The 56,095-nt window shown below is 42.3% G+C and carries 61 protein-coding genes, 2 pseudogenes and 1 riboswitch (2 of these 64 only partly in view); of the genes and pseudogenes, 47 read left to right on the top strand and 16 right to left on the bottom strand.

The window, feature by feature from the left end; all coding sequences use genetic code 11:
* Positions 1-209, top strand: partial view of a class D sortase gene (locus LCM11_RS14805; protein ID WP_224895049.1) — the 3' portion only. The gene continues 457 nt to the left of window position 1, outside the view; the window shows 209 of its 666 coding nt (coding positions 458-666); the start codon falls outside the window, past its left edge; the stop codon is at positions 207-209.
* A gap of 57 nt (positions 210-266) precedes the next feature.
* On the opposite strand, the gene LCM11_RS14800 is transcribed toward LCM11_RS14805, so the two are convergent.
* The 5 genes and pseudogenes from LCM11_RS14800 to LCM11_RS14780 all read right to left on the bottom strand — a co-directional run bounded on the left by LCM11_RS14800 (position 267) and on the right by LCM11_RS14780 (position 2,684).
* Entirely contained in the window at positions 267-701 is a 435-nt protein-coding gene (locus tag LCM11_RS14800) for a YndM family protein (RefSeq protein WP_224895048.1), read from the bottom strand.
* Positions 702-824: 123 nt separating this feature from the next.
* On the bottom strand, positions 825-1,523 hold the full coding sequence (locus LCM11_RS14795; RefSeq protein ID WP_224895047.1) for a YetF domain-containing protein: 699 nt from the start codon (positions 1,521-1,523) through the stop codon (positions 825-827).
* A gap of 96 nt (positions 1,524-1,619) precedes the next feature.
* Positions 1,620-1,748 (bottom strand): annotated as a pseudogene (sdhB, locus tag LCM11_RS14790) (succinate dehydrogenase iron-sulfur subunit); the annotation flags it as partial.
* Positions 1,694-1,870 carry a hypothetical protein gene (locus LCM11_RS14785; protein WP_224895046.1) on the bottom strand — a complete coding sequence of 59 codons (177 nt, stop codon included), beginning with the start codon at positions 1,868-1,870 and terminating at the stop codon, positions 1,694-1,696. The gene LCM11_RS14785 and the pseudogene sdhB, both read right to left, overlap by 55 nt.
* Positions 1,871-1,976: 106 nt before the next feature.
* Positions 1,977-2,684, bottom strand: coding sequence for an alpha/beta hydrolase (locus LCM11_RS14780; protein ID WP_224895045.1), 708 nt, complete (start codon positions 2,682-2,684; stop codon positions 1,977-1,979).
* Positions 2,685-3,102: 418 nt separating this feature from the next.
* Between LCM11_RS14780 and LCM11_RS14775 the strand changes: the two genes are divergently transcribed.
* The 5 genes from LCM11_RS14775 (at position 3,103) to LCM11_RS14755 (ending at position 8,141) form a co-directional block, all read left to right on the top strand.
* Positions 3,103-4,365 (top strand): ammonium transporter, encoded by a 1,263-nt coding sequence (locus tag LCM11_RS14775; protein WP_224895044.1) that lies wholly within the window; start codon positions 3,103-3,105, stop codon positions 4,363-4,365.
* A gap of 24 nt (positions 4,366-4,389) precedes the next feature.
* Positions 4,390-5,358 carry a DUF294 nucleotidyltransferase-like domain-containing protein gene (locus LCM11_RS14770; protein ID WP_224895043.1) on the top strand — a complete coding sequence of 323 codons (969 nt, stop codon included), beginning with the start codon at positions 4,390-4,392 and terminating at the stop codon, positions 5,356-5,358.
* The gene (locus tag LCM11_RS14765) at positions 5,355-6,077 is read left to right on the top strand and encodes an exonuclease domain-containing protein (protein ID WP_224895042.1); all 723 of its coding nucleotides are present in this window, start codon (positions 5,355-5,357) and stop codon (positions 6,075-6,077) included. Before LCM11_RS14770 ends, LCM11_RS14765 begins: the two co-directional genes overlap by 4 nt.
* Positions 6,078-6,187: 110 nt before the next feature.
* Positions 6,188-6,439, top strand: a complete 252-nt coding sequence (locus tag LCM11_RS14760) for a GlsB/YeaQ/YmgE family stress response membrane protein (RefSeq protein ID WP_224895041.1) — start codon at positions 6,188-6,190, stop codon at positions 6,437-6,439.
* A 226-nt stretch (positions 6,440-6,665) separates the two neighbouring features.
* Entirely contained in the window at positions 6,666-8,141 is a 1,476-nt protein-coding gene (locus tag LCM11_RS14755; protein WP_224895040.1) for a protein adenylyltransferase SelO, read from the top strand.
* 341 nt (positions 8,142-8,482) lie between these two features.
* On the opposite strand, the gene LCM11_RS14750 is transcribed toward LCM11_RS14755, so the two are convergent.
* From LCM11_RS14750 to LCM11_RS14740, 3 genes are all read right to left on the bottom strand, one after another.
* Positions 8,483-8,911 carry a spore coat protein gene (locus LCM11_RS14750; protein ID WP_224895039.1) on the bottom strand — a complete coding sequence of 143 codons (429 nt, stop codon included), beginning with the start codon at positions 8,909-8,911 and terminating at the stop codon, positions 8,483-8,485.
* Between the two features lie 29 nt (positions 8,912-8,940).
* Positions 8,941-9,420 (bottom strand): spore coat protein, encoded by a 480-nt coding sequence (locus LCM11_RS14745; RefSeq protein WP_224895038.1) that lies wholly within the window; start codon positions 9,418-9,420, stop codon positions 8,941-8,943.
* Between the two features lie 163 nt (positions 9,421-9,583).
* Complete coding sequence (locus LCM11_RS14740) at positions 9,584-9,799, bottom strand: spore coat protein (protein WP_224895037.1); 216 nt, start codon at positions 9,797-9,799, stop codon at positions 9,584-9,586.
* Positions 9,800-10,018: 219 nt separating this feature from the next.
* Here LCM11_RS14740 and LCM11_RS14735 point away from each other — a divergent pair, with 219 nt between their 5' ends.
* The 4 genes from LCM11_RS14735 to LCM11_RS14720 all read left to right on the top strand — a co-directional run bounded on the left by LCM11_RS14735 (position 10,019) and on the right by LCM11_RS14720 (position 13,844).
* A complete protein-coding gene (locus LCM11_RS14735) occupies positions 10,019-11,251 on the top strand; it encodes an SGNH/GDSL hydrolase family protein (RefSeq protein ID WP_224895036.1) in 1,233 nt (410 codons plus the stop codon).
* A 516-nt stretch (positions 11,252-11,767) separates the two neighbouring features.
* A complete protein-coding gene (locus LCM11_RS14730) occupies positions 11,768-12,139 on the top strand; it encodes a VOC family protein (protein WP_224895035.1) in 372 nt (123 codons plus the stop codon).
* Positions 12,140-12,370: 231 nt separating this feature from the next.
* Complete coding sequence (locus LCM11_RS14725; RefSeq protein WP_224895034.1) at positions 12,371-13,102, top strand: ZIP family metal transporter; 732 nt, start codon at positions 12,371-12,373, stop codon at positions 13,100-13,102.
* A 127-nt stretch (positions 13,103-13,229) separates the two neighbouring features.
* Positions 13,230-13,844: a PH domain-containing protein gene (locus tag LCM11_RS14720; RefSeq protein ID WP_224895033.1), complete on the top strand. Its 615-nt coding sequence runs from the start codon at positions 13,230-13,232 to the stop codon at positions 13,842-13,844.
* A gap of 137 nt (positions 13,845-13,981) precedes the next feature.
* On the opposite strand, the gene LCM11_RS14715 is transcribed toward LCM11_RS14720, so the two are convergent.
* Positions 13,982-14,821, bottom strand: a complete 840-nt coding sequence (locus tag LCM11_RS14715; protein ID WP_224895032.1) for a glycerophosphodiester phosphodiesterase — start codon at positions 14,819-14,821, stop codon at positions 13,982-13,984.
* A gap of 219 nt (positions 14,822-15,040) precedes the next feature.
* Here LCM11_RS14715 and LCM11_RS14710 point away from each other — a divergent pair, with 219 nt between their 5' ends.
* The 10 genes from LCM11_RS14710 to LCM11_RS14665 all read left to right on the top strand — a co-directional run bounded on the left by LCM11_RS14710 (position 15,041) and on the right by LCM11_RS14665 (position 26,056).
* Positions 15,041-16,129 (top strand): FAD-dependent oxidoreductase, encoded by a 1,089-nt coding sequence (locus LCM11_RS14710; protein ID WP_224895031.1) that lies wholly within the window; start codon positions 15,041-15,043, stop codon positions 16,127-16,129.
* Between the two features lie 171 nt (positions 16,130-16,300).
* Positions 16,301-17,068, top strand: coding sequence for an IclR family transcriptional regulator (locus LCM11_RS14705; RefSeq protein ID WP_224895030.1), 768 nt, complete (start codon positions 16,301-16,303; stop codon positions 17,066-17,068).
* A 123-nt stretch (positions 17,069-17,191) separates the two neighbouring features.
* On the top strand, positions 17,192-17,827 hold the full coding sequence (locus tag LCM11_RS14700) for a bifunctional 4-hydroxy-2-oxoglutarate aldolase/2-dehydro-3-deoxy-phosphogluconate aldolase (protein ID WP_224895029.1): 636 nt from the start codon (positions 17,192-17,194) through the stop codon (positions 17,825-17,827).
* Positions 17,828-17,838: 11 nt separating this feature from the next.
* The gene (locus tag LCM11_RS14695; protein WP_224895028.1) at positions 17,839-18,846 is read left to right on the top strand and encodes a 2-dehydro-3-deoxygalactonokinase; all 1,008 of its coding nucleotides are present in this window, start codon (positions 17,839-17,841) and stop codon (positions 18,844-18,846) included.
* Positions 18,843-19,991: a galactonate dehydratase gene (gene dgoD, locus LCM11_RS14690; RefSeq protein WP_224895027.1), complete on the top strand. Its 1,149-nt coding sequence runs from the start codon at positions 18,843-18,845 to the stop codon at positions 19,989-19,991. Before LCM11_RS14695 ends, dgoD begins: the two co-directional genes overlap by 4 nt.
* A 295-nt stretch (positions 19,992-20,286) precedes the next feature.
* Entirely contained in the window at positions 20,287-21,834 is a 1,548-nt protein-coding gene (gene gntK / locus LCM11_RS14685) for a gluconokinase (protein ID WP_224895026.1), read from the top strand.
* Positions 21,835-21,863: 29 nt separating this feature from the next.
* Entirely contained in the window at positions 21,864-23,216 is a 1,353-nt protein-coding gene (locus LCM11_RS14680; RefSeq protein WP_224895025.1) for a GntP family permease, read from the top strand.
* Between the two features lie 409 nt (positions 23,217-23,625).
* Positions 23,626-24,603 (top strand): phosphotriesterase, encoded by a 978-nt coding sequence (locus LCM11_RS14675; RefSeq protein WP_224895024.1) that lies wholly within the window; start codon positions 23,626-23,628, stop codon positions 24,601-24,603.
* A 443-nt stretch (positions 24,604-25,046) separates the two neighbouring features.
* Positions 25,047-25,613 carry a TetR/AcrR family transcriptional regulator gene (locus LCM11_RS14670; RefSeq protein WP_224895023.1) on the top strand — a complete coding sequence of 189 codons (567 nt, stop codon included), beginning with the start codon at positions 25,047-25,049 and terminating at the stop codon, positions 25,611-25,613.
* A complete protein-coding gene (locus tag LCM11_RS14665; RefSeq protein ID WP_412098152.1) occupies positions 25,610-26,056 on the top strand; it encodes an OsmC family protein in 447 nt (148 codons plus the stop codon). Before LCM11_RS14670 ends, LCM11_RS14665 begins: the two co-directional genes overlap by 4 nt.
* A gap of 119 nt (positions 26,057-26,175) precedes the next feature.
* On the opposite strand, the gene LCM11_RS14660 is transcribed toward LCM11_RS14665, so the two are convergent.
* Together LCM11_RS14660 and LCM11_RS14655 are read right to left on the bottom strand one after the other, a co-directional pair.
* The gene (locus LCM11_RS14660; RefSeq protein ID WP_224895021.1) at positions 26,176-27,300 is read right to left on the bottom strand and encodes an MBL fold metallo-hydrolase; all 1,125 of its coding nucleotides are present in this window, start codon (positions 27,298-27,300) and stop codon (positions 26,176-26,178) included.
* A 24-nt stretch (positions 27,301-27,324) separates the two neighbouring features.
* Positions 27,325-28,101, bottom strand: coding sequence for a sulfite exporter TauE/SafE family protein (locus LCM11_RS14655; RefSeq protein WP_224895020.1), 777 nt, complete (start codon positions 28,099-28,101; stop codon positions 27,325-27,327).
* A gap of 373 nt (positions 28,102-28,474) precedes the next feature.
* Here LCM11_RS14655 and phnD point away from each other — a divergent pair, with 373 nt between their 5' ends.
* The 15 genes from phnD to LCM11_RS14580 all read left to right on the top strand — a co-directional run bounded on the left by phnD (position 28,475) and on the right by LCM11_RS14580 (position 41,201).
* Positions 28,475-29,539: a phosphate/phosphite/phosphonate ABC transporter substrate-binding protein gene (gene phnD / locus LCM11_RS14650; RefSeq protein ID WP_224895019.1), complete on the top strand. Its 1,065-nt coding sequence runs from the start codon at positions 28,475-28,477 to the stop codon at positions 29,537-29,539.
* Positions 29,540-29,585: 46 nt separating this feature from the next.
* Positions 29,586-30,374, top strand: a complete 789-nt coding sequence (phnC, locus tag LCM11_RS14645) for a phosphonate ABC transporter ATP-binding protein (RefSeq protein WP_224895018.1) — start codon at positions 29,586-29,588, stop codon at positions 30,372-30,374.
* Positions 30,364-31,149, top strand: a complete 786-nt coding sequence (locus LCM11_RS14640; RefSeq protein ID WP_224895017.1) for a PhnE/PtxC family ABC transporter permease — start codon at positions 30,364-30,366, stop codon at positions 31,147-31,149. The genes phnC and LCM11_RS14640 overlap by 11 nt, the downstream gene beginning before the upstream one ends.
* Positions 31,149-32,003: a PhnE/PtxC family ABC transporter permease gene (locus tag LCM11_RS14635; protein ID WP_224895016.1), complete on the top strand. Its 855-nt coding sequence runs from the start codon at positions 31,149-31,151 to the stop codon at positions 32,001-32,003. Before LCM11_RS14640 ends, LCM11_RS14635 begins: the two co-directional genes overlap by 1 nt.
* 197 nt (positions 32,004-32,200) lie before the next feature.
* Positions 32,201-32,926: a GntR family transcriptional regulator gene (locus tag LCM11_RS14630; protein WP_224895015.1), complete on the top strand. Its 726-nt coding sequence runs from the start codon at positions 32,201-32,203 to the stop codon at positions 32,924-32,926.
* A 37-nt stretch (positions 32,927-32,963) separates the two neighbouring features.
* Positions 32,964-33,395: a phosphonate C-P lyase system protein PhnG gene (gene phnG / locus LCM11_RS14625; RefSeq protein WP_224895014.1), complete on the top strand. Its 432-nt coding sequence runs from the start codon at positions 32,964-32,966 to the stop codon at positions 33,393-33,395.
* Positions 33,388-34,002 (top strand): phosphonate C-P lyase system protein PhnH, encoded by a 615-nt coding sequence (gene phnH / locus LCM11_RS14620; RefSeq protein WP_224895013.1) that lies wholly within the window; start codon positions 33,388-33,390, stop codon positions 34,000-34,002. The genes phnG and phnH overlap by 8 nt, the downstream gene beginning before the upstream one ends.
* A 6-nt stretch (positions 34,003-34,008) precedes the next feature.
* On the top strand, positions 34,009-35,127 hold the full coding sequence (locus LCM11_RS14615) for a carbon-phosphorus lyase complex subunit PhnI (protein ID WP_224895012.1): 1,119 nt from the start codon (positions 34,009-34,011) through the stop codon (positions 35,125-35,127).
* On the top strand, positions 35,111-35,977 hold the full coding sequence (locus LCM11_RS14610) for an alpha-D-ribose 1-methylphosphonate 5-phosphate C-P-lyase PhnJ (RefSeq protein ID WP_224895011.1): 867 nt from the start codon (positions 35,111-35,113) through the stop codon (positions 35,975-35,977). Before LCM11_RS14615 ends, LCM11_RS14610 begins: the two co-directional genes overlap by 17 nt.
* A gap of 35 nt (positions 35,978-36,012) precedes the next feature.
* Entirely contained in the window at positions 36,013-36,858 is an 846-nt protein-coding gene (locus LCM11_RS14605; protein WP_224895010.1) for an ATP-binding cassette domain-containing protein, read from the top strand.
* Between the two features lie 19 nt (positions 36,859-36,877).
* The gene (locus tag LCM11_RS14600) at positions 36,878-37,519 is read left to right on the top strand and encodes a DapH/DapD/GlmU-related protein (RefSeq protein ID WP_224895009.1); all 642 of its coding nucleotides are present in this window, start codon (positions 36,878-36,880) and stop codon (positions 37,517-37,519) included.
* Between the two features lie 16 nt (positions 37,520-37,535).
* Positions 37,536-38,246, top strand: a complete 711-nt coding sequence (gene phnL, locus LCM11_RS14595; protein ID WP_224895008.1) for a phosphonate C-P lyase system protein PhnL — start codon at positions 37,536-37,538, stop codon at positions 38,244-38,246.
* Positions 38,243-39,421, top strand: a complete 1,179-nt coding sequence (locus LCM11_RS14590; RefSeq protein ID WP_224895007.1) for an alpha-D-ribose 1-methylphosphonate 5-triphosphate diphosphatase — start codon at positions 38,243-38,245, stop codon at positions 39,419-39,421. Before phnL ends, LCM11_RS14590 begins: the two co-directional genes overlap by 4 nt.
* Positions 39,422-39,460: 39 nt before the next feature.
* Complete coding sequence (locus tag LCM11_RS14585; RefSeq protein WP_224895006.1) at positions 39,461-40,315, top strand: PHP domain-containing protein; 855 nt, start codon at positions 39,461-39,463, stop codon at positions 40,313-40,315.
* Positions 40,316-40,505: 190 nt separating this feature from the next.
* Positions 40,506-41,201 (top strand): nucleotidyltransferase domain-containing protein, encoded by a 696-nt coding sequence (locus LCM11_RS14580; protein WP_224895005.1) that lies wholly within the window; start codon positions 40,506-40,508, stop codon positions 41,199-41,201.
* Positions 41,202-41,377: 176 nt separating this feature from the next.
* Here the strand turns inward: LCM11_RS14580 and LCM11_RS14575 are convergent, their stop codons facing one another.
* The gene (locus tag LCM11_RS14575; protein ID WP_412098151.1) at positions 41,378-41,554 is read right to left on the bottom strand and encodes a zinc ribbon domain-containing protein; all 177 of its coding nucleotides are present in this window, start codon (positions 41,552-41,554) and stop codon (positions 41,378-41,380) included.
* Between LCM11_RS14575 and LCM11_RS14570 the strand changes: the two are divergent.
* Positions 41,543-41,686, top strand: a pseudogene (locus LCM11_RS14570) (Zn-dependent hydrolase); the annotation flags it as partial. The gene LCM11_RS14575 and the pseudogene LCM11_RS14570 sit on opposite strands and share 12 nt — an antisense overlap.
* Before the next feature lie 86 nt (positions 41,687-41,772).
* Here LCM11_RS14570 and LCM11_RS14565 read toward each other — a convergent pair.
* A complete protein-coding gene (locus LCM11_RS14565) occupies positions 41,773-42,258 on the bottom strand; it encodes a GyrI-like domain-containing protein (RefSeq protein ID WP_224895004.1) in 486 nt (161 codons plus the stop codon).
* 365 nt (positions 42,259-42,623) lie between these two features.
* Between LCM11_RS14565 and LCM11_RS14560 the strand changes: the two genes are divergently transcribed.
* Positions 42,624-44,645 (top strand): penicillin-binding transpeptidase domain-containing protein, encoded by a 2,022-nt coding sequence (locus tag LCM11_RS14560; RefSeq protein ID WP_224895003.1) that lies wholly within the window; start codon positions 42,624-42,626, stop codon positions 44,643-44,645.
* Between the two features lie 77 nt (positions 44,646-44,722).
* Here LCM11_RS14560 and LCM11_RS14555 read toward each other — a convergent pair whose 3' ends face one another.
* Positions 44,723-44,986 (bottom strand): hypothetical protein, encoded by a 264-nt coding sequence (locus tag LCM11_RS14555; protein WP_224895002.1) that lies wholly within the window; start codon positions 44,984-44,986, stop codon positions 44,723-44,725.
* Between the two features lie 239 nt (positions 44,987-45,225).
* Here LCM11_RS14555 and LCM11_RS14550 point away from each other — a divergent pair, with 239 nt between their 5' ends.
* A complete protein-coding gene (locus tag LCM11_RS14550; RefSeq protein ID WP_224895001.1) occupies positions 45,226-47,277 on the top strand; it encodes a LuxR C-terminal-related transcriptional regulator in 2,052 nt (683 codons plus the stop codon).
* Positions 47,278-47,295: 18 nt separating this feature from the next.
* Here the strand turns inward: LCM11_RS14550 and LCM11_RS14545 are convergent, their stop codons facing one another.
* Positions 47,296-47,649, bottom strand: coding sequence for a DUF4870 domain-containing protein (locus LCM11_RS14545; RefSeq protein ID WP_224895000.1), 354 nt, complete (start codon positions 47,647-47,649; stop codon positions 47,296-47,298).
* A 207-nt stretch (positions 47,650-47,856) separates the two neighbouring features.
* Between LCM11_RS14545 and LCM11_RS14540 the strand changes: the two genes are divergently transcribed.
* The 4 genes from LCM11_RS14540 to LCM11_RS14525 all read left to right on the top strand — a co-directional run bounded on the left by LCM11_RS14540 (position 47,857) and on the right by LCM11_RS14525 (position 51,424).
* Positions 47,857-48,684, top strand: coding sequence for a hypothetical protein (locus LCM11_RS14540; protein WP_224894999.1), 828 nt, complete (start codon positions 47,857-47,859; stop codon positions 48,682-48,684).
* A gap of 533 nt (positions 48,685-49,217) precedes the next feature.
* Entirely contained in the window at positions 49,218-49,730 is a 513-nt protein-coding gene (gene ectA / locus LCM11_RS14535; protein WP_224894998.1) for a diaminobutyrate acetyltransferase, read from the top strand.
* Between the two features lie 15 nt (positions 49,731-49,745).
* Entirely contained in the window at positions 49,746-51,035 is a 1,290-nt protein-coding gene (gene ectB / locus LCM11_RS14530; RefSeq protein ID WP_224894997.1) for a diaminobutyrate--2-oxoglutarate transaminase, read from the top strand.
* Entirely contained in the window at positions 51,032-51,424 is a 393-nt protein-coding gene (locus LCM11_RS14525; protein ID WP_014641798.1) for an ectoine synthase, read from the top strand. The genes ectB and LCM11_RS14525 overlap by 4 nt, the downstream gene beginning before the upstream one ends.
* A 104-nt stretch (positions 51,425-51,528) precedes the next feature.
* On the opposite strand, the gene LCM11_RS14520 is transcribed toward LCM11_RS14525, so the two are convergent.
* Positions 51,529-51,687 (bottom strand): Fur-regulated basic protein FbpA, encoded by a 159-nt coding sequence (locus tag LCM11_RS14520; protein ID WP_224894996.1) that lies wholly within the window; start codon positions 51,685-51,687, stop codon positions 51,529-51,531.
* A gap of 119 nt (positions 51,688-51,806) precedes the next feature.
* Positions 51,807-51,914, bottom strand: a riboswitch (SAM riboswitch).
* A gap of 301 nt (positions 51,915-52,215) precedes the next feature.
* Between LCM11_RS14520 and LCM11_RS14515 the strand changes: the two genes are divergently transcribed.
* The 5 genes in view from LCM11_RS14515 to LCM11_RS14495 are tightly spaced (at most 25 nt apart) and all read left to right on the top strand, a layout consistent with a single transcriptional unit that may run on beyond the window.
* A complete protein-coding gene (locus LCM11_RS14515; RefSeq protein WP_224894995.1) occupies positions 52,216-53,385 on the top strand; it encodes an acyl-CoA dehydrogenase family protein in 1,170 nt (389 codons plus the stop codon).
* A 22-nt stretch (positions 53,386-53,407) separates the two neighbouring features.
* On the top strand, positions 53,408-54,172 hold the full coding sequence (locus tag LCM11_RS14510; RefSeq protein WP_224894994.1) for a beta-ketoacyl-ACP reductase: 765 nt from the start codon (positions 53,408-53,410) through the stop codon (positions 54,170-54,172).
* Between the two features lie 18 nt (positions 54,173-54,190).
* The gene (locus LCM11_RS14505) at positions 54,191-54,625 is read left to right on the top strand and encodes a MaoC family dehydratase N-terminal domain-containing protein (RefSeq protein WP_224894993.1); all 435 of its coding nucleotides are present in this window, start codon (positions 54,191-54,193) and stop codon (positions 54,623-54,625) included.
* A complete protein-coding gene (locus LCM11_RS14500; RefSeq protein ID WP_224894992.1) occupies positions 54,622-55,041 on the top strand; it encodes a MaoC/PaaZ C-terminal domain-containing protein in 420 nt (139 codons plus the stop codon). The genes LCM11_RS14505 and LCM11_RS14500 overlap by 4 nt, the downstream gene beginning before the upstream one ends.
* Before the next feature lie 25 nt (positions 55,042-55,066).
* Positions 55,067-56,095: the 5' portion of an acyl-CoA dehydrogenase family protein gene (locus LCM11_RS14495; protein ID WP_224894991.1), read on the top strand. Its footprint extends 201 nt past the window's final position; 1,029 of the gene's 1,230 nt are visible here — the first part of the coding sequence; the start codon lies at positions 55,067-55,069; its stop codon lies beyond the right edge, outside the window.

Genomic DNA, 56,095 nt, shown 5'->3' with positions numbered 1-56,095 from the left:
TAATCGTAACTACAGCTGCAGGAGAATTTACTTATAAAGTGCGGAAGGTGCGCATTGTGGATGAGGATGATCGAACGGTCATTGTACCGAAACCAAAGGCGACCTTAACGTTAACAACCTGTTACCCTTTTCATTTTTCGGGTCCGGCTCCGCAAAGATTTATACTGGTGGCTGATTTACGGGGTGAGAAACTAACTAAAAAAGAATAGCAAAATTCCTGGCTCGGCTTATTTGCGAGTCAGGAATTTTTTTATCATAAAAAGTATTTATTTATCCTCATCCTCATAAGGGTAAAGCTCTTCGGAAGCTTCCGTGCTTAATTGAGGAGCGGGGCTCATCTTCTCTGTACCGGCTTCCTCGCCATCCAAGTTACGGACAACAGACTGATGGAAGAAGTATTCAAAAATAGTGAGTGAAATAGTCGAAATTAGTGTAGCTGAAAACACATTATTTCCAACAGTAAGTGCATCTGTCATCAAGTAAACCACCAGAAATGTGAGTGCAAAATCCGAAATCGTAGCTGTGGTATTACTAGAGCGGGATAGGATTAGCAAGTCGCCGATAGCATACGAAACGACTCCTAAAACCAACGTAATTAAAAACACGTTTCCAAAGGATACGTCAAATCCGCCTCCTAAAATGATAAGAAGGATGGGAAAAGTAAACAAAAACTTCATAGCGATTAATTTCAAGTGTTCCATGAATAATCACCTCCTGCATCTATAGCTTCCTTCAAAACGATTCGCGCTATACCTTGTTTACAGTTAATTTACAAATGGATGGAAGGATGCCGTTTAGCAGCTGTGAAAACAAAAGGAGAGTATTTAGTGAACCGGATCGTTCCGCTTATCAATATACAAACTTCCGTCTTTTTGCACTTCTGCGTAGAATACTTCGGATATGGATGGTACACCGGCTGATTTAAGCTGTTGGTGGAGCCACTTCTGATCGAGATGTAAGCTTTGCAAATTAGCCTCGTTTATTTTTCCATCCGAGACGACCGTGGTAGGAATCGGGTAAACTGAAGGACTGTTCGAAACTACATTTCCGTCTTTTTTAGTGAAAGTCTGATCTCCGGTTTTTTTCATAACAGACAGGGTTCCGTCGGTTTCAAAAATAGCATAACTTACTTCATTTAGAGAAAATACATTTCTCTTCCGAAGTAATACGTGCAGGGAATCCAGGTCTAATCGCGCTTTTCGCAGTTCATTTTCAAGCACTTTCCCCTCTTTTACAACAATGAGAGGCTGGCCATCGATAGCGAGACGTACATCTTTTGATTTAATATCCAAGTACCCTAAAAAGACCGTAAAAACCGCCCAGCTTACTAAGGCAATCAATCCATTCCGGACACTTAAGGAAGCATCAATAGCAAGTGACCCTCCGATCGTACCTATGGATATAGCGGACACGAAATTAAAGAACGTCAATTGAGATATTTCTTTTCTTCCCATTATTCTGGTTAAAACTAAAAGAACAGTAAAGGCGAGTGCCAATCTTAACAGTAATTCAATAACATCCATGCTTTAGATCCTTTCTGCTGCTTCTCTATTTGTGGAATTCCTGCCTCGTATTTGAACTATAAAAAGTTACTTCATAAATAGGGGTTGCTGAATGTGCTACAAAGTTTCTCCAAAGAAGTTTCTAAATGCTTCCAGGACTGATTTACGGTTTACAGCCGCAATAGCCGTGGTTAACGGTATACCTTTCGGGCAGGACTGTACGCAGTTCTGGGAGTTGGAGCATGCTTCAATTCCATTAGTGCTGAGATAACATTCATAGTCGGCCGGTAAGGGATCATAAATTCTTCTTCATATGGTTCCTTATCCGGATGGTCCTGTCTTTGGATAATAAAATGAACTTCTTTCATACACGCCCTCCTTCTCTCTAAATATTTCCTAACACCATATGGCTTATACGGGAAAATCTTAAAGTAAAAAGCCAAACCCCGGGATGGCCCGCTGGTTTGGCTTTTACTAAAGCTCTATCCGTTTATCCATATCCAAAAATTCGCAGCAAAGATTGATCAGATCATCTTGTTCAGGTCCGTAGCATACCATGTGCTTTGATCGAGGCAAAAAGTGAAGGGTTTTATCTGCGGCTGGTATGGATTCATAAATAAATTCAGCGCTTTTTGGGGGGAGTAATCCGTCTTCTCCGCCTTGAACGATTAAGGAAGGTACGTACACTTTTTGAAAGCAGGGTCGGAGCTCATTAACAAGCTTCTGGAATTGAATTGAAGCACTCATTGGGGCAGATCCCAGACGCTGTATATATCTCTGGAACATGTCGTTCTCCGTGAGATCACCTTGGATTCCGTCTTTAACCATTTTCCAAAGGTCTTTAGCAATTTGTCCGGTATCAATATAATGAGCTGAGGTACTTAAAAGAATGAGTTTATCCACTTTATATTTGGTGGAAAGGTAAGCAGCTATCATGCCTCCCATGGAATAACCGATTAAGTTAATCGTCTCACAGGTCTCTGATAGTTCTTGTAAATTTTCTTCTGCCTTTTGAATCCATTCCTCGAATTGACGCCCCTCCAATGACTCATGTTCACTATGGCCTGGAAGAACAGGGAACTTTAACTTCCAGTCTGTCCTCTTATTAATTTCTTCGTAAAGAGGTTTCAGCTCATAGGGGGCACCTCCAAAACCGTGAACGAAAAGACAGCCAATCGTCATAATAACCACTCCTTGTGTAATCGTACTTTTTCTCTATTACCCGGAAATTATCCAGATTAAATATAAACTACATATCGATTATTGTGGTGAATTAGATCAACACTTCATGTGGATGATCGTACCCTATATGTTCTGGATTTAGCACGTTAATAAGGATCAGACTTGTCTAGATTATAAAGTGTAACAAGCGATCATAAATCATAAAAGAGACAAACTATTTAGAGTGAAGAAAAAGTTTTGGATTCAAAAAAAAGAGCAACTTAGGTGTGGGACGAAGATGGAAACGCTTTATAAATAAGAGGGCGTATTTTTATGTGAACTTTCTTAACATAAGAGTTGTTTTAATATTTAGAATTTGGTAAAGTATAATATAACATCTGATGTTAGAAAATATCACATAGAAGGGGACAGCTATTATATGGATGCAACTTTTTTAATGAACAACTTATGGATTGTCGTTTGTACGGTTCTTGTTTTATTGATGCAGGGTGGATTTATTTTACTTGAAGCAGGTTCTACTCGAATGAAGAATGCGGGTCATATTGCGGGTAAGACAGTATTTACGGTGGGGATTGTATCTCTAGTGTTCTGGGCAGTAGGTTATGGCTTAATTTACGGTGAAGGAAATGCATTTGTTGGGTTTTCTAATTTCTTTTATGGTGACGCAACTACAATGGGAGAAGGGCTTGCTGGTTCCGTTGACTTTATGTTCCAGCTTGCGTTTGCGGCTATTGCTATGACGATTGCTTTTGGTGGTTTTGCGGAACGTGCGAAGCTGGTGGCTTATGTGATATTTGCTATTTTATTTTCTATTGTTATTTATCCTGTCATCGCACACTGGATCTGGGGTGGAGGCTGGCTTGCCGGTCATGGTAAGCAGGATTTCGCTGGGTCGACCGTCGTACACTTAACAGGTGCAGCGGCTGCCCTTGCTGCTACGATGATACTAAAACCGCGTATTGGTAAATACAACAAAGATGGATCATCTAACGAAATTGCGGGTCATAACCAGGTGTTTACAGCGTTAGGAGTGCTTATTCTATGGGCAGGCTGGTTCGGTTTTAATGCAGGTAGTACGTTTGGCGTAGCGGATGCTTTCTTTGGATATGTAGCGTTAAACACTCAGCTTGCTGCAGGTGCAGGTGCTGTCGGTGCCATGCTGATGGTTTGGGCTGTAACTGGTAAAGCGGATGTACCTACCACGCTAAATGGCGCGCTTGCAGGGCTGGTTGCCATTACGGCATCTTGTGCATTCGTTGAACCATGGGCTGCTGTTATTATTGGGCTTATCGGGGGAGCTTTTGTATTCTTCAGTATGAGATTCTTTGATAAGAAAAGAATTGATGATCCGATATTTGCCTTGTCTGTGCACGGAACAGTTGGAATATGGGGAACGCTATCGAACGGATTGTTCGCCACACCAGAGCTTGCTACAGTTGGTCGTCCAGGATTATTTTATGGTGGTGGTTTTGAGCAGCTTGGGGTTCAGATTTTAGGTGTTGTCAGCAGTGGATTGTATGCTTTTGTTGTTTCGTACATCATCCTGAAAGTTATGGATAAAGCCATGGGAGGTCTTCGAGTAACAGAAGAAGAAGAGATCATGGGACTTGATTTGAGTGAGCACGGAGGCTATGGCTATCCGGAAAACTTTAATTCCCCGGAAAAGAACCCAGGAGCGTAAACATATACAAAGGGATGGATCGTTATGTTTGAAACTTATGAAGAAATCAGGCAATGGCGGGAAGAGACCGTGGGGTCTGTTGTTGACGATCATCGCCAATTAAATGCTTTTCATGATCAGTTAATGTACCAGACGTTACGAATTGCTAAAGAAACGATCGAAAGCGAGCAGGGTCCGCCTCCTGCTCCTTTTGCGTTTTTTTTAATGGGTAGTGCGGGACGTTCTGAGCAGTCGGTCTGGAGTGATCAGGATCACGGTATTATCTTTGAAGGTCCGTCTCGATACCAGGAGTATTTTTTAAACCTTGGAGCTGAAATGAGCCATGGTTTAGCTATCGCTGGTTATGAAAAATGTGAAGGAAACGTAATGGCTTCGAATCCATTGTGGTGTCGATCCATTGAATCGTACAAAAAGCAAATTCATGATTGGCTCAGTGAAGACAGCTGGCAGTCCCTGCGAAATTTTTCGATATTCTTTGACTCGAGAGTGTTAGATGGAAATGATGAATTTTTATTAAGAGTGAAGCGTGAATCGTTTTCAGTCCTGGAAGATCGTCCGCGCCTATATTCCCGATTGGTCGAAAACTTTGAGTTTATTAAAAAAGGGGTGGGTGTGTTTGGGCAGCTGCTCCCGGAACAGCGACAAGGGATGAAAGGGGAGATCCATTTGAAAGAAACCGCTTATTTCCCCTATGTGAATGCCTTGAGGATTCTAGCTTTGAAAAAAGGAGTGTCCGCTGCTCCTACATTGGACCGGTTCGAAATTTTGTCTTACTCCTACCCATTCATCGAAGCTTATGAAAACGACTTTCGGGAACTGCTCAAGTTTCGTCTGCGTTACAAGAAGGAAGCAGAAAGCTATGAAAAAATTCACTTACTGCCTTTAGATCGATTGTCAAAACAGGATAAGCAGCTGCTTAAACATTTGATCAAACGGGGGCAGCAGCTGTTTGCTAAATCAAAATCAGTTCTTAAAGAAGAGAGTACCTTATGAATCCATTTATGCAATTTGTGAAGGATGTGTCCGACCGTCTGGGGAGCGGTTTTTCTTCCTTAAATCAGAATGATCCTTCAAAAGAAGCTTATATAAGAAACTTAGAGCGCCAGTTAAAAAATAAAGATGACCTGGATGTGCCGTTTGATGAACTCAAAGTTGTGGTGTTTGATTTGGAAACAACCGGGTTTTATCCTTATAAAGGTGATGAAATTTTATCCATTGGCGCTGTCAAAGTAGAAGGAACTAATATTATGGAAGAAAAAACATTTTACTCCCTTATCTATAGCGAATCTGGCCCCTCAAAAGAAATTGAGGATCTAACGGGGATCACCGGTGATATGCTGATAAATGCGGAACCTTTAAGGGATGTGCTGCATGACTTCTATTCTTTTATTAGAAGTGATGTTCTCGTGGCCCATCATGCAAATCATGAGAAGCAGTTTATGAATCATGCCACATGGCTCGCCTTGAGAAAAAATTTTCAGCACCGCATTGTAGATACCACTTTTCTAACCAGGATTGCTCACCAGGAAAAAAAGCTGGTCAGTCTGGATGAATGTTGTAAACATTATGGCATTGATATTGACCATCGTCATCATGCTTTGGATGATGCAAGGGCGACGGCGAAATTATGGGTGAAAAGTATTCAGGATATCAAGCAAATGGGCTACACGAATTTGAGAGACGTTTATACGCATCTTGCCACTTTAGAATAATATACTTGAAGAAAGCTTTGGCTTAGGCCAGAGCTTTTTTAATGAGTTAAGTTTGAGGTTTGGTTTTACAGGATACAGTCACATAGAGTGAGTAAAGGAGGCGAATCAATATGGGAATTATATTATATTTAATTGTTGGAGGCTTAATCGGCTGGCTTGCAGGAGCCATTATCGGACGTGATATGCCGCTTGGAATTATAGGTAATATTATTGCTGGAATTGTAGGGGCATGGATTGGCGGCGAATTACTAGGATCTATCGGTCCGAGTTTAGCGGGAATAGCCATCATTCCCGCCTTAATAGGCGCCATCATCTTTGTGTTTATAGTCAGCTTAGTTATGAAAAGCTCTCGAAAAAAGTAATTGAAGAAACAACTCAAGACTGCAGAAGTCTTGAGTTGTTTTTTATATAAGAATAATGATTTAAAATGGAAAGAAGACGTTGCTTAAACAAAATGACTAAACGGGCAGGTATAATAAACTTGAAGAAGAAAAGATTAAATAGATACAATTGATCTGGTTCAGGTATAGATGGATGTAAATGAATCATTGAAATATAAATGTGAATGAAAGAAAAGGAGATGCGGTGATGACACAGCGAAAAGAAAAAGTAGAAACTGGGTGGAACTTCGACCATAGTTATGCACGTCTGCCAGAGCTGTTATTTCAGAGTTCTGAGCCGGAACCTGTGCGTTCCCCTCGTTTAATTTTGGCGAATGATACGCTGGCTGAATATATTGGGTTGAACGCGGAGTGGCTTCACAGTGAGGAAGGCCAGAACATTCTGGCTGGTAATTTAGTCCCTGAAAGTGCGTTTCCTTTAGCTCAAGCTTATGCGGGTCATCAGTTCGGACATTTTACGATGCTGGGCGATGGGAGAGCTTTACTTCTAGGTGAGCAGATTACCCCTCAGAATGAGCGGATAGACATTCAACTTAAAGGGTCAGGCCGCACCCCATACTCTCGGGGAGGAGATGGACGGGCACCACTCGGGCCGATGCTTCGCGAATATATAATTAGTGAGGCTATGCATGCGCTTGGTGTTCCTACGAATCGCAGCCTGGCTGTTGTTGCAACGGGTGAGTCCGTGATTCGGGAAACTGAACAACCGGGAGCGGTTCTTACTCGAGTGGCCAGCAGTCATCTAAGAGTTGGAACCTTCCAATTTGCCGCAAGATGGGGAACATTAGAGGATTTACGAGCTTTGGCTGATTACACGGTGCATAGACATTTTCCAACTATTGAATCGGATGAAAACCGCTATCTTTCTCTGCTCCAACAAGTGATTGAACGCCAGGCGAAGCTAATGGCTAAGTGGCAGCTGATCGGTTTTATTCATGGAGTAATGAACACCGACAACATGGCGATTAGTGGAGAAACTATTGATTACGGTCCTTGTGCCTTTATGAACACCTATGATCCGGCAACCGTGTTCAGTTCTATTGATATTCAAGGAAGATATGCTTATGGCAATCAACCGGACATTGCAGGCTGGAATCTCGTGCGATTTGCTGAAACTCTAATCCCCTTGATTCATGACAATCAGGATGAAGCGATAAAAATAGCTGAACGTGAGCTATCTAATTTCCCTGGTCTCTACGAAGCCTACTGGCTGGACGGCATGAGAAGAAAACTAGGGATTTTTAATCAGGAAACAGAAGATAAAGAACTTGCACAAGACTTGCTCCGTATAATGAAGGAAAATAAAGCAGACTTCACCAATACGTTTCGTGCTCTTACATTTGACCGAATGGAAGATATATCTTTATTTGAAGCTCCTGAATTTAAAAAGTGGCTGGATCAATGGCATGCAAGATTGGACAGGCAGGAAGAATCGCAAAACACTTCCTACCAGTTGATGAAGAATAATAACCCTGCCGTCATTCCAAGGAACCACAGGGTAGAAGAAGCAATTGAAGCTGCAGTGAAAAAAGAAGACTATAGCGTACTGGAGCAGCTTTTGAGGGTTCTTTCCAATCCTTATGCGCACTCCTGTGAACAGGAAGCTTATACGGCGCCGCCAGAGCCATCTTCCAAACCATATCGTACGTTTTGTGGAACCTGAACACTCCTAAATGAACAGATTGATCCTTCTCCATATTAGGGGGAGGATTTTTTTCTAACGACTGAAGGATAAACTTATGAGAAATAATTAAGTTATTATTTGAAGTATAGTTTTAAGGGTTCTTTTATCCCGAATAAAAAAAGCTTTAAAAACTTGAATTTCTTTATGTAAACTGAAACTGCCTGCCAAAATGGCAGGCAGCAAGCCTTTCCTATGGTCCCTCTGACTACGAAAGTGACTACGGATTATTCCGTCGTTCAGGCAAGTCAGGATATATACTCTTTAACATTTCTTTTACATAAAACGCTTGTTTCTTGTCCTCTTTTAATTCTAGCAGCCTATTATAGTACGTCCAGTTTAGCCACGATAGCTACAAGAACTTGTAGAAGCGCTTGTATGTTAACTGCTAGATCAGTATCAGTTGTTACTACTTTTACATTTTTGGAATGTTCAATAATGGTTTTCTGTCTGTTGTTTTGTTTTGTTTTAATAAACTGTTTGATATCTTGTGCTACAGCCTTCCCTTGATCAGAGTCTCCAATAGTGATACTGATTACTGCGGCAATAGCAGCCTGGATTCCTAATTGTAGAGAAACAGAAGCTTGGGTATCAGTAGTTTTTACGTGTACTTCTTCAGAGTCTTTAACGATAATCCATTCATAGGATTTCTGTTCATTTTTAACAACTTGGTCGGCGTCCTGCATTTCATCGGCTCCATCGTCTTTAGCACCACAATAATGATCTAGTGCTCTCCATTTCTTTTCTTCCATGTTTTTTTCACCTCTTTTAAATAATTTAATTAAAATACATCTAACTCAGCGACTAACGTTACAAGCACTTGAAGCAAAGCTTGGATATTTACCGTCAAATCAGTATCTGTGGTTGTTATATCTACATCTTTTGAGTTATCAATGAAGATTTTTTGGTAGTTTGTTTGTTCTGAATCGAATTTCTGAACGATTTCTTGAGCGATAGCCTTGCCTTTATCAGAATCACCAATACTGATACTGATTACTAATGCAATAGCTAATTGGAGACCGATTTGAAGAGAAATAGCTGCCTGGGTATCGGTTGTGTGGACATTCACATTACAAGAATTTCTAATCCATATCAGTTCATCAGATTCCTGATCACTTAACGAAATTTCAGTACCATCCTCAAGAACAATTGCAGCATCATGGGCATCTCTGCAATCTTTCTCATGTTTTTCATGATAGTAGTTTCCGTGAGGATGACCTCCGTGGTAATAGTTATGGCCATAACTGGATTTCTTGTTCATTATTTAACACTCCCTTTCTTGGTATGATATATAGTATTATTTGGATGTAGAGATGGATTGTGCTTTATGGCTGATGAAAGTAACCATTTTCAATCATTTAGAGAATTTATTTAATAGAAAAAGCTGCCGATTTTGGCAGCTATCTTTAGGGATTTTGAAACTATTATTGTGTATCTTTTTTGTTAGAGTCTATCAATGAGTCCACCTGACTGCTGAGATCATCCACCATATTCTTAATACGTTTCTTTTGCTCGTCTGAAAGTTTTTCTTTTATTTTTTCCTCATTGACGCCATTCTTTCTGAAAATGTCACTAATTAACAAGTCTAGAACCGAAGTTGGAATTGGTTTTGAATGTTTCTTTGAAGAATCTTCACTCATAGTTAATAGCCCTCCTGATAAGAGTTTCGTGCTAATAACATATGCTCTAACTTTCATAAGGAAACCATGCTATTAGCCTTTTTATCCTCTCGACTAAACTCTCTCGGGATAAAAACGTACTAAATCTCGTTGGAAATTCGCTCGTGTGTGAGAATAAATAGCGTAAGTGTTAAAATGTAAAGTCTAGAAAAAAGAGTGCAACTAGAAGGGCGAGTATATATGGGACGTCGGGTTTATGTCTTTTTAGCGGTTATTATGATGATTCTGTGCATTTATATAACAAGAGAGTGGCTTTTCTCAGATGAGCAAGGAGAGTGGGTTGGGGCATGGAGTACAAGTATGCAAGCCCCTTTTACAGATGGAATATCCCAAGAAGGATTTGATAATCAAACCATCCGTTCGATTATTCAACCGCATATTGATGGAAAGAAGATGCGCATACGCTTGTCTAATGAATTTGGATCGTCACCCATCATCATTGACGAGATACAGGTAGCTGTTTCTAAAAATGAAGCAGAGACGATTGCAGGCACGGATCGAAATGTCACATTCGGCGGTGCAGAAAAGATAACGATCCCCCCTGGAGGAAAATTGGTGAGTGATCCCGTTTCACTTAAGGTGAATCGTATGGAAGAACTAGCGGTAAGCATGTTTGTGCGTAAACCTACCGGACCTGCTACATGGCATCCCTTATCCATCCAGGAGACATATATATCAGCATCCGGCAACCACGTTTCTGATTCAAGTGCCTCTGCATTCACGAAAAAAGAAGAGGCCTGGTTCTGGGTGGACGGGGTCGATGTTATGGCAGACTCTTCAGTAAAAGGTTCTATTGTAGTAATGGGCAGTTCCATTGCGAACGGAAACTATTCGACAGTCAACGCTGATCACCGCTGGCCTGATTATTTGGCGCAGCGAATGAATCAGGAATCTGAAAAAAACAAGTTATCTGTATTAAATGCCGGAGTTTCAGGTAATCATTTAATCAACAGCGGCTCAGAAAGAGGAGAAAATGCATTAGCAAGGCTAGAGCGGGATGTGTTTAACGAGACCGCCGTTACGTCTTTGATTTTTCATCAGGGATTAAATGATATCCGGCATTACCCTGAATATGGGCCAGAGAAAATCATTCAACGCATAAAAGAAATTATCCATGCCTCTCATGAAAAAGGGATTAAAATTTATGGCGCTACGTTAACCCCTTATAAAGGTTCAAGTATGTACACGAAAGAAGGAGAAAAGACACGGCAGGCAGTTAATGATTGGATCAGGAACAGTGGGGCTTTTGATGGTATGATCGACTTTGACAAAGCCATGAGGGATCCCAATCATCCTAAGCGTTATCTTCCTGAATATGATTCTGGAGATCATTTGCATCCTAATGATTTAGGCTATAAGAAGATGGCTGAATCGATAGAGCTCTCGATGTTTTTTGAAAATCATCCAGAATAAGCAGTTTTACATGATTCGGGAAAATAACTGATTTAATTTCCCGGGGAATATTTTTTCAACATAATCCGCATTCTTTATTTTAGCTGGACTAATAGACGTTATTTAGGAGAATTTAACATCCACCTCCCAACAGCAAGAGACTAAAGAGAAAGTAAGAGGTTTGTCAGCTCTATATTAGAGCAAGTTGCAAATGACAAGCGCCTTAGATTATGAAGTAGTTGGAAATATTGAAAGCAGCAAAGAAGAAGGAAAAGGCGCAATTAAAGAATTTGAAGTAGATGACAGTCCCTATTATGTAGTATAGGCCGCTGGGCAAAATGAGTACAAAAGCAAGGTTGATGGTTACACTGGAGAAGTTATTGAAGCAGAGAAAGACCAGGATGACTACCACTTATAATTAAAGATGGCCTGTTGAGGTAGTCTTTTTCTTTTTTCTACTTATAGCGTATTATAATAGGAAAGAGTATAGCCTTAGTTGGAATTTCGTTATTATATAAGGAAAGGAGAATAGATTATATGTATAAAGGTATTCATCACGTTTCTTTGCTAGTTACAGATATTGAACGAGCCAAACATTTTTACGGTGAGGTGTTAGGATTCGAAGAGAGCAGCAAGCGTCCAGACTTTGGATTTCCCGGCGCGTGGTATCAGGTGGGAGAAACTCAGATTCATCTAATTGTACATAATGAGGGGAAAACTCTACGTGGGACAACAGAAATTGATTCTAGGGATGGTCATTTTGCCGTAAGGGTAAAGGACATAGAAGCTTTCCTTAAAAGAATGGAAACTTATGGAGTCGAAATATTAAATAAACCTCATAATAAAACGGACTGGCACCAAGTATATATTTGCGACCCTGACGGAAACGTAATTGAATTCAACAAGTAGCCATCCGTGTGAGAGGTCTCCCTGGTAATAAGGGAGTGCGTGATCAATCAGAGCGTTCTTGGATCAAAAAAATAATACATGTGTAAGAGAGATTCCACGATTTTGGGGAATCTCTCTTTTAGGTTCAATCCCCCTTTTTCTTCTATTGCATAAGCTTGTTAGGCCTGTACATATAGTGATTAAGAACACTAAAGTCTGACTGTTCCAGCAAAGCCAAGGGGGGGGACGGCTATGGATTCTAATATTATGGTAATGATTGCTTCAGCTTTAGCCACCGTACTGGGGGCTATCCCGGTATTGTTTATTCGCAACATTTCCCACAGAAGAATGGATATAATATTAGCTTATACGGCAGGGGTAATGATGGCGGCTTCAACTTATGGTTTAATCCCTGCTTCTTTAAAACTTACGAACTTATACATTCTTGGGATTGGAGTGTTGACTGGAGCTCTCATATTAAATATGCTTGAATATTTTATTCCCCATACCGACATGGATCATGAAAGGGAGGATATTATTCTTTCTTCTCAATCATGGATGTTAATTGTGGCAATGACCTTACACAATATTCCAGAAGGGCTGTCAGTAGGGGCGAGTCTAGCCAGTGAAATAGAAAATCTTGGTCTTGTAGTTGCGTTGTCCATGGCTCTTCAAAACGCACCAGAAGGGTTCCTGGTAGCCATATTCTTAGTTAATCAACGAGTTTCAAAGGCTATAGCCATCACGTTTGCGATGGCCACAGGGATTATGGAGTGTCTGGCAGGGTTTGCGGGGCTTTATCTAGTTCAAATTGCCTTATTCCTTGTGCCTTATGGACTGGCATTTGCTGCAGGCGCCATGTTGTTCATTGTTTATAAAGAACTTATTCCTGAAAGTCACGGACATGGATATGAGCGCTTGGCGACGTTTTCGTTCCTGCTTGGCCTGCTTAGTATGATTGGATTAGTTGAGTGGTTCAGATAGTCAGATAATCAAGGGTCTGAAAAAAACGGGAGATTCGCTTCAATAGAAGAAGGAAAGTTATCCTTTTTGTCGAAATAAAGCAGGTGAATAGTTGTTTCAAATTTAATGAATGAAAGGGGAGGTTCTATTGTTCAAGAAGCTGGCTAGTGATGCATTAGGATTAAGTGATATAGGTAAAATTATTAAAAAAGAAGATTTTGATAAAACACAGTCGGATGACTTTGTGCTTACAGAGGATGGGGAGAAAATTTTCTTCCTCATTAAATCAAAATCGGACGAGTATTGCTTTACAAACAGAGCGCTCATCCATTTGGATGGAGAAAAGGCGTCCAGCAGTAAACGCAATATTTTAAGGTATGAGTATTATCAGCATCATGTCAGTAACCCCTCGATTGAAACGGCTGGTACCATCGATCTGGATTTAGAAATTAAATTCACGATGGGAAATAAAGTTTTCAGTATTGATATTGCTAAGGATGAGGGCGAAGCGATCGCTGATTTATATAAATCGCTGGTAGCAATTTCCCATATCCAGGAAGAAAACCGCCTTTATTCGGATTTTGCCAGAGATAGTATCGGGGCAGCAACTAGTTTAATTAAAGATAACCGTTTCCATGATAATGATATCTCAAGGGAATTTGAACAGGCTGCGAACTTTGCTTACGGATGGTATGAAAAAAAATACCGTGAAAACACGCAAAAGGACTTCAAAGAGGTATTTGAAAAATACATTCATAATTAGAAAAAGTCTTTAAATGTCCTAATTACCTTGAATAAATACAGGGAATTTCCGATTTGGAAATTCCCTGTTTTATTTAAGATTGAAACTGGTCTGTTTCACTTTTGGAACAAAGACCTGATTCTATCAACTATTCATAATTATTGCTTATGGGGGTCCACATAGTCAGGGTAGTCTGTGATAATGCCGTCCACTCCAGCGTTCAGTAAGTATTGTGCGGCTACACGATCTCTTACCGTGTAGGGATGGGTTTCTAACCCGTAAGCATGTATGCGGTCAACCAGTTCAGAATCAATCATCGCTTTGTTTGGATTTACATATTGAGCATAAGCGGCAAAGTTCTCTAACTGCCGATCAGAAATGCCGTTTTCACTGTATCCTACAAGCACTCCAACGGGTACACCTGGAAGAATGGAATGGAAGTTTTTAACGGATTCATGATTAAAGGACTGAACAATAATTTTATTATTATTTGGTTTGTCCATATTTCTAGCTTCTAAAGCGTCAGCTACTTTTTGTTCAATTCCAGGATAAAGAGAGGGTGATTTAATTTCAATCAGAATGGCGATTTTACCTCTGTATTCATCCAATACTTCTCCAAGCTTTGGGATTTTTTCTCCTTCAAATTTTTCACTAAACCAGCTTCCTGCGTCAAGTTCTTGTAATTCATCATACGTTAGGTCCTTCACTTTTCCAGCCCCATCGGTGGTTCGATCCACTTTAGTGTCATGAATAACAACTAATTCCCCGTCTTTACTCATCTGTACATCAAGCTCAAACATATCCGCCTTCATCTCAAAAGCTTGTTCAAAGGCTGCCATAGTATTTTCCGGAGCATATCCAGATGCACCTCGGTGCGCAATGTTCAGTACCTTATTGCTTTTCGATCCCGACTCTTCAGCAGCTACCTGTACTCCTGACCCAATAAACACCATGGCCGTAAGTCCCAACAACAACACAATTGATGCTAATTTTTTCATAGTACCTCTCCCTTCCATGTTTTCGCTTTTAATTGTATTGGAGTAATATTATGGAAGTTATAATGGAGGGTTTATTTTTCATTACAATAAAGAGGACTTAAATCCTGTATATTTTATGACTGTGGGTCTAATGAACTCCATAGGTTTAGAATAATGTTCGTATAGGATAAAGAGATTGAATTATACTAAGATAATCAAGAAATTTGGAGGAGTCGGCATATGAACATAGCAATTATGGGATCCGGTCTAGCCGGACTTTCGTGTGCATTAACCCTTGAGAAGTATGGTTATCAAGCGGATATATTTGAAAGACGGGAAGAGGTAGGGGATCGATTTGTCATAGCAGAAGCTATGTTTTCCATGTTTCACACGCCTTATGATGACGCGATTAAGTATCTATCAGAGACACATGATCTTCACTTAAAGCCTTCAAGTAACATACAAAAACTCAACATTTATTCAAAAAATGAATACTCCTTTATTCAGGGACATCTGGGGTTCACTAATATGCGAGGGAAACATCCGGATTCTTTCGAGAAGCAAATGGAAAGTCAGCTTAAAGGGAAAATTAAGTACAATCAAAATGTTACGTATGAGGAACTGTCCAAAGAGTACACGCATATTGTTTTAGCCACAGGAGATCCCCTGGATACGAAGAAGCTTCAGGCTTATGATGTTGCTTTTAAAGCAAGTTTTAAAGGAGCGACGATCAAGGGGGACTTTAACCAGACAGAGGCCCATGCTTTTTTTAATAATGATTATGCACCTAAAGGAATGGCCTATTTGCTGCCTCACTCAGATTGTGAAGCCTCTCTTGTACTGGTCTACCCACAATACCCTGAGAATGAGCATTTAGATAAAGACGAGCTGTGGAAGATGTGTCTGGAAAATGTCTACAGGCGGTTGGATCAGGATTTTACGATTATCAATGAATACTCTTTAAAAGATTATCGCATAGGAAAGTCCCAAACCGATCGAATTGGGAATACATTTTTTATCGGGAATTGCTGGGGGTCTATTACGCCTGTATTTGGCTTTGGGCAATTTGAATCGATCCTCACGGGGATCTATGCCGCACATGATATTGCAGGTGTTGGGGATTATACTAAGCTTGTTAAGCCGCTTTCTCAGAGTTACCACGACTCACTTACCTTGCGTAGAACTATAGAGAAGTTTGATAATAATCAACTGGATTTGATTACGAAGTCGGTCAATATTCAGTTAATTGAGAGTTTGATTACGAACAAAAATTTAAATTTATTAAAGATTGTGAGCCGCATCATTCATCCATTTAGTCGAAAAGCATAGCACACCTCTTCCCCATACCCCTCTCCTAAGAATGCATCAGTTTATTCCGATTTTATCTGGGAAAAAGGACTGATGCTTGTTTAGTTGTGTAAGTGGAATCCACAAATAATAAGTCCCAGAGGGGGCTTTGATTATGATAAGCTAAATGAAGATAGAGGAGGTTGAAAAAGAATGAGTGATCGAACAGTATCCACCGTACAATCTGTTGACCGGGCGTTATCTATTCTTCAGTTGTTACAGGAAAATGCGGAGGGGATGGGAGTTACAGAGATTGCTCATCATTTAGATGTAGCAAAAAGCACGGTCCATAGATTGCTGGCATCATTAAAACAAAAAGGGTATGTAAGACAAGATGACATGCTTGAGAAGTACCGTCTGGGATTAAAACTGCTGGAACTTGGTGAGACCGTCTCTGAAAACATGGACATTCGAAAAACGGCAAATCCTTATTTAGTTAAGCTCGCACAGAAGACAGGTGAGACTATCCACCTGGGGATAAGAGAAGGGGCAGAAGTCATCTATGTGGATAAAGTAGAGAGGTATGCACCAATTCGTATGTACTCTTCTGTTGGTAAGCGGGCCCCTTTATATTGCACGGGCATTGGAAAAGCTCTGCTCGCTTTTGCTTCCAAAGAAGCAGGCGATCATCTATTGAGTACTCTCACATTGAAGAAATATACGCCCCATACTGTTACGGATAAGGATGAGTTGAATAAGCAACTGGGTCACATACGTGAACGAGGTTACTCGATAGATAATGAAGAACATGAAGAGGGAATCCGTTGTACGGCATCACCCATTTGGAATCATCGCGGCGAAGCGATAGCGGCCATTAGCGTGGCAGGTTCAACTTCAAGGATGACAGAAGAAAAAGTTAAATCTTGTACGGGGAGTCTCTTACACACCGCACTTGAGATTTCACGCAGTCTGGGGTATTGAAAAAGAGAAAGATAGTTGACAAAGACAACTGGAATACTTTAGTTTTCAAGTAGTTGATTTTTTTATAATTATATTTTGGAACAGCGTTCCGTTATAAGGAACGAGGTGAAGGGAGAGGCGTTAATGAAAGTACTTGAAATGATCGAAAAGGAAAAACTGGTTGCCATTTTAAGGCTGCAAAATACCAAATCTCTAAAGTCTATAGTGAGTAGCTTATATGATGGCGGGATTCGTATTCTTGAAATAACGATGAATACACCACATGCTCTGGAAACCATTCAACAAGTGAAGACGCAATATCCTGATATGGTCGTGGGAGCAGGGACTGTACTTGATGGCAGCTCGGCCCGCGAAGCCATTCACGCAGGTGCAGATTTCATGCTGGCGCCGACGCTGAAGGAAGAAACCATTCAGACTGGAAACCGTTACGGCATCCCAGTGATTCCAGGAGTTTTCACACCAACCGAAGTTTTAACGGCTTACGAGTATGGGGCATCCCTGGTAAAGGTTTTCCCTGCAACTCAGGTGAATGCTCGTTACCTAAAGGATTTAAAAGGTCCTATGCCATTCATTAATGGAATGGCGGTCGGAGGAATTTCATCATCAAATCTAGACGAGTACTTGAATAAGGGCTGGCACTCCGTTGGACTGGGAAGTGCTCTGGTTCATCCAACGTGGGTGGAACAAGAAGAGTTTAATAAAATTGAAGAAGCGGCGAGAGAGCTTGTGGCCATTCGAGATCAAGTCTTCAAAGATTGAGGAGGGATGTTATGGCGAAAATAATCATCGATTGCGGAACGACCAATTCGCGTCTGCGCCTGGCAGCAGGAGAAGAAGGTCAGTTGACCGATGTTCTTAAAATAGAAGCCGGTATCCGAAATACGGCAATGGATGGAAATACAGATCGTCTAAAATCGTACTTACAGGAAGGGATCCGGTCCCTGGTCGAACGTAATGGATTAGAACTGTCAGATGTGGATTATATGGCGGCTTCGGGCATGATCACATCTAATATCGGCCTCTTCGAAGTCCCCCATGTAACTGGACCTGCAGGAGTGAAAGATTTAGCTGCTCAAGCAAAAATGATCAGGCTTGAAGAATTTTTTCATATTCCATGCTTGTTTATTCCTGGTATGAAAAGTACCAGTCTTGAAGGAACGGCAGAAAGTGGTTCGATAGATGAGTATGATGTGATGCGCGGGGAAGAGGTGGAATCGATCGGACTTTGGAACCAGCAGCGGCCGCATGGTGAAGGGTTAATGGTTCTGCCAGGGTCGCATACGAAATTCGTATTTGTCGCAGAGGATGGGACCCTAAAAAAAAGTTACACCACACTAGCTGGTGAACTTTTGAAAGCGGTTCAATCCGAAACGATTCTGTCCGATTCGCTTAAGGAGGAGTTGATTGAGTCTTTCATCTCTGATTACTTTGATGAAGGGTTTACATCGTGTGAGAAAGTCGGAGTCACTCGGGCTTTGTTCCACGTTCGCCTTTTGGATCTGCAAGGGAAAGTTAATGCCAATGAACGAGCCAACTATATGGCTGGCGTCCTTTTTCATGAAGATTGGAAAGCTATTAAACTTGCACTCTCAAAGCTGGATAGACTTGATTGGGTTATGGTTGGAGGTTCCAGTCCGCTCAGAGACCTGTTTGTTTATCTACTGCAAAAGCTTGAGCAGGACTGGAACATCCATGAACTGGATGAAAAAAGCAGTGATATGGCCACGTTTCATGGAGCACTGGAAGTTATAAAAGCTTATAAGGAGGAAGAGATATGAAAATTAGAAGTTATGAACTATTTCAAGTACCGCCAAGGTGGTTATTCTTAAAAATTGAAACGGATGAAGGGATTGCCGGATGGGGAGAACCGGTGATTGAAGGAAGAGCCCACACGGTAAAGGCAGCCGTTGAAGAACTGATGGAGAATTTGATCGGTAAGGATCCTTTCCGCATTGAGGACCACTGGAATATGCTTTACCGTTCTGGTTTTTACCGGGGAGGCCCTATTCTGATGAGTGCTCTTTCCGGAATTGACCAGGCGTTGTGGGATATTAAAGGGAAATATTACAATGCTCCTATCTATCAATTGCTAGGAGGAGCATGTCGTGACTCTATCAAAATATATTCGTGGATTGGCGGCGACCGGCCATCTGACGTAGGCCAGGCAGCCAAGGAAGCAGTAGACACGGGATTTCAGGCCATCAAAATGAATGGAACGGAAGAAGTACAATATCTTGATTCATATGAAAAAATTGATCAGACGGTGGAACGCGTAGCATCCGTACGTGAAGCGGTTGGAAAAGGAGTAGGGATAGGAATCGATTTCCACGGGCGTGTTCATAAACCTATGGCTAAAGTACTGGCCAAAGAACTGGAACCATATCGCCCTATGTTCCTTGAAGAACCTGTACTTGCAGAGAATAATGAAGGATTGAGAGAAATAGCTCAGCATACCCATATTCCTATTGCTACTGGTGAACGAATGTTTTCTCGCTGGGAGTTTAAGAATCTATTATCCGATGGTTATGTGGATGTGATCCAGCCGGATATCTCTCATGCCGGAGGAATTACAGAAACCAAGAAAATTGCTTCGATGGCCGAGGCGTATGATGTAGCGTTGGCTCCCCACTGTCCACTTGGACCTATCGCTCTTGCTTCCTGTCTGCACGTGGACGCAACTGCTCATAATGCGACCATCCAGGAGCAGAGCCTGGGGATTCATTACAATAAAGATAATGACCTGCTGGATTATATTAAGGACCGCAGCGTTTTCGATTATGAAAATGGGTTTGTGAAAATTCCTCAAGGTCCAGGACTTGGTATAGAGATTGATGAAGAATATGTACGTGAGCGAGCCAAAGAAGGACATGATTGGCACAATCCAATCTGGCGTCACGATGACAACAGCATTGCTGAATGGTAAGGCGAAGAGGAAAGCTCCATTATGAGAGCTTTCCTCTTTCTATGAAAAATTCTTTGTTCCTGCTGGTATTGGATGAAAATCCTTATTATGGGAGTGAAAGCAGGAGATCAAGTCGGATTATATGAAAATTAGTTTCATAAACAGGGTTGAATTGAAAAAAATTTTATGTATAATCATTAGTGAAAGAAAAAAATTTCGTTAGCAAATTCAGCTTTAAAAAGATATTTTTTTCTGCGAATTGAAAGCGGTTACCGTTTAACTTATCAATCTAGCATAGGTCGTGGAGGAAAATGATATGAAAAGAGAACTTATTGTCGCCATCGATATTGGTACAACCAGTACGAAAACATTAGCTTACGATCAGGAAGGTCGTATATATGCGGAGGTAGAAAAAGAGTATCCTCTCTATTCTCCTGAAGCGGATCGCAAAGAACAGGATCCCGATGAAATCTATGAGGCTGTTACTTATACACTGACAGAGGTTTCAAGCACGGTTAAGCAAAAAGGCAGAGAGATTGCAGCTGTCAGTTTCAGCGCAGCTATGCACAGCCTTTTGGCTGTAGACAAAGATGGGCGTTTGCTGACTAACGCTCTTACATGGGCTGATCAGCGTTCAGTTAAAGAAGCGGAAGAACTGAAAGCAGGCAGAGGACATGACATTTACTTGCGCACGGGAACTCCGGTTCACCCGATGTCTCCACTTACAAAATTGGTTTGGATGAAACGGCATGAACCTGAACTGTTTTCTAAGACATATAAATGGATTTCCCTTAAGGAATATGTTTTCTACAAGTTATTTAACCGTTTCGTTGTCGATCATTCCATTGCTTCAGCAACAGGGCTCTTTAACTTAAAGGAAATGACTTGGGATGAAGAAGCGCTGGAAACAGCAGGAGTGTCAGCAGAGCAGCTCTCTGAACCTGTTCCTACGACAGAAATTATTCGCGGACTTTCCAGTAAAGATGCGGAAGCATTAGGCCTTGACTCAGAAACACCTTTTGTAATCGGTGCAAGTGATGGAGTACTCGCTAATATAGGGGTTGGGGCGATTACGCCAGGCTCAATCGCCTGTACGGTAGGAACAAGCGGAGCAATTCGAACAGTGGTGTCTGAGCCAGCTGTTGACCCCAAGGGCAGAACGTTCTGCTACGCGCTTACAGAAGATCAATGGGTTATTGGCGGACCGATTAATAACGGGGGGATTTCATTCCGCTGGGTACGCGACCAATTGTTCCCGGATTTACAGGAAAAAGCAGCCGCCAATGGTGAGAGTGCTTACGATGAATTAACAAGACGCGCTTCCAGTGTGAGTGCCGGGTCAGGCGGATTGTTGTTCTTACCTTATTTAACAGGAGAGCGCGCTCCGTTCTGGGACGCAGACACGAAAGGTGTTTTCTTCGGATTGACGCTTGATCATGGAAGAGACCATATGATTCGCAGTGTTCTTGAAGGCGTCATGTTCCAAATGTATTCTGTAGCCCTGGCGCTGACAGAAGCCGGTGTGGAACCGGTAGAATACCGCGCAGGCGGTGGGTTTGCACGCTCTGAATTGTGGCGCCAAATCATGACGGACATGTTTGAAACGGACATGATTATTCCAGAGAGTCATCAGGGATCATGCTTAGGAGCCGCTTGGCTTGCGATGAAGTCTTTAAACTGGATTGATGATCTCTCAAGTATCCAGAACATACTTCAAACGACAGTGAAGCACACACCGATTGAAGAGAATGTTCACACGTATCGCCTATTGAAACCAATTTATTTAAGATTAGCCCGGAAACTTCCAGATGAATTCAGTGCTATTTCAGACGTTCAGCGTGAGCTGATGGAACATAATCAATAATGATTAATTAAAGAGAGGAGAAGATTATAATGGAATCGACAGCGGGGTTAGTGATTGTAGCCGTATTAGCGGTTGTGGCCTTATTATTCTTAGTTATGAAAACCAAGCTTCAAGCCTTTGTAGCATTGCTTACTGTCAGTATTTTAGTTGGTTTGGCCGTAGGGATGAAGCCTGGAGATATTATTACAACGATTGAAGATGGAATGGGAGGTACCCTGGGGTACGTAGCCGTGATTATCGGTCTGGGTGCCATGTTTGGTGAGATCCTTCGTGTTTCAGGGGGAGCGGAACGACTAGCTCTTACGTTAATTGATAAATTTGGAGAGAAGAACATTAGCTGGGCCCTTGGCTTAACTGGTTTTATCGTATCGATTCCGGTTTTCCTTGATGTTGCGCTCGTTATCTTAGTTCCAATGCTTTATAGTTTGACACAGCGTACGAAGAAATCTTTATTGTACTTCGGTATTCCATTACTTGCGGGGCTTGCAGTTACGCATAGTTTCATCCCGCCGACTCCTGGTCCGATCGCCGTAGCTTCCTTGCTTGATGCAGACCTGGGCTGGGTCATCCTATTCGGTTTCCTGGCTGGTATTCCGGCTATGATTCTTGCAGGACCTGTTTTCGGTAAGTATATTTCCAATAAGATTCACGTTGGAGTTCCGGACTACATGCTTGAACAAGTAAAAAATGTGGATTACGATCAAAAGAACCTTCCTAGCTTCGGAAGCGTTGTAGCGATCATTACCCTTCCTCTTGTATTAATTCTAGTTAATACGTTGTCAGATCTAGTACTGGCTGATGGAAGTACGGCACAGAGCATTCTTACATTCTTGGGTCACCCATTTGTTGCCTTAACGATAGCGGCGTTACTTACGTTCTACATTTTCGGAATTAAACGTGGTTATTCTAAGGAACAAGTGCAGGAAATTACGACAAAAGCTCTTGAACCGGCCGGTATTATTATCCTGGTAACTGGTGCCGGTGGCGTATTTGGTGAAATGCTCATTCAATCTGGAATTGGAGATATTCTTGCCAATGCCATGGAGCAGACGCAGATGCCAATCCTTGTATTTGCTTTCCTTACAGCTACAGTTGTACGTGTCGCACAAGGTTCTGCTACCGTTTCTATGATTACAGCGGCTGGACTTGTTTCTCCACTACTTGATAGCTTTGATGTAAGTGAACCTATGCTCGGCTTACTGGTTATTGCTATTGCATCCGGTGCTACCGTGGTTTCTCACGTTAACGATTCTGGTTTCTGGCTCGTCAACCGTTATTTCGGGCTGACTGAAAAAGAAACACTTCAATCCTGGACGGTTATGGAAACGATTATCGGTCTTGTAGGATTTGGTGTTGCATTGATCTTGAGCATCTTTGTATAAAAACTATGAAGAGACTTCCTTTATCGGGAGTCTCTTTTTTTGCGTTTTGTCTCATTAATCTCCATATTAATTTTATTACAGTTAAGCTTCCGTTTGTTGAAGGCTTGATTTTGAGACTTTTATGAGGATTTGGTTCTGCGGGGGACGATTTCACTTTTCTGTCCTGCACGACGCAGGGGCGATACGTCTTTGATAAAAGACTACCAATAACTTTTGACATTGCTTTGTTTTTTAATAGGGCACGTTCCTGTAAACGAATTCTATTAACAATCCATTGAATTTTCAGAAAACTATAGATATAGTAAATGTATTGAAGCCGTTTCACTATAAAAAAAGAAATGGTTTTTATATTAGCTAACTACATACTATCCAGTTAGTATATGAACAAATTCCGGAGGTGGATGATTACATGGGAATGGTAGAAACTGTACTTGGCCCGGTGGACACAGAGAAGTTAGGAAAAACATTGATTCATGAACATTTCTATTTCGGTTATCCAGGGTTTCAGGGTGATATGACACTCGGAGGGTTTGACTTTGAAGAGAAAAAGCAGCAGGGCATACAAATTGCTGAAATGATCCAGCAGCAGGGCGTGGAAACAGTGGTGGACCCCACACCTAATGAGTGTGGACGTGACGTTCGGCTGCTTCAAGCTGTTTCGGAAGCAACCGGCCTGAATATTATTTGTGCAACCGGCTTTTATTATGAAGGAGAAGGAGCAACCCCATATTTTAAGTTCCGCCAGCAGCTGGGAACAGCAGAAGAAGAAATTTATGAAATGTTCATGGAAGAGATTACGCATGGAATTGAAGGCACAGGTATTAAACCTGGGATTATTAAACTTGCCTCCAGCAAAAACGAAATTACATCTTATGAAAGTATGTTTTTTCGAGCAGCGGTAAGAGCGCAGAAAGAGACAGGTATTGTTCTTTTAACACATACTCAGGAGGGAACAATGGGGCCTGAGCAGGCAGCTTTTCTAATCGAAGAGGGGGCGGATCCTTCAAAAGTTGTGATTGGCCATATGTGTGGAGCCACCGATATCAATCAGCACTTACAGGTACTCAATCAGGGAGTTTATATGGCGATGGACCGATGGGGATTACAGGGGATTGTAGGAGCACCTATGGATGAAGAGAGGAAAGCTGTCCTCGCAGGTTTGCTTGCTTTAGGTTATGAAAAGCAATTGTTCCTTTCCCATGATACGGTCAATATATGGTGGGGACGTCCTCCTGTTTTACCTGACCAGCTTGTGAATTTACTTCAGAACTGGCAGCCTGATCACTTATTTAAACGAGTATTGCCAGAGCTTAAAGAAAAAGATGCGGTAAAGGAAGAACAGCTGGCGCAAATCTTTATTTCAAATAGCTCTCGTTTGTTTTCATAAGCGATGAAGATGAATCCGGGAAGGCTGATGCTCATTCTACTATACAATTAAAGGTATAAAAGCACATTCGATTGGTTGAGTATTGAATGTGCTTTCTATTCATATACGAATGATACTCCTGCTAGTTTTATCCTTACTTATCTCGCTTGAGTAAAAAACAATAGGGACTGTGCTTCTGCTTGAGATAGTGAATATCGTAAGCAGAATTATATGATCGTCTATTCTTTTTGAATTCAAAATACCTGAATGTTATAGTTGTTTTGTACCAACCGGTTGGTTTTGAGATTTTATCGTATTGGGGAATACAGATAAGTGATTTGAACGTCAGGGCAATTCACCTAACAAATGGCTGCTTATATGTTACTTCCTAATAGAAGGAATAAGATATACGGTCGTGTTTCTGTAGCGGCCAGAAGGTATAATCATACAGATTGGGTGATATTGTGAGTGAAAAGAAGAGAGAAATCATTAGCGCTGCAGCTGAGTTAATCCACACAAAAGGGTATGAGGCTACAAAGTTGAGTGATATTATGCAGGCTTCCGATATAGGAAAAGGTCAGTTCTATCACTATTTCTCTTCAAAAAGAGAGTTAGGTTTAACAATTGTGGATTATTACGCTGACATGTGGGATCGGGAATTAATTCAAGGCGTTTTCCACTCTTCTTTTTCTGCAGAAAAGAAGATGGATAACATGTTGGAATGGGCGGTGAATTATCATGCGAGCGCTCAAGCACTCAGTGGATGCCCCTTTGGAAACCTGGCTATTGAAATGAGTGAACATGATGAAGAGTTTCGTCTTAAGATCAATAATCTGATCGATCAATGGATTAATCAACTTGCTCACGTAATGAAAGATTTACGTGGTGAAGATCAGGCTTTACAGCATGCTCGTGTTGTGGTTGCTCAAATTGAAGGTGGAATTTTGTTAATGAAAAATTATCAGGACATTTCCATCTTAAAAGATATTATTGCTATGATTCGATTAAACTACCTAGATAAAGGAGAATGATTCAATTGGCTAGAATGAATGAAAAAATATCAGCAGTGGCAAAAGGCATGAACACGAAAAGTACAGCTCGCGATCACCATATCGTAATTGATGAGCCGGCAAAAATGGGTGGAAGCGACGAAGGGGCCAATCCTCTTGAGACATTGCTTGCTTCCCTGGCTGGCTGTGAGAATGCCGTAGCCAACTTTGTGGCTAAGGAAATGGATTTTGATCTTCAGGGCATTGATTTTGAGATCAATGGAGAATTGGATTCCCGCGGAATGATGGGGGAAAAAGGTGTACGTCCTTACTTCCAGAAAGTTACGGTAAATGCTACAGTGCACACGAGTGAATCAGAAGAGCGCGTGAAAGAATTACAGGAAACGGTAGACTCCCGCTGCCCTGTATATACCACACTAGAAGCAGCAGACGTTGAACTCACACCAAATTGGGTTAAAGCATAATTGCAGTTAAAAAAGCTGGAGCAGAAGGGAGTACCTTCTGCTCCAGCTTTTTTAGTATTTGACTTAGCAGCGTCACTATCTTTTTCAAGTTGCACCGCTGTGGCAGTCAATGTCTCCAATTATACTGCACAGCGGTTTGGACCAACTTCCATTTCGCGTTTTTCGTCCTGATCGGGATCTTTTTGACCCATATTTATTTGGCGGATTTCTTCATGACTATTGGGCTGTGGAGGCAGACCATCCGTAACGAGGTGTCTGAACTCCTCCTCGTCTTCTACATTTAAACGGTCATTATGCTCATATAGCTCGGCAAGCTTCGCCTGAACGGTGCCGTTTTGATTGATTTCCTTCATAGCACCGAAGTGAGCCGGCAGTACCGTTAAGTCCTGAGAGAGAAGCTGATAACGATCATAAAGTGTTTTACGCAGGTCGTCCACCCAGTCATCGGCTTTTCCAGCCAGATCCGGACGGCCGATAGAGTCTAAGAACAGAATATCACCTGTGAGCAAGTACTGATTATCTACAATAAAGCTTGTACTTCCAATCGTGTGACCTGGTGAATAAAAGGCAGAGATTTTAGCCGTACCGCCCACGGTAATCTCGGTCCCGTCTTCGAGTTTATTATAATTGAACGTTAATCCTTCGTCATCTTTAGGCGGGAAGTAATAATCGGCTTTTGTTTGATCAGCTAATGATTTTCCGCCTGAGATGTGGTCGGCATGTAGATGGGTGTCCAGTACATATTTAATCGATACACCTTTTTCATCCGCAAAATTCTTATAAACGTCTGTCATACGGACAGCATCCACTATGGCTGCTTCCCCATTGGAAATAACCATGTAGGACAGGCAGCCTTTACCAAGGCGAAGGAATTGATAAAGTTCGCCTCCTTCAGAAAGATCCCCAATTTTCATAGGTTCTAAATGTTCGCTCCAGGCCGTCATACCACCTTCCACGTAGGTGACATTCGTGACTCCAGCCTCTTCCAGCATTTCCACACCTTTTTGGGAAGAAATTCCTTTTGCGCAAACTACATAGATGGTCTGGTCCTCAGGAAGTTGCTCTTTTACAGAAGATGGATCTTTCTCCAGCTGTTTATAAGGGACGTTAAGACTGCTGACATTCTCGCCTTCAATGGCCCAATCATTGAAATCTTCTTCTTTCCTAATATCAAGAATGAATACTTCATTATTTGAGAGAATTTTTTGTGCCAATTGTTTTGCTGTTAATGGTTGTAATGCCATAATTACCCCTCCAATTTAAAATCGTTAGAATAAAATATCTGACCATACTTTAATAGCTGTGCCTGCAATTAATATTGCTAAAATCCATTGCAGTACTTTTGTGTTCGTGTTTTGTCCTGCTTTAGCTCCAAGCTGGGAGGTGAGGATACTTGCAATGGCAATGACGGCTGCAGGCAAGAGTGGAACATCTCCAGAAAAAAGCTTACCTGTTACCGATCCTACTGAGGAAATGAATGTTATGGCCAAGGAAGAAGCAATCGTGATTCGCGTCGGTATTCGAAGCACAACGAGCATGATAGGGACAAGTAAGAACGCTCCGCCTGCTCCTACAATACCGGCACCTATTCCGACAATAAAGGAAGAACCAGAAGCAATCCATTTATTGAATGAGATATCTTCCGACTGCTCGTTACTGGCCTTGGCAGGGATGAACATCATAACGACTGCTATCAAAGCTAATATAGCATAGATCAAGTTGATGATGTGTTCGGAAAGATACTTTGCTCCAAAGCCGCCGATCAGACTGCCGATTAAAACAGCCATTCCCATATATAAAATCAGCGGCTTATAGAGTTGATTTCCCTTCCGATAACCGAGAGTCCCTCCAAAAGAAGCGGCTAATACTTGGACAGCTACAACGCCGGCCGCTTCATGGGCGCTGAATCCGCTAAACCCAAGCAAGGGCGGGATATAGAGAAGCATTGGATAATTAACAATAGCTCCTCCTATACCAACAAGTCCAGATAGGAAGGAACCTGCCAAACCAATAATAAAGATCGTGATTAAAAAGGCCGTACTCATAACAATCATCACCTCACCCAGCATAGCTTACATTTGTTAATTCACTTATCCCCTCACATAATACGGGTACCACCGCAGGTATTTAATTAAACGAAAAAATTAAAATGAGAATAGCAAGTTTTTATTAAATCCCTTTATTTACCACCTCAGGTCATCCATAAAAAGGAAAACGTTCTCTTCTTTCCTTCTTTCTCGAATCTTTGCTGTTTAGTATTTGCACCTGCTCTTAATTTACAACTAGTCAATATACTCTTAATACAAAACTGTGTTTTCTTAATAGTTCATTGACCTTCTTTCCCTATAGTATGAATTGTCCCAGCGAAAGTTGGATTTTCGTCGAGGATAATCATTTAATTTTATGGGGGATTCGAAAATGAAGAAATTGTTCTTATCGGTTTTGACACTTATGTTTTTAACACTCGTCGGGTGTGCTTCTTCTGAAACTAGTGGAGAGGGTACGTCAGGGTCTGATTCAAATTCTGGTTCTGGATCTGGTGACGATACAATAACGATTGCCTGGTACCCAAATGAATCAGGCGGGGATTTGAAAGAAGCACGTCAGAGTATCGGTAAAATGGTGGAAGACGCAACAGGGAAGAAAGTCGAACACAAAACAACCACTGATTATATTATCGCAATTGAAGCGATAGCTAATGGGAATGCAGATGTAGCTTATATGGGCGCTCAAGGATATATTGAAGCACACAAAAAAAATGAAAATGTGAAGCCTCTTGCTGTTTCAAGCGGGGAATCCGGTACTCTGGAAGATGCTCAATATTACAGCTGGCTAGCCGTTAAGGAAGGCAACATGAACAAGTACAAAAATGGAGAAGAGTTCTCTATTAACAATATCGCAGGAAAAAGTTTCTCCTTCGTATCTCAAAGTTCAACGTCCGGATTCAAAGTTCCTTCTGCTGGAATTGTTTCTCACTTCAGTGAAATGGATAAATACAGTGATCTAACCCAGAAAGATCTTTTGAAAGGCGGCGAATTCTTCAGCCAAGTACAGTTTGGCGGTTCACACCAGGGTTCTGCTGTTAATCTGATTACGGATAAAACAGAAGTAGCCGCATTCTGCGATGTATGTGTAGGCAACTATGTAGAAAATGTAGAAGGTGAGCATAACCGCCCGGGCGCTGTGTACAGCGTAGCGGAAGATGCAGCCGAACCATTTAGTCAGCTTGCGGGCGAGAAGTTCGGTCTGATCTCCGTAACTCCTGTTCTAAATGCTCCTTTTGCCATGAACACTAACACAATGAGCGAAGATACACAGAAAACGCTGGTTGATGCTTTCACATCCGATGAAACGGCCAATAATAAAGAAATCTTTGTACCAGAAGACAGCAGTGACAATGCATTGTTCTTCACCACTGGGAAAGAACGCTTTGTAAAAGTGGACAATTCTTGGTTTGACCCGATCCGTGAACTTTCTAAATAAGAAAGACTGCCTTTAAACTATTATTCTAAATTAAAAGGAGTTAACTATGACAACGTTATTAAATGTCCAACATGTATCCAAGCAATATGGCCATGATACGTTGGCGTTATCTGACGTTAGCTTCTCTGTCAATGAAGGAGAGTTTGTTTCTGTTATCGGCCCATCTGGTGCAGGAAAATCAACTCTCCTTCGTTGTATCAATCAAATGGTGGATACGACAGACGGGGAAATACATTTCGATAATGCCATACTCCAGCAGATGAATAAACGAGAACTTCGTGGTTTACGTACCAATATCGGTATGATTTTTCAGCATTACAATTTAGTCGAAAGATTGACGGTAATTGAGAATGTTCTGCACGGACGTCTTGGCTATAAATCAACCGTAGCTGGAATGCTGGGGCTTTATAAAGAAGAAGAAAAAGAACGAGGCATTGAACTGCTTGAGATGCTTGGTCTTCGTGAACAAATTTATAAGCGATGTGATCAGTTATCAGGGGGACAGAAGCAGCGTGTAGGAATTGCTCGTGCTCTGATTCAAGAGCCCAAAATGCTATTGTGTGACGAACCGATCGCTTCTCTTGACCCGAATGCCTCAAAGCGAATCATGGACCACTTAAAGAGTATCTCAAGGTCGATGGGGATCACCGCACTTGTAAACCTCCATCAGGTGGACGTAGCTCTCAGCTACTCAGACAGAATTATTGGAGTAAGCGGCGGGAAGATTGTTTTCGACGGTTCCCCTAAAGAGGTAACCCAAGAGATCATTCAATCGATATATGGTTCAGAAGCTAACGATTTAATGGTGAAGCTGGGTGGTCAAAATGCAATTTGATATTTTTAAGAAAAAACGTCTGAGCTCTCTTTTGATGCTAGCTATTTTAGCAGCTTTCACTTATGGAGCCATGATTATTACGCAATATGATGTGATCAAAGGTTTTTCTTCTATACCGAAGTCGATCCATTGGGGGCTGTCAAGCTTTTACCCGACAGCTGCTTCGTTGGATAATCTTCCGAGTATTCTCATTCAGCTCGGGAGAACTGTATTAACCTCAGTAGCGGCAACGACAGTAGCTGCTGTGTTCGCCCTGTTTTTTTCCTTGTTCGGATCTAAAGTTACGAAGGTTAACAATTTCCTGAGTGTGTTGAGCCGGGGGACGGCTACCGTGTTCCGTAATATTGATGTGGCGGCCTGGGCTTTGATTTTACTCTTTTCCTTCGGACAGAGCGCCTTAACGGGATATTTCGCTTTATTCTTTGTATCCTTTGGTTTTCTCACTAGAGCGTTTATTGAAACACTTGATGAAGTAGGGGGGCATTCGATCGAAGCCTTGCGTGCTACCGGAGCAAGCTATCCTTCTATCATCATTCAGGCTATTCTGCCTTCCAGCACCCCGCAGATGATGAGCTGGATCTTGTTTATGGTTGAAATGAACATAAGAAGTGCCACACTAGTTGGAATTCTTACGGGTACTGGAATTGGATTTGTTTTCGACCTTTATTATAAGAGTCTTGATTATAATACTGCCAGTCTGGTGGTCATTACGATTGTCATCGTCATTCTGATTCTCGAATACCTTTCCAATTATGTACGAAGGGTGGTTTTATGATGGATGCCAAATCGATTCAGCAATCCAGCACGATATTACGGCATAGTAAATCGAATCGCATCAAAATCAAACCGTTCTCAAAATCTACTTTTGTGCTGCGGATTACACTGGCTATTATGGCCATTCTTACGGTTCTGAGTTTCGCAACTATAAATTTTCAAACGATTGATTTCTGGGCTGGCCTGGTGGATACCGTGACTAATTTTCAAACTATGTTTACCACGCCTCAGTTGAATCACTTTTCGTTCTGGGAAGGTTTTTACGCGGTCTTGATTACTATGGGACTTGCTTTTTTAACGACTTTGTTTGGGGCAGCACTAGGGCTGTTATTCGGCCTTTTGTCCGCAGAGAATTTATCTAACAAAAGGGTTTCGAACGTAATTAAAGGCTCTGTGGCTTTTATCCGGGCCGTTCCTACTGTGCTTTGGGTATTAATTTTTGCGGTAGCTGCCGGGCTTGGAAGTGTGGCCGCTGTTATTGGGATGACCTTCCACTCAGCGGGTTATTTGATTAAAGCCTACTCCGAATCTTTTGAAGAGCTGGATGAAGGCGTGATTGAAGCGCTGCGGGCAAGTGGTGCTTCCTGGTGGCAGATTGTTGTGCAGGCCGTCATTCCTTCCTCTCTTTCCTATTTAGTTTCCTGGACCTTTATGAGGTTTGAGATTAATTTTTCAGTTGCTGTAGCCATGGGTGCAGCCGCAGGGGCCGGGGGTATCGGTTATAACATGTTTATGGCGAGTTCCTTTTATTTCGACCTGAATGAAATAGGAGCGATTACGTACTATATTTTAACATTTGCTGTGCTGCTGGAAGTTATTGCGATTCGCTTCAAAACAAATATCAGTGGACATTAAGCTATTTATAAAAAAGTTCAACAAGTAGAAAACTTAATTTAACGGGATTTATTAGAATGATAGGTCCAAATGTTAAGAAAACAATCGTACAGGTTTACATGATCTTTAAGTACATCTAACACACCTTAATGCCGATTTCATCTCTATTTATTACCGTAGGGTGTAGAGAAGGGATATCCTTTCATGGAGGTGCAGAGATGAAACTTAAAAACAGTAATATATCAATGTCCATGTCGATCGCGGATGAAATTCAAACTGAAATTGAACGAGGGGTTTACAGTGATGGCAAACGCCTTCCTTCTGAAGCGTCTATGTGCCATAGATTCTATACTAATCGTTATACCATTCGAAAGGCAATGGATCGTCTGACAGATATTGGATTGGTCAGTCGGAAAAAAGGAGTGGGGTATTTTGTCAATGAACCTCCGCTTGATCTGCAATACACGATTACACCTTTTACCAAGTTTTCATCTATGGTTCAGAATCTTGGTATGAAGCCTTCAGCGATCATTGTCTCTCAAGAGAAGAGACTTCCGTCTAAAAAAGTGCAGGAAGCTCTTCACCTGTCAGCGAACGACGAAGTCTATCGTTTTGAATTTCTTCGTTTTGCAGACGATACTCCACTTGCCTGGAATGAAACGTGGCTGCCGGCAGATATGTTTCCAGACATCAGTAAGCACTTGACCAGTTTTGTTTCATTATATGACATCTTAAAAAAGAACTACAAAGTGCTGCCAAAGCGGATCAATTCTACGTTCCAGGCTGTGGTTCCAACAGGAAATGAGGGGTCATATTTACAAATATCTCCAAGTACACCCCTTTTACAAATAGAGAGCATTGTAAAGGATGAAATTGCCGGACGAATGGAGTACACAAAAGCAAAATATCGAGGGGACCTATGTCAGGTAACTTCTGAACTATAAGGTTTGTGAAAATGAATACTCGAGGAGGTCATCATCTATGAAAAAGAAGCGCCTCACCAGAATATTAGTAGAAGGCAGAGATGAATTAGCCGAGTCTATGGCAGAGGAAATTGAGAAGAACCATGCGATTTATTTGGATAAGCAGCCCCAAAAGAGTCTGGTCATGCTGAAAAACAAGGATTCTGTTTCCAACCAGCCTTTTTATGCGGGCGAAGTACTCGTTACTGAGTGCGGTGTATCCATTGATGATAAAAAAGGAATAGGAGTCATTATGGGAGAGCGCCCGGAAAAAGCCTATCATCTCGCTGTTATTGACGCTGCTCTTAACGTCCGATTAAAGGAAACGGAATCCTGGGGAGCGCGTCTGTTGGAAGAGGAAGAAGCTATTCACAAGCGTCATCAGGGAGAAGCAGTCAGAGCTGCAAGAACGAAAGTAAACTTTGACACAATGGAGGATTATGATGACTAATACAATGATATCAGGGTTCGATCCCGTTCATGATTCCCAGCATATTTTCCGTGAAATGGTAGATGCTTTTAGCCGACCGGGTACACAAACAGATGTACAAAAGTTCTGTGAGTCCACCCAGCCGCCTGCAGCGTTTCCAAAAGCAATGATGGGTATTGCCTTCACGTTATTGGATCAGGAAACGACTTTTCAAATTGAATCGGGACAAGCTGAAGCAATAAGAAGGTACATTCACTGGGAAACCTTTAGTAAAGCAGCAAGTGGTGAACGGGCAGATTACCATTTTGTAGAATCTATGGAACAAGAACAAATTCTACCTTTTATGAAGCAGTTAAAGACCGGAACGTTATATCAGCCCCACCAGAGTGCGACGGTATTTCTTCTCGTTGATGGATTTGAAAGAAGTGAGTCTGCAAAAACATACGATTTGACCGGACCTGGAATAGAAAGCAAAAAATCCATTTACATTGAAGGAATAAACCACAAGTGGATGGAGCACCGGGACGAGCTGACAGTTGAGTATCCTCTTGGAATTGATATATGTCTCATTACGAGAACAGGAAAGCTGATAGCTATCCCTAGAACAACTAAAGTAGAAAGAAGGTGAAGTGAATTGGGTTATGTAGCAGTAACGGGTGGCCAGGAAGCCATTGAACAGGCTGATAAACTATCAAAATATTACCGGACAAGTGAAATAACAAGTTTACTAGATCCGCAAATGATTGAAAAGCAAATGCGGCTCCTGATTGATCGCATTATGGGAGAAGGCGGTATGTATGCGCCAGAATATGCAGCAATAGCTTTAAAGCAGGCAGAGGGAGATCCGCTTGAGGCAACCTTTCTGATGAGAGCTTATCGTTCTACGCTTCCGCGTCATTTTTATTCTCATGCAGTAGATACCTCTTCCATGAGAGTCATCCGACGAATATCAGCCTCTTTTAAAGACATACCGGGCGGGCAGATGCTTGGACCGACGAACGATTATACACACCGTCTTCTTCAATTCAGCCTTCGCCACGAAAATGAAGAGGCACTTCAGCGGTTTGCCACAGACTATGGGCTGGTGGATGAAGAGGAGCAGGAGCGAATTACTTTTCCAAAAATCGTAGATCTCCTGAGGGAGCAGGGCCTTGTCGCCAACACGAAAAAAGATGAAGAAGTGGTTCCCTGCGATATTACTCGTCAAAAACTCACGTTCCCTGCTTCAAGATCAGCACGTCTTCAAACTCTAGCCCGAGGTGAAACAGGGGCTATGACGTCACTAGCGTATAGCAGTATGCGGGGGTTTGGAGTCATTCACCCAACCGTAGGAGAACTGCGAGTCGGCTACACTGAAGTTACCATTCCTTATCCGTTTGGTGAAAACGATGATGATGGAATTTATCTTGGAGAAGTCATGATGACAGAGGTAGAAAGTATTAACTCATTTGACGAGAATGAAGACGAAGAAGATCTGCAGTTTGCTATTGGTTATGGATTGACGCTTGGTCAGAACGAGGTAAAAGGGATTGCTATGTCGATCCTTGATCGTAGTCTGGAAACGACAGGTGATCAAGTATCCCAGGATGAGGAATATGTACTGACTCACATCGACAGCGTGGAGTCATATGGATTTGTATCCCACCTAAAATTACCACACTACATTACCTTTCAGTCCAAGCTTGACCGTATTCGTCAAGCTCAGCAAAAACAGTCAGGAAAAGGAGCGGAAGAATATGCAGAAACAACCTAGCTTTGCGATGGAAGAATATAATTTTGCTTTTCTTGACGAGGGATCTAAACGGGAAATTCGACGTTCCGTATTAAAAGGAATAGCCATTCCCGGTTACCAGGTTCCTTTTGCTTCCCGGGAACTTCCAATCGGCCGTGGCTGGGGGACGGGAGGTCTTCAGCTCACCTTATCCTTACTTGGGAAGGAAGACTGCCTGAAAGTGATTGATCAGGGTCACGACGACAGCGTCAACGCCGTAAGTATTAGAAAGCTTGTGGAAACGAGCAGCAGTATCGAAACAACGGAAGACACAGCGGAGGCTTCCGTCATTCAAACTAGGCACCGGATTCCAGAAGAAAAGCTTCGAGACGATCAAATCCTTGTCCTCCAGGTGCCGGAACCCGAGCCGCTGCGCCGTGTTGAAGCGCGTGAAACAGAGACGGAACGCCTTCACGGTGAAAAGGAGTACAGCAGTATATGGGTGCGTCTTTATGAGGATATTGTTCGATACGGGGAAATAACCATTGGTGCGGACTATCCTTGCATCGTACACGGACGCTATATTTTTAATCCTAGCCCGATCCCGAGATACGACGTTCCTAAATTGCATCAGGCTGATGGACTGTACTTGTTCGGAGCCGGGCGGGAGAAAAAAATTTATGCGGTCCCACCCTACACAGATGTCGAGCCGCTGCAATTCGAAGATTATCAATTCGAAGAAGAAGAATTCAACGGAGAATCCTGTCGCCTGTGTGGGAGCGACAATGTATTCCTCGATGAAATCTATGACAGCCATACGGGAACGAAGTTCTACCAATGTTCGGATACGGGCTATTGCCATAAGATGCAGAAACAAGGCGGGGTGACATAAATATGACGTCTATACAGATCAAGGGAGAGACATTGATGAAGGGAAATAATCTGGAAGACAAGCCGGTCCTTCGAGTAGATCAACTCACGAAACGTTTTGGCCCAGGCTGCTCTTACTGTGAACATGAAGAGCTGAAAGAGAACTACTGTCCGGTATGCGGCAGTGTCCGCGCTTGCTCTAATGTAAGTTTTGATTTAGACAGGGGTGAAATTCTAGGAATTGTCGGAGAAAGCGGCTCTGGAAAAAGCACACTCGTCAAAAGCCTTTACTTTGACCAGCAGGTAACGTCCGGCAGTGCACTCATCCATGATTACAAAAACGGTGAGGAAAATATTTTTATGGAGTCGGCTCAGCAGCAGCGCTATATTCGGAACTATATTATGGGGATGGTTTATCAGAATCCTCATCTTGGGTTGAAGATGGATTACTCAAGCAGCGGGAATGTGGCAGAGAAACTTATCTCTGCTGGACACTTTCATGTCGGGAATATTCGAGATCGCTCAGCCGAGCTTTTGGAAAAGGTGGAAATTCCTGTATCCAGAATGGATGAGCAGCCGCGAAGGTTCAGTGGAGGTATGCAGCAGCGTGTTCAAATATCGAAGGCACTTGCCAATAACCCACCGTTATTATTGCTTGATGAGGTAACAACAGGTTTAGATCTTTCTGTTCAAGCTAAGGTACTGGACCTTATTCGAAGTATTCAACGTGAGCTTGATGTAGCAATGATCGTTGTTTCACATGATTTGGGCGTTATAAGAATGCTCGCTGATCGAACAATGGTCATGAAACAGGGGAGAGTAGTGGAACAGGGACTAACGGATCAAATTCTCGAGGATCCCCAGCACCCGTACACCCAGCTGCTCGTTCACTCTCTACTATAAAATATTTCGGAGGTATGTTATGTCTGCTGAGCAATTAGAAAAAACAAAACGAATCTTGGGACCTGCTCCTTTTGTCGATGAATCCAGTGTAGTGATTAATAGCGATCTGGGAGAATGGACATCTATTGCGGATCGCACACTTATTCAGGATTCTAAAATAGGTAAATATACCTACACGGATGGAGAGGTAAACATTGCTTATGCTCATGTAGGTAAATTTTGTTCCATTGCTTCTCACGTAAGAATTAATCCATCGAATCACCCTATGTGGAGGGTTACTCAACATCATATGACCTATAGAAGAAAACAATATCAGCTGGATGCTAGAGATGATGAATCTATATTTCAATGGCGAAAAGAAGATGCCGTCACAATCGGGCACGACGTATGGATTGGTCACAACGCGATTATAATGCCGGGAGTTACGGTTGGAAACGGCGCTGTAATTGGATCCGGAGCTGTCGTCACAAAAGATGTAGAGCCTTATATGATTGTGGCAGGTGTACCGGCCAAACCGATTCGGAGGAGGTTCTCTGAAGAAGTTGCTGAACAGCTGCAAGAAATTGCCTGGTGGAACTGGGACCGGGCTACTCTGGAAGCTCGCTTCAAAGACTTGAACGATGTTGAGCTGTTTATAGAGCGTTACGGAAATAGAGAATAATAAGGTGGGGAGCAGTATGTCAGAGCTATTGGAAATAAAAGATTTGGAAAAATCATTCTACATGCATCATTTCAATAAGACCATCCAAGGGTGCAGCGAAGTTTCTTTTACCCTGAATCAGGGAGAGTTTATTGGAATTACAGGAAAAAGCGGCGCTGGAAAATCTACTATTCTTAGAAGTGTTTACCGCACGTACATTCCAACGTCAGGAGGCATCATGTATCACTCCGACCAATACGGATGGCTGGATTTAGCCAGTGCTTCAGAGAGGGAGATCCTTGCTATACGCCGTAATGAAATCGGTTATGTCTCTCAATTTCTTAAAGTGATGCCACGGGTTACAGCGATCGAAGTAGTTCAGAAAGCACTGGTAGAAATGAATTATTCTCAGGAAGAAGCACATAAGGAAGCAAGAAAGATGCTTTCCCACTTCCGACTTTCGGAGGAACTATGGGATGCGTATCCGCAAACCTTTAGTGGAGGAGAAAAACTCCGATTGAATCTGGCCCAGGCAATGGTTAAAAAACCGAAACTTCTTCTGTTAGATGAACCTACCGCATCCCTTGATGCCGCCACGAAAGAGTCCGTGAAAGATATGATTATCCGCTTAAAGGAAGCTGGCACGAGTATGCTTGGTATTTTTCATGATCTGGAATTTATGGAGTCGGTAGTGGATCAGCAATACAACATGAAGCAGGGAATGATGCATGAGGAGGTGCAGACATGAGCAGGAGACTTGTGATTACGAACGGTAAAGTCATCACACCTGAGGAAGTTCTTGAGGCGGATGTGTGGATTGAAGATGGGAGAATTTTACGAGTGGGAGGTTCGCCTGACCATTGGATGGAAAGTGAGTATAAATTGATTGATGCAGCAGGAATGTATGTGGCTCCAGGTATGATCGAAATCCATTGTGATGCGATTGAAAAAGAGATGGAACCAAGGCCGAACACGTTCTTTCCGTTAGAAATGGCGATGAATGAAATGGAGCGTAAACTTGCAGGAAACGGGATTACGACGATTTACCATTCGATCTCCTTATCCGATGGATCCGGAATAAGGGGGGACGAGCAGGCGGTTAACTTGATGAATAGCATTGATAAACGCAGAAAGAATAGTCCGTCCATGGTACGCCACCGTATTCATCTCCGCTATGAGTTAACGAACCGGGGTGCATTACCTGTTATTGAATCCTTTATTCGTAATCAGAAGATCGACCTCTTGTCGTTTATGGATCATTCACCAGGACAGGGGCAATTCAAATCAATGGAAGGATTTCAGGAATTTACAAAAAAACAGTATAACATCACAGACGAGCAAGCGGTTACTATGACAAAGGAAGTCTTAAGCCTGAAAGAAAAAGTAGAGTGGGAAGATCTCCGTGAAATGGCGCAGTATGCTCATGCAGAAGGGGTCAGTCTTGCTTCTCATGACGATGACACGGTCGAGAAAATTGATTATATCCTGAACGACTTTCCAATCAGTATCAGCGAATTTCCAATTACAATGGAAGCGGCTCGCCACGCTTCTGATAAGGGATTATATGTGAGTGTGGGAGCACCGAACATTGTGCGAGGTTTTTCTCATAGCGGCAACATGCGAGCAATTGAGGCTGTCCTGGATGGCGCAGCACACATCATTTGTTCTGATTATCATCCATCAGCCTTGCTTCCCTCAGTAGCAGAAGTCAGAAGTCACGGTATTTCCCTGCCGGAAGCCTGGAAAATGGTAAGCCTTTATCCGGCTGAAGCCCTGGGAATTGCTAATGAGCGAGGGAGTCTCGAGGCTGGTAAACAAGCGGACATTCTTTTTATTGATATGGAAGGATCGTATCCGGCTGTCCGACGCACGGTGGTTGAAGGTCAAACGGTATATCACGCTCAGCGTTCATTAATTGGATAAAAAAGGGCTACGTTCTAGTGAGATTGGAGTTGAAAATAATTGATAGATTTACACTGTCATACAAGCATTTCAGATAATACGATGACCATTCAAGAGATCATGGATCTGGCAAAAAACAGGCAGTTGACCCATCTGGCCATTACGGACCACGACACAACAGCGGGTTTACAAGAAGCCAAACGACTTGGGAAACAACAGGGCATTGAGATCATTCCAGGCATTGAAATCTCTGCCTTTGACTATAAGCGTAACAAGCGTGCACACATCCTCGGGTATCACGTTCCGGAAGATAGTACAGAATTACAGCATTTATGCAGTCCCATGTTGAAAAGAAGGCATTTTGCTTCCTATGATATGGTACAGAAACTGATTCAGGCAGGCTATCCAATTACGTGGGAAGAGGTTCAGGCCTACGCCAAAGATTCCACAGCTGTATATAAACAGCATATTATGCACACTCTGATCGACCATGGATTTACGAATGAAATTTACAGTCCGCTTTACAAAGAACTGTTTGCTGCTGAAACGGAGAGTGGGGAAGAAGGGATTGCCTACACACCTGTTCATTATCTCGATGCAATCGATGCCATTCGCACAATAGAAGCGGCTGGTGGAATTCCAGTACTTGCTCACCCGGGGCAGTTTGATAATTTTGATGCGATTGAAGAATGGACCAAGCACGGTTTAAAAGGAATCGAAGTCTATCATCCACTTCACGATCCATTGTTGGAAGAAAAAGCATTGGATTATGCGGAGCGGTTTAATTTAATCGTAACAGGTGGATCTGATTTTCACGGGGGATACGGACCTTCGGAGGAGTACCCACTCGGCTGCAAAAGTCCAGGGAAAGGCGCATTAGAATCGATGAAAGCGCTGGTGCCGTCAAATATATAAGTTTGATAGACTAACCGAGAGTCTCTTCGTTGGAAGAGACTCTTGGTTTTTGGATTTTATTTAGAGTTTTTCAGGATCAACGCTGAATGATTTTGCACCTGGCGATTGCCGAACACTGACCTGCCTTCTGAATATCATAAAGATGAACGTCTCTGCACGTTTTATAAAAAATAGAAGGTGGGAAGATCCATTGAAAAGAGATGCCTTTCATACAGCCCAAGCATTTATTGATTTATATTTTCCAGATTGCCAGATTGCTGTACTCTCAGGAAGCGTTGTTCGTGGCGAGGAGACTCCTTCATCAGATCTGGATATCGTGGTTATTGATCAGAAGCCCTTTCGAAAGTCGTATTATTATGGCGAATGGCCGATTGAAGCGTTTGTCCATAATGAAGATTCCCTGGAAGATGCTTTTTTTATCGAAACGCAGCATGGAGTACCTTTGACGACCCGAATGTGTGCAGAGGGGACCGTCCTCAAAGGGGGAAGGGAAGCTGAAAAGATTAAAGAACAAGCAAAAAGAAGCTTAATAGAAGGTCCTAGTGCTTTATCTCTTAGTAAACTGGATGAGTTACGGTATGCGATTTCCGATAAGCTGGATGATTTGGAAGGTTCGGAGAGGCCGGAAGAAGATATTTATTCGGTAAGTTCGCTAACCGAGAGTCTTCACCAGTTTATATTAAGATCCAATCAAAGGTGGGTGGGAGAGGGAAAGTGGATGTACCGCTCTCTGAGAGACTATGATGAAATGTTGGCTGCCCGGTTAACAGAATGTCTTCAATCCTTTTATACTCGCCAGGAAAAAGATGAATTAATCAGGTTCGTGGATGAATTTCTGGCTCCTCATGGGGGAAGGCTTTTTCATGATTACTATGCCAAGTTTTAATGCAGTACAAGTGGCTGAACTATTTAAGACTTAGACAGCTCAGCATAACGTGCTGTCTAAGCTTGTTTCTAATGGAGGAATATGATCCGATAATTGAACTACCCCCACTTACTCGCTGACACTCCTTGAAGTTGGGGGATTCCTAAGAGCACGAACCTAACGGTTCGTTCAAATGATTAGGCTAACCCCGTAGCACCGACGGTTGGAAGGATTCTTTTAATTTCCTTCAATATATTGAAGCTCGCATTTAGGTCGCGGTCGTGGCGGGAGCCGCAAGTCGGGCAGTTCCACGTTCGAACAGCGAGATTCTTTACCTCCCTGTTCTGGTATCCGCACTTGGGATTGTTGGTCATTACTTACCGGTCGCTATGCTGTTTGTTAATAGTAAAGATGGTGTAAGCCATACTCCGGATGAATGGTCTTCGCTGAATGATTGTGTTCAGGGCGTACATGTGCTGAAATCATATATCGAATCATTTTCTTAAACATGTTGATTGTGGAAGTTCCCTGAGGGGGGGGGCTTCCATTTTTTAAATACAAAATAAAACCCTGTTGGTTAAGTCATAAACATTTATTTTTTAACAATCGGTATATAAATGTCAAAGTGAGGATCATTTGGGTCATGACCAACAGGGTAGTACTCATGTTTGATTGGCATATAAGGATCATAGTAATCTACACCGGCTTCTCTAAATGCGGTGTATTTACTATCCATCAGCCATTGGTGTAAATCCGTATATGTCTTTTGTACATCTTTTCCTTTTTGATGTGTAGCTTTTACATACGTCCATTCAGGAATCCGTATATCAATCATCCCGTCAGGAATACCCTGCTTCTCATTCACTTCGTAGACAGCGTAATGTATAAACCCATTTTTGAGTACATGATAAGATAACCCTAATTGCACCATGGGATTTACTTTAAACTTTAACTCATCTGCTCGCTCTTCACTTTGTTTAATGACGTTTTTTAGGTTAGGTACGATTTCAGAAAATGTTCCCTCCCATTTTAATCCTACTGCCCTATAGGCTGGTAAAGTTAAAATTTCATAACTCACTTTAATCCCTCCTTAATCCATAAAGTTTCATATAAAACCTTCGCTATCTATGGATGAACTCCTTCTTTAAAAATTTCTCTCCCTTAGTTCCATCTTAACTGCATTCCTCTAGTGATGATGTTCTCTAAAACTTGAAAACAAGAAAGATATTATTTGTGTGTAACATGATTTCGAATTCAATTGTTATAAGGATGGGGAGGTTCAATAGAAACAACCCTCCTAATATAAACTACTGTCGATTCAATAAACAGGGCAAAAATTCCAATTGATAGGTTGGGATTCCTACGTTATCGTCAGAATTTTGATATAATATCTACTATTAAGATGGAATTTGTCCTATTTTGTCTAGAAGGAGGCAGCTATTAATGAAGTGGCTAAAGGTTATGATTCTTTCTCTTGCGTTCATAGGTCTTGCAGGCTGTTCTGAACAGCCGAGTCCGGAAGAAACGTTCAAGGGCTATATGGCGGCGTGGGAAGATGAAGATTATGAAACAATGTATGGACTGCTCGGAGAGGAATCTAAAGAGAAGATAAGCGAAGCAGAGTTTACAGAGAGGTACAAAAAAATATACAAAGATATTAATGTAAGTGACTTAGAAGTTACATATAGTCTTCCTGAAGAAGAACAGGAATATGACCAGGAGGAAATTCAAACGTTTGCCTATAAGGCAAGCATGGATTCCATGGCCGGAACGATTAATTTTTCCCATGAAGCTGAACTTGTATTTGAAGAAGATGAGGATAATGTGCCGTGGGCGTTAAAATGGAACCCTTCCATGATTTTTGCAGGAATGGAAGAGGGCGATACCATTTATCCAGAAACCCTATCTCCTGAGCGTGGAGAGATCTTCGACCAGGATGGAGAAGGACTTGCCGTGAATGGTACCATTCAGGAAGTTGGACTCGTACCGTCTAGAATGGAGGGAGAGGAAGAGGAAGCGAAAGAAGGTTTGTCAGAGATCTTGAACATCTCTGTGGAAAGCATCGAGCAGAAGCTAAACCAGTCCTGGGTAAAGGCTGACTCTTATGTACCTATAGGGTCGGTGGCCAATGATGATGAAGAAAGTATTGCTGCCATTAAAGAATTGGCAGGGACCCAATTTAATGAGATTGACAATGCACGTGTTTATCCACTGGGCAAAGCCGCCGCTCATCTGACCGGTTATGTAGACGATATTACAGCTGAACAACTGAAGGAGCGCGAAGGTGAAGGCTATACATCCAATGATCAGGTTGGACAGACTGGTCTTGAAAGAGTGATGGAGGAACAATTGAGAGGCACACCGGGTGGTAAAGTTTCGATCTTAGATGAAAGTAACGAGGTGAAAGAGGTACTAGCCGAAAAGCCTGCTTCAGATGGAGAGGATGTTACCCTTACGATCCAAACTGATGTACAGCAATCGGTGTATAACCAATTAAAAGGAGAGTCCGGTTCTGCTGCCGCGATCAATCCTTCTACCGGCGAGGTGACTGCTCTTGTGAGCGCTCCGTCCTATAATCCTAACCAATTCGTGTTAGGGATGAGTCAGGATCGGAGAAAAGAGTTGACAGAAAACTCCGATCGGCCGCTTGTGAATAAATTTACTAAAACCTATTCTCCGGGCTCGACGTTCAAACCGATTACAGCATCGATCGGTCTTGAATCCGGAACAATCAATCCAGTAAAAGAAATGTCGATTCCTGAGCGTACTTATAGTGAGGAAGGATGGGGCGGATACTCGGTAACGAGGGTTCCAGGAGCCAACGAAGAGAAGCAGGTGAATTTGCGTGATGCGCTTATACGCTCAGATAATATTTATTTTGCACGTTCCATTTTAGATATCGGCGGCGAAACTTTCTTAGAGCAGGCGAAAGATTTTGGGTTTGGAGAAGACATTCCTTTGGCCTATCCAATAAGTTCTTCACAGATTCTAAATGAAGAATCGTTTGGAAACAATGAACCGCTGCTTGCAGATACAGGCTATGGCCAGGGGGAAGTTCAAATGAGCAGCCTGCATTTGGCTATGACTTACACTCCGTTTATAAATGAAGGTACGATGCTAAAGCCCGTCCTAATGAAGAATGAAGAAAATCGTCAGGCCTGGCATGAAAATATCATGAGCCCGGAAACAGCATCTACCGTGCGCGAATCCCTTCAAGCAGTAGTGGAAAATAAAAACGGTACAGGTTATGAGCCACAGGTGGAAGGGCTGGAACTCGCAGGAAAAACCGGAACGGCTGAGTTAAAACAATCTCTTGATCAAGAAAACGCTCAGGAGAACGGTTGGTTTATTGCGTGGGATACGGATAATCCTGATTTGATGGTTTCGATGATGATTGAGGACGTTGAGGGCGGCAGCCACTACGTCGTTCCAAAAGTGAAGAATGTATTTAAGGAAATTCGCTGATTTCGGATGTTTCATACTAAGATTCCCTCAGACTTTAATGTTGAGGGAATCTTTTTTATTATTAAGCTGGTTATCCATTAGTCTTCGCCGCCACCAGAATCCCCGCCAATGTCAAATTCACCATCCATATCGAAGGAGTCACCTCCAGATGAGTAGTATTTAGCATTCGGTTTCCCCAGCACCTGGTTTTTTCTTTGCTCATATGTACGCACGAATCGTAATACAGAGAAACCGATTCCTCCGAATAAAGTGGTCATAATCAGGAAGTCAATTTGAATAAACAAGGAGATGCTGAGAGAGATTAGAGCTGCGATCAATAAGAGAATCTCTATAACTTTCATAGATTTCATCCTTCCTTTCCGATCCATCGGTTATCATACATACGATTAGCCAATCAATTTGTTTCAGAAGCTATCAGTTACTTAACGCGTAATCATCAAATAAATTACGTTCATTTGCTAAAGGGAACAGAAAAATGTGGTAAATTTATAGTATAGAAAGTAAAAGGCACTACAGGTCTTTTTACCTTTTTTATGAAATGATAAGGCCTTGAAGTGTACTTCACAATGGAGGGCTGGATATGTGGTTATCCAATGCGAATAAAGAGCTGCGTGAGGAAGAATGGAATACCACTCTTATGGAATTGGAAAATGACCAGTTTGTAGGCCGGGATAGAGAACTGCAGTATTTTCGTGGCTTTATTGAAAGCAGTAAGGACACAAAACGCATTTTACATGTTTATGGTATGGGAGGGATTGGTAAAACTTTCTTGATACATGCATTTCAACGCCTGGCAGAACGGATCGATGGAATGGTTTTCCTGGGGTTGGATAGTGAGGATTTTGCCCAGTCACCTGCCATGTTTGCCGAGCAGCTGTTATTTCAATTAGATGCCAAATTGTCCCTGAATCGCTCCAAATCCTATGACCCCCCTCTTAATCAGTGCATGCGTATATTAAAAGAATCTTCTAAAAACCACCGGATTATTATAGCTGTAGATACTTATGAAAAGATAGGCTCACTCGATCGCTGGTTTCGTGAAGTCTTTCTCAGATCCCTCCCTGAATCGATATCAATCATTCTTGCCGGCCGCCATCCTCTGACAGCTGCCTGGATGGAGTCACCCGCCTGGCGGTCCATCGTAACACAAGTGAAACTCTCGGCCTTTACCTATAACCAGACGAGACTGTATTTGAGTAAGGCTGGCGTAACGGAACACTCGGATATACAGGAGTACTGGCGCTTCACGAATGGCCATCCACTTACCTTGTCCCTATCGGCAATGGCCTACGGCAATAAAGAAGAAACAGATCATCCTCACGAAAAGCAAGAGATACTCACCTATCTGACCTCAAAGTGGCTGAGTGAAGTAAACGACCCGGAGCTTCAGCGACTTTTAGAAGCTGCCGCGGTGCTGCGTCATTTTGATCAAACTACTCTTAATTTTATTTTAGATGAAAGAACGACCACCACCGCTTTTACCAGGCTCACCTCTCTTTCCTTTGTGAACCGCACCAATCATGGATGGGGCATCCACGAAATTATCAGATCGGCTATTATATTAAATATCCAAGAACGTACACCTGACCACTATGAGTTTTTAAAAAGACGGAGCGCTTCCTATTATCTTCAGCAAATTAATCGGAATCAGAGTTCTACATGGGAGATTGCGGAATATTTTTACCATCTAGGTGAAGAGGTGATCCGATCTGCATTCTTTCAGGAAAAAGACCAAAAGAGTAAATATATTGAACCTGTCGGGGCTCATAACTTCAAAGAAGTAGAAGAATATTTTCAGAAACGAAACCGCTATGATCAGGACAGTGTAGCACATTATTATAATCGGGAGACAGATACAACTTACCACTACTATGTATCCGCTGAACATAATCAAAAGGAAAATGACCTTATAGGAGCTGAGTATGTAAGAAAATTAGGATTCAATGTGGGAAGGATTGTAAAAAACGAGGAAGGAGAAATGGTTGGACTTTCCCTTATCGTGCCGATTAATAAGCGCACCATTGAACAATTAAAAAAAGAGCCGGTTTCCCGGGCTTACTTCAGGCAGTTATCTAAGGAAGAGGAAGAAGAATACTGTGTAGATGAAGATTCTTATTCAGGGTGGTTTATTCGTATGCTGGATTGTTTAAATCCAGAAGATAGTCATACACGGTCCTTTCTTTTGTACAGTTTATTTCCACTTTTATTGTCCGGGGGCAGAATCATTACTTCTACCCCCATCCCTTTCTTTCAACAATTAACTCAGGCTTTTGGATTCGAAAAGGTTCCGCATGCTACTCATTATGATTTCGGTCCTGATCAGCCTTCTCCAACATTTCTACTGGATGTGAGAGGACCGCGCTTAATTCAGTATTTAAAACAATTTTCACAGACTGTTTCTCTTGAAAAAGATCATCTCCTCCATGTCGCAGACCGCCATCAGCTAACAAAACGGGAAAAAGAAATCCTGCTGAGTATTCACGGAGAACTTTCGAATAAAGCCATAGCTGAGCAGCTGCATATTACTGAAATTACCGTGAAAAAACATGTGGGCAGCATTCTGAAAAAGTTTCAGGTCAAAAACCGAACCCAGCTTATGAAAAGAATTATGGAAATGTCCCCTTCCCTTTAAGGTTCCCCAAGACCTGAATTATTGAGATTCCGGAGGTTTAATAATCGTATATTTTCCTATGATAGGAAGAGATTTCTCTTCCCCTTTGGAAGCATTGATAATTCCCATGATTAATAGAGCTAAAATTAAAAGATTTCCAATAGGGAGAATGATCAGCCACCCGAGGATGGGGACCACGGTGCCCACTATATTTACTGCTAAAAGCAACAGGAACAAAAGAAAGCCCTGATTTCCGTGATACATGGCAAATCTTGAGTCTTTAGCGGCCAAGAGGGGGAGGAAAAATACAAGATAAGCTAAGATGGCAATGACCTTATTGTCTTCAATGTCCTTTGCGACTCCGCCGTTATTCTTAACATTTGGTGAATCCATTATGTCGCCCGCCTTTCTGTTTAATGTAAGTACTGTACTTTAAAAGTAATACGGATGCTTATCAAAAGAAATTATACCTAGGTATAATTTTTTCGATGGATCCATAAAAACTATACTGGGGTATAATTTTTTTTCTCGTATTTAGTTGGTAAGCTTAACGAGACTTAGACGGACTGGTAAAGGAGAAACAAAAAGGAGGGCGTATTAATGAAGCTGCCGGTATTCATTCGTTTTATCTCAATCGCCATGATGTTTATGTGGGTACTTACTGGATGCGGTGGATCGGACAGTACGGAGGAAAAGGAAAACAATGATCAAGCCGTAGAAGAAGCCAGCGGAGAAGGAATGGATGAAGAAAACAGTACGGAAGAAGTAAGCGAAGTGACGACTACTACCACAGACACTAGTGAAGATGATGGAAACGAAAGTACGGAAACCGAAGCAGAGTGGGATGTGAGTAAACTCCAGCAAATCAAAGGATTTACGGATATTATGGATAAGTTCTCACGTATATCCTATTCTTTTGATTCCCCTGGAAGCAGTTTAAAGATTACGATGCAAAGAGTGGGCGAAGAAGAAGTGAATGGGGATTTAACGAGCCATATTAAAATTAACATGGAAGAAGATGGCGGATCAGGAGAGGCTATAGAGCTGTGGGTAACCAGTGAAGGTGAAACGAAACGCATGGTCGCCGGAGGAGAGCGAATGGAAGGCGAAATGCTGCAGATGGCAGGACAGTCATATGTGATGATGCTTTTAATGCCTTTTAATCTAACAGATCGAACGGAAGTGACAGATATTCTTAAAAATCAGACCGAGTATCCGGGTGTGAAGGTATCAAAACTTGGCAAGGATCAGAAGACAATTGGAGAAGTGAGAATGGATACTTACACATATGAAGTGACTAGTGAAGGAGAAAAATCGACCTGGGAAGTAGGGGATTTAGGAGATTACCAAGTTATGACCAGTTGGAAGGTGCAACAGGATCAGGGAGAGGCCAGTTTTCAAATTTCAGATTTAGAACTTCGTAAATAAAGAAAAAGATCCAAAATGTACAGGCTATTTATAATAAGATCAGCTATCATTCTCAGCTAAATATTCAACACTATACGTGTACCTTGAAGTGAAAAGGAAATCTAATAATATCCGAAAAAAGAGACTTTCTAAAAAAGGAAGTCTCTTTTTTTTAGAGAGCAAAAAGACTTACTACCTTAAAAATTAGGAGAACCAAACATAGATGTTCCTCTTACATATAAAAACACGGTGAAAAACGTCCCCGCCACCGTTTAAGACCTTTTTATCAATTTAATAAGATTTTTGGAAAATAGTTCAAATGGTCTAAAGTCTAAGCGTATCAAGGGTTTTCCGATGTGTTTTTTTAAAAAACAGAGGATAAGTACTTATGAGGCGCTTTGTTAAAGCAATATCACTAAAATTTACCATCAAGCGCATGTCATCACCTCATTGTCCAACAAACCGCTATTGAGCGGCTTTGACTTATTTACGCTCCTTTATTAGTGTCTAATTGTGCACTTGCCAGAACTTTCAGAAAAAAATAAGTTTTTGAGGTGATATCAATTCCAACAACTACAAAGGAAGTAAAAAAATATCAATTTTGTGAACCAGAGAAATCAGATGGAGCAGAAGTGTATGAAATGATTGAAAATATTCCCATTCTAGATTTGAATTCCTCTTACAGCTACCTGCTGTGGTGCGAATTTTTCAGCGATACCTCGGTAGTCGTAAAGGATGAGGGGAACACGGTTGGATTTATTTCAGGATTTATCCATCCTTCTTCACCAGATACCTTATTCATTTGGCAGGTAGCGGTAGCTGAAACAGAGCGGGGGCAAGGCCTCGCCACAAGAATGATTGATCATATCGTAGATCGTCATGAAGATGTGAGATATATAGAAGCGACGGTTTCCCCTTCAAACAAACCTTCCCAAAAACTATTCAAGGGTTTTGCTAATAAGAAAGAAGTGCCTTGTGACATCAGTGTTTGTTTTGAGGAAGACGATTTCCCGGGAGAGGACCATGAGCAAGAGAACACATTCAAAATCGGACCACTAAAAAACTAGGAGGACCTACTCTTAATGACTAATTCTAACCAAAAAATGGACATGAGTATTTTTGAAAATCTTGAATCAGAAGTTCGCAGTTACAGCCGCAGTTTTCCGACTACGTTTGAAAAGGCTAAGGGCTATCAAATGTGGGACGGAAATGGCAATACCTATATTGACTTTTTTGCGGGTGCAGGAGCCCTGAACTATGGTCATAACAACGATGCTATGCAGCAAAAGCTGATTGAATATATACAAAGCGACGGATTGCTTCACAGTCTGGATATGGCAACAAATGCCCGGGCTGAATTTTTGAAGAAGTTTAACGAAGTTATTCTTGAGCCTAGAAATATGAGCTACAAAATTATGTTTCCTGGTCCTACAGGAACCAATACCGTCGAGAGTGCGCTTAAAATTGCCAGAAAAGTAACCGGCCGTGAAAAGGTGGTCACGTTTACGAATGCCTTCCACGGTATGACCATCGGTGCGCTTTCCGTTACCGGAAATGCCTTTAAACGTCACGGAGCTGGAATTCCACTAACTTACAGCATGGCAATGCCGTACGACGACTACATGGATGGCTATGATTCTCTGGATTACCTTGAAAGAATGATTCAGGATGGCGGAAGCGGTATTGATCTTCCAGCTGCTATTATCCTAGAAACCGTTCAGGGAGAAGGCGGCATTAATGCAGCAAGTTTTGAGTGGCTGAAAAAAGTAGAAGAACTATGCCGTCGTCTGGATATCATGCTGATTGTAGATGATGTTCAGGCCGGATGCGGGCGCACGGGGACCTTCTTCAGTTTTGAGAAAGCAGGAATTTCACCAGATGTAGTTTGCCTGTCCAAGTCGATTAGTGGAAGCGGACTGCCAATGGCCATTACCCTGATCAAGCCTGAGTATGACCAGTGGGGACCAGGGGAACACAATGGTACATTCCGTGGAAACAACCTGGCCTTTGTTACAGCAGCAGAGGCATTAAATTATTGGAAAACGAATGATTTCAGCAATTCTATTGAAGAGAAGAGTGAACTTTTCCAAAAACGCCTGCATCAGTTCGTGAAGGATTATCCTGAACTGGAAGGTGAGGTCCGCGGTCGTGGATTGATGCTCGGAATCGCCAGCAAGAAGGAAGGATTCGCAGAGCAAATTGCCGGTGAAGCCTTCAAGAAGGGTCTGATTATTGAAACATCCGGACCGGACGATGAAGTCCTTAAGATGCTGCCTCCGTTAGTAATCGACGAAGAAGGTATCTCTAAAGGTTTAGATATTATTGAAGAAAGTATTAAAGCCGTGCTAGGCAAGGAGGAAGCGAAAGTATGAATGTAGTAAAACTCGAAGATCTAATCGGAACAGAACGCGAAGTAAAAGATGATAACTGGAAAAGCAGAAGATTTCTTCTGAAGGATGATAACGTCGGTTTCAGCCTTCATGATACGGTGCTTTATGCAGGTACAGAAACGTATATCTGGTATAAGCATCACATTGAAGCGGTGTATTGCATTGAAGGAGAAGCCGAGATCGAAACATTGAAAGACGGAAAAAAATATCAGATAAAACCAGGCACGATGTATTGTCTCGATGGACATGAGAAACATTATCTGCGCGCGAAAACGGATTTCCGCGTTGTTTGTGTATTCAATCCTGCGCTGGTGGGAAATGAAGTGCATGATGAAGAAGGCGTTTATCGCCTGCCGGAAGAAAGCAAATAAAACAAAGAGCGCTTGGAAGTCATTTTACTTCCAAGCGCTCTTTTTAAATGAAAAGGGGGACAGAACTTTTAGAAAATGTTTCTCTTTAATGGAAAACTAGCTGCTTACCCAATTTTATCTTTGAGAAGATCGTATTCACTTTCCAGGTTTTCCAAAGGCATATTTACAAGGTTCTTGCGTTTATTTTTGTAATTACGGGTTTGAATAAGTTGGCAGATTAGAAAGTTCCTGCGCTGAATCACGGCATCTCGAAGTCTAGACATTGATGATTCCTCCTTTGTTTACGAAAAAATCTAACATTACCTGAATCTATAAACGGAGTAAGATATATCAACAAAACAAAACCCCTTCTTTTGGAAGAGGTTGTACGTTCATCGTCCTCTCCTTATCTTTCAGACCATGGTCTGCTGGAAGGAGCACCTTCAATGGCTTTCATAGAGGTTGCTGCGGGATCAAAAGACCAGTTTCCTCCCCCGGCTCTTCATAAGGAATTCAGTTCTAAAGTACACAATTATGACTGTACCCGATAACAGAATCTGTTAATCATGCTTTTGGAAGATCCATATTAGCATGTCAAAATCACAATGCGAAAAATGACGAATTTACTTGATATATAACGGAAAAAAACGATAGATAACCTGAATCACAATCCTTTTAGAAATCACATCCAGATTTTATGCAATAAGTGTTGTATTTTCCGAAAATTTAAAATAATATAAAACTAAACATACTAACCAGTAGGTATGTTGTTTATCCATCTTTTTAAAATAACAAAGATTGGGGATAGTGGTATGCATTTGCGATTAACAGAAGAACAGGAAATGGTTAAAAAGACCATTCGTAAATTTGTAGAAAAAGAATTAATTCCTTTAGAAAATGATGTGCTGCGTAATGAGCGGGAAGGAAAACCCAGCCTTCCCGAAGGCAAGATGAAAGAGCTCCAGATGAAGGCAAAGGAAGCTGGATTTTGGGGGATTAATACGCCGGAGGAATATGGAGGGGCAGATCTTGGACAAATGATGCTTGCTATTGTGCAGATGGAAGTAGCACGGACGTTTGTCCCTTTCCAGTTCGGCGGGTCCGCTGACAACATCTTGTATTACGGAAATGAAGAACAGAAGCAGAAATACCTGATCCCTACGATCAACGGCGAGTTAAAATCCTGCTTCGCCATGACAGAGCCAGGAGCGGGTTCTGATACACGTAATATCAGGATGACGGCTGTTAAAGAAGGAAATGAATGGATCCTAAACGGTGAAAAAACATTTATCACCGGCGGAAACGAAGCGGACTTTGTCATGGTCATTGCGGTTACCAACAAAGAACTTCATCAATCCTCAGGTGGGAGGGAAGGAGTGACCTGCTTTATTGCTGACCGTTCCATGGGGTGGAAGTCAGAGTATATCCACACTATGGGCGAGTGGGGACCGGCAGCGCTTGTTTTCGATAATGTAAGGGTTCCTGAAGAAAATATATTAGGTGAAATCGACCGAGGGTACGAACTCGGACTTGAATGGATTGGTTTTGCCCGGTGGGTTGTCGGGGCAAGAGCTGTGGGAGCAGCGGAACGATTACTAAATATGGCGATTGATTATGCCAATGAGCGAGAGACTTTCGGAAAGCCGATCGGAACCAGGCAGGCTATTCAGTGGCAGATTGCCGATTCAGCGGTAGAGATTGAAGCAGCCAAATGGCTTGTATTGAATGCTGCTTTTACGCTCGACAATGGGGAGGATAACCGCCACTACGCTTCAATGGCTAAGCTGTATGGTGCAACCATGGGGAATAACGTGGTAGACCGCGTGCTTCAAATCCACGGAGGTATGGGCTACACAAGAGAACTTCCAATCGAGCGATGGTACCGTGAAGCAAGACTATGGAGGATTTATGACGGAACGGACGAAATTCAGAAATTAATTATCTCCAGAAATCTATTAAAAGGACATGTGAAAATCGGCTAGATATTAAGGGAGGAAAATCAACATGGGAAATCAGTTTAAAGGAAGAACCGCATTTGTAACCGGAGGAAGCCGTGGGATCGGGAAGGGAATTGCGCGTCGTTTCGCGGAAGAAGGGGCTAATGTAGCCATTATAGATGTGAACGAAGAGGCACTGCAGGAAGTGGAGAGTGAATTTAAGGAAGCTGGTTTTGATATTTACTGCAAAACAGCCAATGTCGTAGAGTTCAGTCAAGTGGAAGCGGCTGTTCAGGAGGTTCATGAGAAATTCGGAGCGGTTGATATTCTTGTTAATAACGCCGGGGTTATTCGTGACAATATGCTGTTTAAAATGACCGATTCCGACTGGGATACAGTGATGGATGTTCACTTAAAAGGGTCATTTAACTCAGCACGCGCGGTACAAAAGTATATGGTTGAAAATAAATATGGACGGATTATTAATATTTCATCAACGTCGGCCCTGGGTAATCGCGGACAGGCAAACTATGCAACAGCGAAAGCAGGTCTGCAGGGCTTCACCAAGACCCTTGCGATTGAGTTAGGCAAATTCGGAATTACGGCAAACGCTGTAGCTCCAGGGTTCATAGAAACGGAAATGACGAAGGAAACAGCTGCCCGAATCGGGATTTCGTTCGAGGATTTGGTACAGGCAAGCGTGGAGAAAATCCCGGCTGGGCGGAGTGGTAAACCAGAGGATATTGCCAACGCCGTTGCTTTTTATGCTGATGAGCGTTCATCGTTTGTAAATGGCCAGGTTATTTATGTGGCCGGAGGTCCTAAAGACTAATAGGGGAGGAAGCTGACTATGTTTGAGCATACGATTGGCAAAAGGTCTGAAAAGGTAAAAAATCGAGTAGAGCGAGGGGCCGTGAAAAAATTCGCGGAAGCTATCGGAGATTTACATCCGATTTATACAGATGAAGAAAATTATTCCCGCAATATAGCACCGCCGACGTTTCCAAGAGTATTTGACTACGGAAATATTGAAGAGTTGAACCTGCCGAATAAAGGATTGATTCACGGCGAACAAAACTATCATTACGAGCGGCCGCTTTTTGTAGAAGAAGAGATTCTATGCTACGCCGAAGTAGAAGATTACTATGAACGCAGTGGTAAAAGCGGAAATATGGGATTTTTAAAAGTGAAGAGGTACGGCGAAGATCCAGAAGGCAAACTTATTTTTTCAGAAGAGCAGGTGGTTATCATCACGGAAGCAGTGCGAAAGGGGATGACGGTATGACTGGATTAAAGGGTTTGCAAGTGGGCGAATCACTCGAGGCGATCACGCTTCCTCCTGTATCCAGGCTTGATCTTATTAAATATGCGGGCGCGTCAGGAGACTACAATCCGATCCACACGATTGATGAGGAAGCAGAAAAGGCTGGTCTTCCAGGTATTATTGCTCACGGCATGTGGACGATGGGAAACTTAGCCAAGCTGTTCACTCCTTATTTTGAGGAAGGTTTTATCCAGGACTATTCGATCCGCTTTAAAGGAATGGTTTTCCTGAACGATGTGATTACGCTCCATGCGGTTCTTGATGAACAAGGAGAAGAAGAACTATCCTTCTCTGTCCGTGCCGCTAACCAGGATGGCAGGGATGTCATCAAAGGAAATGTCGTATTTTGTAAGCGTTTTATTACAGCAGCTACATAAAACGGGGTAACGGAGGGACAAATCCATGGATTTTGAGTACTCACATAAAGTGAAAGAGCTTCAGAAAAAATTGAATACCTTTATGAACGACTATATTTATCCCAATGAAGCGGTTTATGAATCCCAGCTTAATCAGCAGGACCGTTTTGCCGATGTGCCGCCTATAATGGAGGAATTGAAAGGGAAGGCCAAAGAAGCCGGGTTATGGAATTTGTTTTTACCAGATAGTGAACGGGGGGCGGGTCTTTCCAACCTGGAGTACGCTCCTTTATGCGAAATTATGGGCCGATCGAGCATCGCGCCAGAAGTGTTCAACTGTGCTGCTCCGGACACAGGAAACATGGAAGTATTGGAGCGATATGGCACTCAGGAACAGAAAGACCAGTGGCTGCGTCCTTTATTAAATGGGGAAATCCGTTCCTGCTTTTCTATGACGGAGCCGGATGCTGCCTCCTCTGATGCGACAAATATTCAAACGAGTATAGAACGAGTCGGGGACGAATACGTGATCAACGGAACGAAATGGTGGTCCTCCGGTGCGGGAGATCCTCGCTGCAAAATTAGTATTGTTATGGGAAAAAACGATCCGGATGCTCCTAAATATGACCAGCAGTCGATGATTCTGGTTCCACTTGATGCCAGGGGAGTGACGATTAAACGGACACTTCCGGTTTTTGGCTACGATCATGCCCCACACGGACACGCGGAGATTGAATTTACAGACGTTCGAGTTCCTGCTTCCAATTTGATTTGGGGAGAGGGAAAAGGGTTTGCCATTGCTCAAGGCAGACTGGGACCAGGAAGAATTCATCACTGCATGAGAACGATTGGAGCAGCAGAACGAGCGCTGGAAGAAATGTGTACAAGGGTGCAGGAGCGCGAAACGTTTGGGAAAAAGCTTGCGGATCAGGGTGTGATTCGTGAATGGATTGCGGACTCAAGAATCGAAATTGAGCAGGCGAGGCTTCTTACGTTAAAAGCAGCTCATATGATGGATACGGTCGGAAACAAAGAAGCGAAGGCGGAGATTGCCATGATCAAAGTGGTGGCACCG

The sequence above is a fragment of the Halobacillus halophilus genome (genome assembly GCF_020171985.1).
In the GTDB taxonomy this organism is placed as follows: Bacteria; Bacillota; Bacilli; order Bacillales; family Halobacillaceae; genus Halobacillus; species Halobacillus halophilus_A.
Note: the sequence above shows the minus strand (reverse complement) of the source record. Positions and strands in the feature narration are given on the sequence as shown.

What these genes read in the sequence shown, in the direction of transcription:
- LCM11_RS14505 (WP_224894993.1), top strand. Translation starts at nt 54,191, where the DNA reads ATGTTTGAGCATACGATTGGCAAAAGGTCTGAAAAGGTAAAAAATCGA.
- LCM11_RS14680 (WP_224895025.1), top strand. Translation starts at nt 21,864, where the DNA reads ATGGAATCGACAGCGGGGTTAGTGATTGTAGCCGTATTAGCGGTTGTG.
- LCM11_RS14775 (WP_224895044.1), top strand. Translation starts at nt 3,103, where the DNA reads ATGGATGCAACTTTTTTAATGAACAACTTATGGATTGTCGTTTGTACG.
- ectB (WP_224894997.1), top strand. Translation starts at nt 49,746, where the DNA reads ATGACTAATTCTAACCAAAAAATGGACATGAGTATTTTTGAAAATCTT.
- LCM11_RS14545 (WP_224895000.1), bottom strand. Translation starts at nt 47,649, where the DNA reads ATGGATTCACCAAATGTTAAGAATAACGGCGGAGTCGCAAAGGACATT.
- LCM11_RS14610 (WP_224895011.1), top strand. Translation starts at nt 35,111, where the DNA reads ATGCAGAAACAACCTAGCTTTGCGATGGAAGAATATAATTTTGCTTTT.
- LCM11_RS14705 (WP_224895030.1), top strand. Translation starts at nt 16,301, where the DNA reads ATGAGTGATCGAACAGTATCCACCGTACAATCTGTTGACCGGGCGTTA.
- LCM11_RS14760 (WP_224895041.1), top strand. Translation starts at nt 6,188, where the DNA reads ATGGGAATTATATTATATTTAATTGTTGGAGGCTTAATCGGCTGGCTT.
- phnG (WP_224895014.1), top strand. Translation starts at nt 32,964, where the DNA reads ATGAAAAAGAAGCGCCTCACCAGAATATTAGTAGAAGGCAGAGATGAA.
- LCM11_RS14515 (WP_224894995.1), top strand. Translation starts at nt 52,216, where the DNA reads ATGCATTTGCGATTAACAGAAGAACAGGAAATGGTTAAAAAGACCATT.
- LCM11_RS14730 (WP_224895035.1), top strand. Translation starts at nt 11,768, where the DNA reads ATGTATAAAGGTATTCATCACGTTTCTTTGCTAGTTACAGATATTGAA.
- LCM11_RS14655 (WP_224895020.1), bottom strand. Translation starts at nt 28,101, where the DNA reads ATGAGTACGGCCTTTTTAATCACGATCTTTATTATTGGTTTGGCAGGT.
- phnL (WP_224895008.1), top strand. Translation starts at nt 37,536, where the DNA reads ATGTCAGAGCTATTGGAAATAAAAGATTTGGAAAAATCATTCTACATG.
- LCM11_RS14765 (WP_224895042.1), top strand. Translation starts at nt 5,355, where the DNA reads ATGAATCCATTTATGCAATTTGTGAAGGATGTGTCCGACCGTCTGGGG.
- LCM11_RS14710 (WP_224895031.1), top strand. Translation starts at nt 15,041, where the DNA reads ATGAACATAGCAATTATGGGATCCGGTCTAGCCGGACTTTCGTGTGCA.
- LCM11_RS14770 (WP_224895043.1), top strand. Translation starts at nt 4,390, where the DNA reads ATGTTTGAAACTTATGAAGAAATCAGGCAATGGCGGGAAGAGACCGTG.
- LCM11_RS14605 (WP_224895010.1), top strand. Translation starts at nt 36,013, where the DNA reads ATGAAGGGAAATAATCTGGAAGACAAGCCGGTCCTTCGAGTAGATCAA.
- LCM11_RS14500 (WP_224894992.1), top strand. Translation starts at nt 54,622, where the DNA reads ATGACTGGATTAAAGGGTTTGCAAGTGGGCGAATCACTCGAGGCGATC.
- LCM11_RS14660 (WP_224895021.1), bottom strand. Translation starts at nt 27,300, where the DNA reads ATGGCATTACAACCATTAACAGCAAAACAATTGGCACAAAAAATTCTC.
- LCM11_RS14715 (WP_224895032.1), bottom strand. Translation starts at nt 14,821, where the DNA reads ATGAAAAAATTAGCATCAATTGTGTTGTTGTTGGGACTTACGGCCATG.
- phnH (WP_224895013.1), top strand. Translation starts at nt 33,388, where the DNA reads ATGACTAATACAATGATATCAGGGTTCGATCCCGTTCATGATTCCCAG.
- LCM11_RS14725 (WP_224895034.1), top strand. Translation starts at nt 12,371, where the DNA reads ATGGATTCTAATATTATGGTAATGATTGCTTCAGCTTTAGCCACCGTA.
- LCM11_RS14755 (WP_224895040.1), top strand. Translation starts at nt 6,666, where the DNA reads ATGACACAGCGAAAAGAAAAAGTAGAAACTGGGTGGAACTTCGACCAT.
- LCM11_RS14540 (WP_224894999.1), top strand. Translation starts at nt 47,857, where the DNA reads ATGAAGCTGCCGGTATTCATTCGTTTTATCTCAATCGCCATGATGTTT.
- LCM11_RS14600 (WP_224895009.1), top strand. Translation starts at nt 36,878, where the DNA reads ATGTCTGCTGAGCAATTAGAAAAAACAAAACGAATCTTGGGACCTGCT.
- LCM11_RS14630 (WP_224895015.1), top strand. Translation starts at nt 32,201, where the DNA reads ATGAAACTTAAAAACAGTAATATATCAATGTCCATGTCGATCGCGGAT.
- LCM11_RS14735 (WP_224895036.1), top strand. Translation starts at nt 10,019, where the DNA reads ATGGGACGTCGGGTTTATGTCTTTTTAGCGGTTATTATGATGATTCTG.
- LCM11_RS14695 (WP_224895028.1), top strand. Translation starts at nt 17,839, where the DNA reads ATGGCGAAAATAATCATCGATTGCGGAACGACCAATTCGCGTCTGCGC.
- LCM11_RS14800 (WP_224895048.1), bottom strand. Translation starts at nt 701, where the DNA reads ATGGAACACTTGAAATTAATCGCTATGAAGTTTTTGTTTACTTTTCCC.
- LCM11_RS14795 (WP_224895047.1), bottom strand. Translation starts at nt 1,523, where the DNA reads ATGGATGTTATTGAATTACTGTTAAGATTGGCACTCGCCTTTACTGTT.
- LCM11_RS14740 (WP_224895037.1), bottom strand. Translation starts at nt 9,799, where the DNA reads ATGAGTGAAGATTCTTCAAAGAAACATTCAAAACCAATTCCAACTTCG.
- LCM11_RS14575 (WP_412098151.1), bottom strand. Translation starts at nt 41,554, where the DNA reads ATGACCAACAATCCCAAGTGCGGATACCAGAACAGGGAGGTAAAGAAT.
- LCM11_RS14635 (WP_224895016.1), top strand. Translation starts at nt 31,149, where the DNA reads ATGGATGCCAAATCGATTCAGCAATCCAGCACGATATTACGGCATAGT.
- phnD (WP_224895019.1), top strand. Translation starts at nt 28,475, where the DNA reads ATGAAGAAATTGTTCTTATCGGTTTTGACACTTATGTTTTTAACACTC.
- LCM11_RS14510 (WP_224894994.1), top strand. Translation starts at nt 53,408, where the DNA reads ATGGGAAATCAGTTTAAAGGAAGAACCGCATTTGTAACCGGAGGAAGC.
- LCM11_RS14750 (WP_224895039.1), bottom strand. Translation starts at nt 8,911, where the DNA reads ATGGAAGAAAAGAAATGGAGAGCACTAGATCATTATTGTGGTGCTAAA.
- LCM11_RS14675 (WP_224895024.1), top strand. Translation starts at nt 23,626, where the DNA reads ATGGGAATGGTAGAAACTGTACTTGGCCCGGTGGACACAGAGAAGTTA.
- LCM11_RS14785 (WP_224895046.1), bottom strand. Translation starts at nt 1,870, where the DNA reads ATGAAAGAAGTTCATTTTATTATCCAAAGACAGGACCATCCGGATAAG.
- dgoD (WP_224895027.1), top strand. Translation starts at nt 18,843, where the DNA reads ATGAAAATTAGAAGTTATGAACTATTTCAAGTACCGCCAAGGTGGTTA.
- LCM11_RS14550 (WP_224895001.1), top strand. Translation starts at nt 45,226, where the DNA reads ATGTGGTTATCCAATGCGAATAAAGAGCTGCGTGAGGAAGAATGGAAT.
- LCM11_RS14555 (WP_224895002.1), bottom strand. Translation starts at nt 44,986, where the DNA reads ATGAAAGTTATAGAGATTCTCTTATTGATCGCAGCTCTAATCTCTCTC.
- LCM11_RS14590 (WP_224895007.1), top strand. Translation starts at nt 38,243, where the DNA reads ATGAGCAGGAGACTTGTGATTACGAACGGTAAAGTCATCACACCTGAG.
- LCM11_RS14525 (WP_014641798.1), top strand. Translation starts at nt 51,032, where the DNA reads ATGAATGTAGTAAAACTCGAAGATCTAATCGGAACAGAACGCGAAGTA.
- LCM11_RS14640 (WP_224895017.1), top strand. Translation starts at nt 30,364, where the DNA reads ATGCAATTTGATATTTTTAAGAAAAAACGTCTGAGCTCTCTTTTGATG.
- LCM11_RS14745 (WP_224895038.1), bottom strand. Translation starts at nt 9,420, where the DNA reads ATGAACAAGAAATCCAGTTATGGCCATAACTATTACCACGGAGGTCAT.
- LCM11_RS14560 (WP_224895003.1), top strand. Translation starts at nt 42,624, where the DNA reads ATGAAGTGGCTAAAGGTTATGATTCTTTCTCTTGCGTTCATAGGTCTT.
- gntK (WP_224895026.1), top strand. Translation starts at nt 20,287, where the DNA reads ATGAAAAGAGAACTTATTGTCGCCATCGATATTGGTACAACCAGTACG.
- LCM11_RS14520 (WP_224894996.1), bottom strand. Translation starts at nt 51,687, where the DNA reads ATGTCTAGACTTCGAGATGCCGTGATTCAGCGCAGGAACTTTCTAATC.
- LCM11_RS14780 (WP_224895045.1), bottom strand. Translation starts at nt 2,684, where the DNA reads ATGACGATTGGCTGTCTTTTCGTTCACGGTTTTGGAGGTGCCCCCTAT.
- LCM11_RS14700 (WP_224895029.1), top strand. Translation starts at nt 17,192, where the DNA reads ATGAAAGTACTTGAAATGATCGAAAAGGAAAAACTGGTTGCCATTTTA.
- phnC (WP_224895018.1), top strand. Translation starts at nt 29,586, where the DNA reads ATGACAACGTTATTAAATGTCCAACATGTATCCAAGCAATATGGCCAT.
- LCM11_RS14665 (WP_412098152.1), top strand. Translation starts at nt 25,610, where the DNA reads ATGATTCAATTGGCTAGAATGAATGAAAAAATATCAGCAGTGGCAAAA.